Genomic DNA, 57,671 nt, shown 5'->3' with positions numbered 1-57,671 from the left:
GCTATGCCGGCACGAACTTCTTCACGAACGACCTCGGCGGCAATCCGATGATGTATGTCAACCTCATCTGGATCTGGGGTCACCCGGAGGTCTACATCCTGGTTTTGCCGGCGTTTGGTATCTTCTCGGAGGTTGTTGCCACCTTCTGCGGCAAGCGCCTCTTCGGTTACGCCTCGATGGTCTACGCCACCTGCGTGATCATGATCCTGTCCTACCTCGTCTGGCTGCACCACTTCTTCACGATGGGTTCGGGCGCAAGCGTCAACTCCTTCTTCGGCATCACGACGATGATCATCTCGATCCCGACAGGGGCAAAGATGTTCAACTGGCTGTTTACGATGTATCGCGGCCGCATCCGCTATGAAGTGCCGATGCTGTGGACGATCGGCTTCATGGTGACCTTCGTCATCGGTGGCATGACCGGCGTCCTGCTCGCCGTTCCCCCGGCCGACTTCGTCTTGCACAATTCGCTCTTCCTGATCGCCCACTTCCACAACGTCATCATCGGCGGCGTCGTGTTCGGCCTGATGGCCGGCGTCACCTACTGGTTCCCGAAGGCGTTCGGCTACAAGCTCGATCCGTTCTGGGGCAAGATGTCCTTCTGGTTCTGGCTGATCGGCTTCTACTTCGCCTTCATGCCGCTCTACGTGCTCGGCCTTATGGGCGTGACGCGTCGTGTATCGCAGTTCGAGGATCCGTCCTTGCAGATCTGGTTCATCATCGCAGCCTTTGGCGCCGTCCTGATCGCGATCGGCATCGCCTCCTTCATCATCCAACTCGTCGTCAGCTTCTTCAAGCGCGAGGAGTTGCGAGATACGACCGGCGATCCCTGGGATGGTCGCACGCTGGAATGGTCGACTTCCTCGCCGCCGCCGGACTACAACTTCGCCTTCACGCCCGTCGTCCACGACCATGATTCCTGGTACGACATGAAGGGGCGCGGCTATGCCCGCCCGCTGGAAGGCTTCAAGCCGATCCACATGCCGAAGAATACCGGAACGGGTGTCATCCTTGGCGCACTCAGCATCGGGCTGGCTTTCGGTCTCATCTGGTACATGTGGTGGCTCGCCATCCTGTCGTTCGCAGCCATGCTTGCGGTCGCGATCGGCCATACCTTCAACTACAAGCGCGACTTCTACATTCCCGCCGAGGAAGTCACGGAAACGGAAGGCAAGCGCACGGCACTGCTTGCCGAGCAGGTGTAAGACCATGAGCGATACTGTGATCGACAAGGCCAATAAGCCTGAATTCTACCTGACCGAGGAGCACCATCCCGAAGGCAGCACGATGCTGGGCTTCTGGCTCTATCTGATGAGCGACTGCCTCATCTTCGCGGTGCTGTTTGCCACCTACGCCGTTCTCGGCCGCAATTATGCGGCCGGACCGTCACCGGCCGATCTCTTTGATCTGCCGCTGGTGGCGATCAACACGTCGATGCTGCTTTTGTCCTCCATCACCTATGGCTTCGCGATGCTGCAGATGGAGCGGAAGGAAAAGAGCGCCACGCTCTTCTGGCTCGCCGTTACCGGCCTCTTCGGTCTCGCCTTCCTTGGGATTGAACTCTATGAGTTCGCGCACCTGATCCACGAGGGCGCGGGTCCAACCCGCAGTGCCTTCCTGTCCGGCTTCTTCACGTTGGTCGGCACGCACGGTCTGCACGTCACCTTCGGCATCGTTTGGCTGGTGACGCTGATGGTGCAGGTATCGCTGCGCGGTCTGATCCCGGAAAACCGTCGCCGCCTGATGTGCCTGTCAATGTTCTGGCACTTCCTCGACGTCGTGTGGATCGGCGTCTTCTCCTTCGTCTATCTTATGGGAGTTCTCGGATGACCTCCAACGCACCCGCAACCGAAGACGCGCACGAAGCCCATCATGGCCACAGCCATGGGCACGAGGCGGCCCACGGCACATTCAAGAGCTATATGATCGGTTTCGTGCTGTCGGTCATTCTGACGGCGATCCCGTTCTGGCTGGTCATGGCCGGCGTATTTGAAAACCCGGGCGTCACTGCTGCCTGGGTTATGGGACTCGCCGCTGTGCAGATCGTCGTTCATATGATCTTCTTCCTTCATATGAATCCGCGCTCGGAAGGTGGCTGGACGATGATGGCGTTGATCTTCACGCTGTTGCTCGTAGCCATTGCGCTCGCCGGTTCCCTCTGGGTCATGCATCATCTGAACACAAACATGATGCCGATGAGCCCGGAAATGATGAAGAACATGCCCTGAGGGCAACGAGCGGGCGGCGGTCACGTCGCCCGCAAAGGTTTTGGCCATGGCCGACATTCCCTCCGAAAAAGCGCAAAGACAACATACCGCCGCCGGGCTCACGATATTCTGCGGTCTCATGGTGTTGCTGATTGCCGCCCTGTTATCGCTCGGTATCTGGCAGGTCGAACGGCTTTCCTGGAAAGAGGATCTGATCGCCCGCGTTGATCAGCGCGTCCATGCAAAGCCGGTTCCAGCGCCTGCACGCGCGCAGTGGGGCGAGGTCAGTCGCGCCAATGACGAATATCGTCATGTGACGGCCGAAGGTATCCTGCAAAACGACAAGGAAACGCTGATCTACGCGTCGACGGCGCTCGGACCAGGCTATTGGGTAATCACCCCGCTCAATCTCTCAAACGGGACCTCTATCCTGATCAACCGCGGCTTCGTACCGACGGACAAGCGCGATGCTGCGACACGCCGCGACGGGCAGGTCCCGTCGGTGAAGATCACCGGACTGCTGAGGATTACGGAGCCGAAAGGCACTCTGATCAAATCCAACGATCCGGCCAATGACCGCTGGTATTCGCGCGATGTGGCAGCGATCGCCGATCGCCGCAATGTCGCAGATGTCGCCCCCTATTTCATCGATGCTGATGCGACGCCCAATCCAGGCGGCCTGCCGGTTGGCGGGCTGACGCAGATCACCTTCCCCAACAACCATTTGGTTTACGCGATTACCTGGTTGGCGCTGGCGATCATGGCTTCGGGGCTACTTGCCTTCGTCGTCCGCAGCGAATTGCGCGCCCGCCGAGCTGATCAGACAGCCTTGCTCCGGGGATAGAAACGTAACGCAACATGCTCTCCCACAGCGTATGCCTGGCTGACGATCTCCGGAACGAGATCGATGTCGGGTAGACTGCCGAGGCCGAGCGGGCCGACGGCAAACAGTCCCTCAACCACCGACCCATCGTCGAGGTAAGGCTGGCCGCGCTGATCGACGGCCAGGCCGAGCGACAATTCGTCTGGCAGGGCCAAGCCTTCTCTTATCAGGCTTGCAAGCAGCGGCGAGGTCAATTGTGGCGCCTGGCAGCGGCAGTCCAGGATACGCTCGGCATGGATGATCTCATCTGACTGCGAGCTGGCCGGCCGGAAGAACAAGCCGCTCAAACCCTGCCGTCCCACGACGCCGCGGCGAAGAACCGTATTGCCACCGGCAAGCTCGCTCTGAAGACGCGCGTAGATGGCCTCGGGTAGTCGGTTGCGATGGCTGTCGTAGATGGCGCGAAGGTGACGGTTGAACTGACGCTTTTGGTGGGCCGGCAGCGCGCGCCAGAGAGAGCGGGCATGCTTGCGCAACCCGTTCATGACGGATTGCCAGCTTCGGCCTTCTTCTTCGGCCTCGCGGCAGGCGCCGCGGATGAAACGCAGGATATCAGGGAGGTTGGACGGCAGAGCGTCCGCAGGAAAAACCGGATCGGCAGAGTTGGGAGTATGGCTCTGGGGTAGGAAACCGTGCCGGGAGAGGATAGTAACCTGCCCTGCATAGCCGGCATCGCGCAATTGCAAGAGCTGATCGACGACCCGGATGCCGCTGCCGAGCAGGACCGTATGCGGTCGCGCGATCAGGCGCTGGGCTCTGACTGGCGAAGGCTCCTGGTCCGGTTCTTCGATCTCCGGCAAGCCGTAGCCGGTGGCGAGAATGACCGTGTCGAATAGCGGATTGGCGGGATTGGCGCTTTCGAGCAGGAAGCGGTTGCCGTGGCTCCTGCGGATCGCCACAACCGGTTCGTGGCAGACCTGAACGGTGATGTCCCTGCGGGCGGACAAGGCTTCGGAGAAGCGTTGATAGACGTAGTCACTGAATATCTCTTTTGGCACGAAGATCTGTCGGAACCCCGGGATAGCCGCGGGCACGGCGGCACGGAATTCCGCGTTGCTACAGAGCCAGTCGTTGAAATCGTCGGAATCGCCAGTGGAAACCGATAGATCCCGCACACGCGTATTCAGGATCGTCGAAGCGCGTGCCGAGGAAAGCGCTTGTCCGCCGCTGACCGACGAATTGGGGTCGAAGAGCTGCAGATGAAAAGGCATGCGCACTGTCTTCATCAGGGCGACCGCCATCATCATTCCGGAAAAGCCGCGGCCGACAATGGCAAAGCGCGGCATGGCGGAAATCTGTGCCGCCGCTTTTGACTTCGAGGAAAAAAGCCCTTGAACCGTCATCTCAACTCCCCTGCGACTTCGCGCATCGTGTCTCGATTGGTTTCAACGCGGGAATAATCGCTCGCGCGTTGAGTTGGTTCACGCAGTTTTGAACCGCCTATTAGTCTATCAAACTGGTCGTGTATGAAAGCTCCAAAAGACGATTTAGGCAAGTCTTTTGTTCCAAGCTCCACAGTCCTCTAGCGATAACGAACGGAAATTGTTTGGATATTTCTAGCCAAATATCGCCGTATCGGTGCCGCTTCTTCGTCTTTTCCAGGCTCACGATAAAATAACCAATTGGTGAATTCTTGACTTGAAGGGCCGAAAGGAATCGGCAAAAGTAAGGGCGCTCATCAATCCCTTCATGGATTCGTCGTCTTTCCGGACCAGCGTCCGACCACACCTCTGTTTGGAACATTACCCGTGAGCAGCGATGCTTTAACACGCGCGACGAAGCCCTCGGCTTCGATGGCGAAGGCGATTGCGGCAGGCTGGGGCAAAGGCCTCTTTACGCTGGTCCGCATCACCGTCATGGCATTTCGCCATCCCTGGCAATCCGGTTTCGCCATTGGCGCAACCCTTGTGGCCTCTACCTTTCAGCTGATGATCCCCCGTCTGCTCGGCCAGGCTGTCGACCACACGCAGATCGCGATGGAAGGCGGTCAGGCAGGGCAACTTGCACAGGATGCGCTGCTGACGACCGCGCTGATGCTGCTCGGCGCCAGCGTCCTACGTGGCATCTTTACGATGATCCAGAACTATTACAGCGAAAGCGTCGGCCACCATATCGGCTACGAGCTACGCCTTGCCTGCTACGAGAAAATCCAGCGCCTATCCTTCAGTTTTCATGACGGCGTCCACTCGGGCGATCTGATTACCGTCGGTCTGCTCGACCTCGAAGGTGTCCGCATGTATTTCTCGACGGCGCTGGTGCGCATGGTGCTGTTGACAATGCTGATTGGCATCGGCGCCTATATGCTGCTTTCCACAGACGTCGTTCTCGGTTTGCTTGCCTTAAGCTTCGTGCCGTTCGTTGGCTGGCGTTCTTCGGTCACGCAGTTGCGATTGCGCGCGACCTGGCTCGACCTGCAGGAGCGGTTGTCAGTGCTGACGCGCATCATGGAAGAAAATCTCGGAGGCATCCGCGTGGTACGGGCCTTCGCCGCGCAGGCGCACGAGATGATGAAGTTCGAGAAGGCCTCGAAGAACGCGTTGACGCTTGCCCACCAGCGCGTCGGAATCCGCGTGGTCAATACCAGCGCCATGACCTTCTCCTTCTTTGCAGCCATGGGTCTCGTGCTCTGGGTTGGCGGCGGCAAGGTCATGTCCGGCGAGATCACGGTCGGCACGCTCGCGTCGTTCCTGACCTTCATGACGATCCTGCAGATGCCGGTCCGCCAGCTTGGCCTCATGGTCAATGCCTTCGCGCGCGCATCGACTTGCGGCACGAGGCTTTTCAATTTGCTCGACCTCGAAATTGCAGTGCGCGATGCGCCTGACGCCAAGGATCTGGTGCTTACCGACGGGACGCTTCGCTTCGAGAATGTAAGCTTCGCCTATCCGAGCTCGCCGATGCACGAGGTGCTGGGCAATGTCTCCTTCGAAGCAAAACGCGGCGAGACGATCGGCATTGTCGGGCCGCCGGGCAGCGGCAAGTCGACTCTTGCTCATCTGATCCCGCGGTTTTACGACGTCACGAAGGGCAAGATCACCATTGACGGGCAGGATATCCGCAAGGCGACACTGCAGTCGCTTCGTCGCGCGGTCGCGGTTGTCCAGCAGGATTCCTTCCTGTTCACGACCTCGATCGAAAACAACATCGCCTACGGCGATCCTTGGGCAAAGGAAGGCCGCATCGAGCGCGCAAGCGAAAGCGCACAATTGCACAACTACGTGCTTGGCCTGCCGACCGGCTACGGCACGGTGGTTGGCGAACGCGGCGTATCATTGTCGGGAGGGCAGCGCCAGCGTTTGTCGATCGCCCGCGCGCTGATGCTAAAACCCGCCGTCATGATCTTTGATGATTCAACGGCGGCGATCGATGCGGCAACCGAACAGCGCATCCGCTCTGCGATGCGCAAGTATGCGGCCGATCGCCTGACGATTATTGTCGCTCATCGCTTGAGCTCGCTGATGCATGCCGACCAGATCCTGTTCGTCGAGAATGGAGAAATCGTCGAGCGCGGCACACACGAGGAGTTGCTGGCCGCGGGCGGGCGCTACAAGGCGCTCTACGATCTACAGGTGCGGCCGGGCGACGACGCCCTCAGCGCCTGGGGAGGAGTATAGATGGCCGAGGAACTGGAAACCGAACGCTCCGACGTTCGCGAGGATGGACGCCGGCCCCCACGCGCAGTTGTCGGTTCCCATCGCGTCGAGGAGGAGATGTTCGGCAAGACCTTCGACGGCAACATCGTCAAGCGAATCTGGGCCTTCGTGCATCCCTACCGCCGGCAAGTCTGGCTTTCGGTGGCCGCCGTGCTGACTTTTACGGCGATGCAGTTGTTGATCCCGCTGATCATCCGCTACGCGATCGATCACGGCATGCAGCCGCAAGGAGGCCATTCGGCGCTGACATGGGCGACGGTCACCTTTCTTGTGGCGATCCTGATCAACTACGGCGCCAGCTATGCGCAGGAGACGCTGGTTGGCAATGTCGCCGAAGAGGTGCTCTTCGACATCCGCAAGGCGATGTTTTCGCACCTGCAGCGGGTTTCTCTCTCCTTTATGGACAAGACCGAGGTCGGCCGCCTGATGTCGCGCCTGCAGGGTGACGTCAATTCGATGCAGGAGTTCCTGGAAACCTCCGTCCTGTCGGTCGGCGATATCGCGCTGCTGTTCGGCATTGTCTTCGTGATGCTCTATCTCGACTTCAAGCTTGGCCTTTTGACGCTCTCGGTCCTGCCGATCCTTTTCGTCGTGCGGCTTTTCTGGCTGCCTCTGGCCCGCAAGTCCTTCATGGCAGCGCACGAGACCAATTCCGTCGCCAACGGAGCGCTGGCCGAGGCGATCCACGGCGTAAGAGCGGTCCAGAGCATGGACCGCCAGGGGGTCAACTTCATGCTCTATGACGACAAAGCGAAGGCCAATCTGAAGACGCACCTGACAGCGGCACGCTATGCCCAGGTGATGGTGCCGATCGTCGACTCGCTGACCGGTGTCGCCATGGCGCTCGTCATTGTCGTCGGGGGCGCGCGTGTTCTGAACCAAGCACTCGATGTTGGCGTCCTTGTTGCATTCCTGTTCTATATCCAGCGCTTCTTCGACCCGATCCGCTCGCTGACGCTGCAATATTCGGTGATGCAGCGCGCCATGGCTTCCGGTCAGCGATTGACCGAAGTTCTCGACGTGCCCGTCGAGATCAAGGACGCCCCAGATGCCAAGGAATTGTCCGCCGACATGGACGGGTCAGTGGAATTTCGCGATGTGGTCTTCGGCTATCATCGGAAGCATCCGGTTCTCAAGCATGTCAGTTTCAAGGTGAACCCGGGCGAGACGGTCGCACTTGTTGGGCCGACGGGTTCGGGCAAGTCGAGCTGCATGTCGCTGATCCATCGCTTCTACGACGTCCAGCAGGGACAGGTGTTGGTCGGCGGGCACGACGTGCGCAACCTGACCCAGGATTCGCTTGGCGATCAGATCGCCATGGTCCTTCAGGAGCCATTCCTGTTTACGGGTACGGTCTTCGAGAACATTCGCTATCACAAGGTGGAAGCGACCCGCGAACAGGTCATTGAGGCGGCCAAGGCCGTCGGCGCTCACGACTTCATTATGCGCCTTGCGCAGGGCTACGACAGCATGCTCGGCGAACGCGGCGGCAACCTTTCGCTCGGCCAGCGTCAGCTCTTGAGCTTTGCCCGTGCGCTGGTGGCCGACGCGAAAATACTGGTCCTCGACGAGGCGACGGCCAATATCGACAGCTATACGGAAATGCTGATCCAGAAGGCGCTGGTCAAGCTGCTCGAAAACCGCACGGGGCTTGTTATCGCCCACCGCCTCGCCACGATCAGGGAGGCCGATCGCATCATCGTCCTGCAGAACGGTGAGTTGATCGAAAGCGGTAACCACCAGGAACTGATGAGAAACCGCAAGCTTTATTCGCGGCTTTATAACCTGAACTACGCGTCCTTCGACGACATTCCGGACGCCGTGCTCGAAGAGACAACGACGAACGGTTCAGCGACGTAGGACAAACCTTTCCAAGCAACGCCACTATTTCGAAGAGGAGGATCTTCCATGGATTACCGCAAGCTTGGCCATAGCGGTGCAGTCGTCACCGCCTACTGCCTTGGCACCATGACGTTCGGTGCAGAGGCTGACGAAGCGGCTTCGCACAAACTGCTTGACGACTATTTTGCCTGGGGCGGAAACTTCATCGACACCGCTGACGTTTATAGCGCCGGCAAGTCGGAAGAGATCATTGGGCGATGGCTCAAGGCGCGGCCCACGGAAGCCAAGCAGGCCGTGATCGCGACCAAGGGACGGTTCCCGATGGGGCCCGGTCCGAACGACATCGGTCTTTCTCGCCGCCATCTGAACCAGGCGCTCGATGCCTCGCTTGCGCGCCTTGGCCTCGAGCACATCGATCTTTATCAAATGCACGCCTGGGACGCGCTGACGCCGATCGAGGAGACGCTGCGCTTTCTCGATGATGCCGTCTGCGCCGGCAAGATCGGCTATTACGGCTTTTCCAACTATGTCGGATGGCAGATCGCCAAGGCCGTCGAGATCGCCAAGGCACGCGGCTACACCCGGCCGGTGACGTTGCAGCCACAGTATAACCTGCTGGTGCGCGACATCGAGTTTGAGATCGTAGCCGCTTGCCAGGATGCCGGTATGGGCTTGCTGCCGTGGTCACCGCTCGGCGGCGGCTGGCTGACGGGTAAGTACCGGCGCGACCATATGCCGACGGGTGCCACCCGTCTTGGGGAGAACCCGAACCGGGGCATGGAATCTTATGCGCAGCGGAATGCGCAGGAGCGGACATGGGCGATCATCGAGACGGTGGAGGCGATCGCCAAGGCCCGTGGTGTCAGCATGGCACAGATCGCCCTTGCCTGGACTGCGGCGCGACCAGCTGTGACATCGGTCATTCTGGGAGCGCGAACGAGTGAGCAGCTTGCGGACAATCTCGCCGCGGCAAAGCTTTCGCTTTCCGAAGAGGAGATGACGAAGCTAAGCGACGTCAGCCAGCCCCATGTTTCCGACTACCCCTATGGCACCGGCGGCACCAACCAGCGGCATCGCAAGATCGAAGGCGGACGCTGAAGACCAGTCGAGGCGGCCGGATCCGGCCGGCCGCCAATGGTTCAGAGTCGGATACCGCTCATCTCGTCGAACAGATGCAGCTGTGAGGGATCGATGATCACGCCGATCGTCTCGCCCGCCCGCGCCATGCCGCGGCCCGTCTCGACGATGGTCAATTCGGGTGTCGTCGCAGCCGTGACGAAGGTCGATGAGCCGGTCGATTCGACGACTGCCACTGGCACGTCGAACGTGCCCTGCCCCGGCGCCGTTAGGCCGATATGTTCGGGACGAATGCCGGCGGTCACCTTGCGCCCCGGCTGGACCTGATGGTCGGTCGCAATCTTGTGCTTCACGCTGCCAAGATCGATCGTCAGGCTTTTGCCGTCTTCGGCGACGACGGCCGGGATGAAGTTCATGGCGGGGGAGCCGATGAAGCCCGCAACGAACTTGTTGGCGGGCTTGTCGTAAAGATCCAGCGGCTTGCCCTGCTGCTCGATCACGCCTTCGCGCATGACGACAACATGGTCGGCCATCGTCATCGCCTCGATCTGGTCATGCGTGACGTAGACCGAGGTTGCATGCAGCCGATCGTGCAGCGCGCGGATTTCCTTGCGCATGTGAACACGCAGCGCTGCGTCGAGGTTGGAGAGCGGCTCGTCGAACAGGAATGCCTTCGGATGACGGATGATGGCGCGGCTCATCGCGACACGCTGGCGCTGGCCGCCCGAAAGCTCACGCGGGTAACGCTTGAGCAAATGCGACAGGCCGGTGGTCGCCGCAACCTCTTCCGCCGCCTTGCGGGCTTCAGCCTTGGCGACGCCGCGAATGCGCAGGCTGTAGGTCAGGTTCTCCTCGACGGTCATGTGCGGATAAAGCGCGTATGACTGGAAAACCATGGCGACGTCGCGCTTGCGCGGCGGCACGTTGTTCATCAGCCGGCCGGCAATCTTCAACTCGCCTTCGGAAATGCTTTCAAGGCCCGCAAGCGAACGCAGAAGGGTGGACTTGCCGCAGCCGGACGGGCCGACGAGTGCGACGAAGGTGCCCTTTGCGATCGACAGGTTGATGTTCTTCAGGGCATGGAATGCGCCGTAGTGCTTGTTGACGCCGCTGAGCTCGATCTGATTGGTCATTTGAGGGCTCCAGAGGTGAGGCCGGATACGATGCGGCGCTGCAAGAGAACGAAGATGGCAAGGATCGGTGTCACATACATCGTGGCGTAAGCCATGATGTTGTTCCACTCGTTGGTGTTCGGTCCCATGAAGGAGTTGAGACCGACGCTCGCCGGTTGGAGATCGACCGCCTGGATCATCGACTTCGAATAGACGAACTCGCCGAAGGCCTGCATGAAGATCAGGATGGCGCTGACCAAGATGCCGTTGCGGGCAAGCGGCAACACGATATTGAAGAAAGCGCCGACGCGGCTGTTGCCGTCGACGAGCGCGGCCTCCTCGAGTTCCATCGGCACCGCCATGAAGGTGGCGCGCACCAGGACGACGAAGAACGGCATGCTTTTGGCAGCAATCGCGATGATGACGGCAAGGCGTGGATGGTCGAGCATCCCGAATTGCGAAAATCCGACGAAGATCGGCGTCACCATCAGCGATGCAGGCAAGACCTGCAGCATCAGGATCAGGAAGAGACCGACATCCACCCAGACGTTGCGATAGCGCGCCAGAACATAGGCGCAACCAACGCCGAGAACGGTAATCAATGTAACGGCGCCGACCGCGATGACCAGCGAGTTCCAGAGATAGCGACCCATGTTGCGGCTTTCCCAGACATAGCCGAAGGTGCCCCATTGCGGATCGCCGGGCCAGAAGCTTGGCGGCGTGGCGAACATCTCCGACCCGCCCTTGATGGCCGTGACGTACATCCAGTAGAGCGGGAATAGATAAATCGCCGCCATGACGATGGCGATCACAAGCATAAGGCGGTTGCGTGTTGTCTCACTCATCCGCGCACCTCATGGCGCGTGGAGCGGACATAGACGACCGAGGCGAACATGACGAAGACGATCATGATGACGGAGATGGTCGCGCCCTTGGCGAAATCATACTGGCGGAAGGACAAGTCCCAGGCCCAGTATTGCGTGACGTTGGATGAGTTGTTCGGACCGCCGGACGTGATCGCGGCAAAGAGGTCGAACTGCTGAAGCGTGAAGATCAGGCCAAGCGCGATGATGGCGCCGATCGTCGAACGCATCATCGGCAGCGTGATCGTCCAGAAGCGTTGCCAGGCATTGGCGCCATCGAGTTCCGCCGCCTCATAGAGGTCGCCGGGGATACCGGACAGGCCGACCGATAGCAGGATCATGTTGAAGGCCGTTCCCAGCCAGACGTTGGCGATGATGACGGCATAGAGCGAAAAGTGTGGATCGGAGCGCCAGAAGATATTGCTGCCGATGATGCCGCTCTCCTTGAGAATAAAATTGAGGACGCCGAAATCGCCCGAAAGGATCCAGTTCCAGATCGCACCGACAACGAGGCCGGGCATGACCCAGGAGACGAGGAACAGGCCGCGCAGCCACGAGGCGCCCGGGAAATTGACCCAGAAGAACAGCGCAAGACCGAATCCGATCAGGAACTGCCCCGCGATCGAGCCGACCACGAAGATCACGGTATTGCCGAGGATCGGCCAAGTTTCCGGCTGGGCAAAGAGATCGGTATAGTTCTTGAAGCCGACGAAGGGACGCGAAAAGGTTCCGAGGCTGAACATGTCAACCTCCTGGAAGCTCATCACCACATTGTAGATAAGCGGCAATCCCGCCATCAGGAACAGGAACGTCAGCGGAAGGGCGACGAGCGTGATGTCGAAGCCGCGGCCGTCCCTGACACTTGAAAGAATCCGTTTCATCGGTCCTCCAATACTCCGAACGGGGCTGTCTGGAGCTTGCGCTGGAAGACAGCCCCTGCCGGGAGGAAATCGTGGGATGGCCCGAAAGCCATCCGGTTATGCGAGGGATACTAGCCAAGAACAGCCTTGATCTTGTCGGCAGCCTGATCGAGTGCGTCCTTCGGGCTCATCTGACCGGTCAGAGCAGCCTGGATGGCGTCCTGGATCGCCTTGGAGATCTTTGGCCATTGCGGGTTCGGGCCACGCGGCTTGGCGTATTTCAGCTGTTCGATGAAGACTTTCAGCGCCTCGTCCTTCAGCTTCTCGCCGGTCTGCGGGATGGTGATGTCGGAACGGGCCGGAAGCTGGCCGTAGTTCTTGAACATCTTGTCGTCCTGGGAGGCAAAGAACTCGAGTGCCTTGAAGGCTTCGGCCGGATGCTTCGAGCTGGCAAAGATCGCCCAGTTGAAGTCGCCCATGGCGGAAGAACGCTCGGCCCCTTCCTTTGGAACCGGAAGCAGGGCTACGCCCCAATCAAACTTCGCTTCCTTCATCATGCGATCGAGCTCCCAGGGACCAGAGATCGCCATGGCGGCATTTCCCGAATTGAAGGTGCCGGTCGAATCCCACTGGCCGCGGGTCAGCGTGTCCGGAGAAGCAAGCTTCTCGTCCATGATCGTCTTCCAGGTTTCCAGTGCCTTGACCGCGCCTTCGGCATTGATGTTCTCATAGCCGCCGCCTGCCATCTGGGCCCAGGGAAGGAACTGGAAAGTGCCCTCCTCGTTCGCCTTGGCGGAGAAGGCCAGGCCATAGACATTCTTGGCCGGGTCGGTCAGCTTGCGCGCATCCTCGACAAGTTCGTCCCAGGTCTGCGGCGGCTTGTTCGGATCAAGACCCTTCGCCTTGAACATATCTTTGTTGTAGTAGAGCGCGATCGTATTGGTCGCCTTCGGAATGCCGTAGTACTTGCCGTCCCATTCGACCGATTTCAGCGGACCAGGGAAGTAGTTTTCCGGCTTGATGGCCGACGATCCCTTGATCATGTCGGTGATATCGAGGAAGGCACCACGCGATGCGAACATGGCATGCTCGGGGTTGTCGACCGCGATGATGTCAGGAGCCTGGCCGGTGGCATAGGCGCGCATGGCTTCGGTGACGACGTCATCGAACTGGATCAGACGATACTCGATCTTGATTCCGTTGTTCTGCGCGTTGAATTCCTTGACGAGGTTCGGCGCCGGCTGAATGTCCTTGTCCAGCGACCAGAGGGTCAAGGTGACGTCCTCGGCCTTGGCGGCCAGGCCGAAGAGAGAGACGCCTGCAAGCGCCAAGGCGCCGATCATTGCAAACTTGCGGATACCCATAGTTCTCCTCCTTTGTGGTTATCCTGTCGGAAGCCGGCGATTCCTCCTCGCCGGCCACGATGTCATCAGACCGGATCGACGACGAAGTCGCCGCCCCGGGCATGCTTGAGATGGTTCAGTGCGTAGACCTGGCCGGTCATTTCCAAGTCGTCGCGATAGACCGGATCGTGCCAGCCTTCGATATCGATCGAACCGGACCAGCCGGCCAGGCGCAGTTCGGAAATAATGTCCGTCCAGTTGCTGTCGCCGAAGCCTGGCGTGCGCATGAAGACGAACTTCTCTTTGCCGAAGATGCCGTGTTCCTTGATGACGTCCCAACGGATCGTCGCGTCTTTTCCATGCACGTGAAAGATCTTCTTGGCCCATTTGCGGATCTGTGGCAGTGGCTCGATCAGATAGACCATCTGATGGCAAGGCTCCCACTCAAGGCCGATGTGATCGTCCGGCGTTTCGTTGAAGATCAGTTCCCAGGCGTCCGGGTTGTGGGCGATGTTCCAGTCGCCGGTCGCCCAGTTGCCGTCCATGGCGCAGTTTTCGAAGGCGATCTTGACGCCCTTGTCGGCTGCACGCTTTGACAGCTCGCTCCAGATCTCCTTGTAGCGAGGCAGGCTGTCGGTCAGCGGCTTGTTACGAATGCGGCCGGTAAAGCCGGCAACACAGGTTGCGCCGAAATGGTGTGCGTTGTCGATGCAGTCCTTCCAGCCCTGCAGTGTCTGCAGGTCGATCTCCGTCGTTTCGAGCGGATTGCCGAACATGCCGAGCGTCGAGATGGTAATGTCGCGATCACCAATGGCATCGACGCAGCGCTTGCCGAGTTCGGCAAGATCCTGGCCGTTCGTCGTCTGCCAGAAGAAGGGCTCGAAGCTTTCAAAGCCCATATCGGCAATCTGGCCGATGCGCTTGTCGGCGCCGCCCTTGGAGGCGCTCACCATGGTGCCGATACGAATGGACTTGGCGGGGTTGCTCACGTCATTAATCCTTATGCTGAAATTTCAATGCGCTTGCCGGTCTTGGCGCTTTCGATCGCGCCGAAGACCATGGCGAGGCTTCTGATATTGTCGGAGCTTGCCGTTTCGGGCCGCTTGCCTGATTTGATCGCCTCGACGAAGCCTGCAATGACGCTGGCATGACCATGCGTTTCTTCTTCGTGCGCGGGCTCGGGAACGTTTACGGGCGTAAAGCCATGCAGGAGGCCGGGCTCATTGCCGACAACCGCTGCATTGAACGTGTCGCCGCCATCCCAGGTCAACATGCCCTTGGAGCCGACGAGACGCCACTCGCTTTCCCAGCTCGTGCGCTCGCCTTCGGCGCACCAGGAGCCGCGGTAGGTGAAGACGACATCGTCAGAAAACTCGAAGGTCGCATTGGCCGAGGCGCCGTGCCTGTACCAGGAGCCTTTCGGATTGCGTTCGACGCAATAGACGGCAAGTGGCTTTTTGTCGGCGACATAGCGGGCGGCATCGAAGGTGTGGATCGCCATGTCGAGCAAAAGGACGTTGTCCATCTCCTCGCGGAAACCGCCGAAATGTGGAGCGAGGAAAAAGTCGCAGTGGATGGCGGTCAGGTCACCGATTGCCCCGTTCTCGATGAAACGGCGCATGCGGCGCACGCCCGAGATGAAGCGGCGGTTCTGGATGATGGCGTGGATCTTGCCGGTCTCGGCAGCAAGATCGATCAGCGCGGCCCCTTCCGCAAGCGAAGTCGCCATCGGCTTTTCGCTGAGAACGTGGCAACCGGCCTTCAGAGCCGTGGAGACGACGTTGAAACGTGCCGTCGGAATGACGACGTCGAACACGATGTCGGCCTTGGCCTTGGCAATGACGTCGGCAAGATCGGTGCCGATGACGGCGCCCTTTAGGCCGAACTCGGCGGCGAGTGCTTCGGCTGCTGCCGGATTGACGTCGACGAGGCCCTTGACCTCGATGGCGGCTTTAAGAGCCGGGGTTTGCTTGATGGCGCGCAACCAGCCCTTGGACATGGCTCCGCACCCGCATAGAACGGCATTCAAAATCACGATTTCCTCCGGTGGATCGTTTCCGGCTTTCCTCCCGAAACGCATCCCGTAAACGTTTACGATACTAAGCGGAAACGTTTCCTGCTGTCAATGCCATCTCGTTTTTACAGAAATGCTGCGAAAAACACTTGAAAACGCGGGCGCTTAGGCAAATGCCTGTCGCACCGCAGCATGAAAAAAGTTCGTTCGAATTTCTGTCGGTAGAACTCATCTTCGCACTAAGAGCCAGCAGCGCGGGATCGCTCAGGTGTCGCATCTTCGTATTTTGGTAAGAACGAAAGGCTCGCCCGGCTATGTGCTCAGCGAAAAAGCGTCACTCTCTCCTGGGGCAAGTTCGAGTGGCCAGATCGTGTTGCGTGCGCCTTTTGGGTAGTGCTCGGCATAGGCCGGCATTGTCGCCAGCAAGGTTTCGGCAAGCTCGACGCCAAGATCGCGCAGTGACATGCGAAAACAGGTCAGCGATGGTTGCAGGAATTTCCCGCGCGGTTCCTCGCGGAAGCCAATGACGGCGAGATCGCGACCGGGAACAATGCCTGCTTCGTTCAGGCGACGATAGAGGCCGATCGCCATGAGCTCGTATATCAGGATGATCGCCGTTGGCTTGCTGTCGAGCCGTAGCAGTTCATGACCGGCCTGGTAGCCGCCCTGCTCGCTTGATTTGACGCGGATGACGAGCGACGGATCGTAGGTGATGCCGTGCCGCTCGAGTGACTTGCGATAGGCGTCGACGAAGATATAACCAAGATTGATGTCGTTTGATGGTGCTGCGATGGCGATACGGCGGTGTCCTTTGGACACGAGCCGATCGACTGCGCAGGCGGCGACGCCCTCGAAGTCAAGGTCGATCCAGGTATGGTTGCCGCCGGACGTGCTGCGCCCGAGCGCGACAAACGGGATCTTGGCCTTGACCAGAAGGTCGATACGCTTGTCGACGCGCTGCGTGGCCGAAATGATCATCGCATCGACGATCCGCCGCGCGACCATCCGCTTCAGATACTCGTGGGGGTCCTCGTCGTTCGGACATGGCAGCATCAGCAGGTCAAGCTTGTGACGGGAAAGCACGCTCTGCAGACCGCCGGTAACGCCAAGGAAGAAGTTGTCGCTGTTTTCGACCGTTTCCTTGCTGGATTCGATCATCAGCCCGATGACGTTTGTCGTTCCCTGACGGAGGCTGCGTCCGGACTGATTTGCCACGTAACCCAGCTCTTCGGCTGCCGCGAGCACGCGCTTGCGCGTCTCTTCATTGACGTCAGGCCTGCCGTTCAGCGCGCGCGAAACCGTCCCGATCGAGATGTCGAGATGCTTTGCGAGTTGGCGAATTCCCTTCATCTGCGGCAATCTACCTCCCCGATTGAACGCTGCGCCTCCTTATCTGCCATACTAAAACGTTTCCGGAAAGCGTCGTTGATACCGGGCAGGCGCTGGCGTCCTTCAATTCAAGGCTCCTCGCCGTCCACGGCAGCTGGCAAAACATTCAAGCGATTTCAAGATTTTATGGAAGCATCGCCTTCAGCGTCCGCTTGATCGAGGAAAAGCTCGGCGTGCTCGAATGTCGACGCCATCGCATCCTTTTCAGAAAGAAGCGGTGCCCCCTTAATCGGCCAAGCGATATTCAGATCACGATCATTCCAGATCACGGCCCGCTCGTTTTCCGGCGAATAGAAATCTGTTGTTTTGTAGAGGAATTGCGCGCAGTCGGACAGAACGAGAAAGCCGTGGGCGAAGCCGGGGGGGATCCAGAGTTGCCGCTTGTTGTCAGCCGACAGGGTCTCTCCCACCCACTTGCCGAAGGTCGGCGAGCCTTTGCGCATGTCGACGGCAACATCAAATACAGTGCCGTCCACGACGCGTACGAGTTTTCCCTGTGGTCGCCGTATTTGGTAATGCAAGCCCCTCAAGACGCCCTTTGCCGACTTGGAGTGATTGTCCTGCACGAAGCTGACGTCGCGCCCGACGGCCGCATTGAAGCGGGCCTGATTAAAGCTCTCGAAGAAGAATCCTCTGTCGTCGCCATAGACTGTCGGCTCGACCAGCAGGACATCGGCAATTTCGAGCGGTGTCGCCTTCATCTTTCTTCAGCCTCGCTCAGAAGTCGCAGCAAGTACTTGCCATAGCCACTTTTCGCAAGCGGGGTGGCGAGGTGCTCAAGGTGGGCTCTGTCGATCCACTTGTTTCGAAACGCAATTTCCTCCGGGCAGGAAACCTTTAGGCCCTGGCGATGCTCCAGTGTCGAAATGAATTGTCCGGCATCGAGGAGAGAATCGTGAGTTCCCGTATCGAGCCAGGCATAGCCGCGCCCCATGATCTCCACGGTCAGGCTTCCTGCATCGAGGTAGCGGCTGTTCAGATCAGTAATCTCAAGCTCGCCGCGCGCCGAGGGCTTGAGCTGCTTGGCATAGTCGACTGCCCTCTCATCATAGAAATAGAGGCCCGTGACGGCATAGTTCGACTTCGGCAGGGACGGCTTTTCCTCGATGGACAGAGCCCTGTTCGCATCGTCAAACTCGACGACGCCATAGCGCTCGGGATCGAGCACATGGTAAGCGAAGACGGTTGCGCCGCTCGCGCGCGACATACCGCTGCCCAGCAGGAGCGGCAGGTCATGCCCGTAGAAAATATTGTCGCCGAGCACGAGTGCGCTTGGCGCCCCCTCCAGGAAGTCTTCTCCGATGATGAAGGCCTGGGCCAGTCCATCGGGCGACGGCTGCACGGCATAGGAGAAGTTGATGCCCCACTGCTCGCCGGTTCCCAGCAACGCCTCAAAGCGAGGTGTATCCTGCGGGGTCGATATCACCAGTATGTCTCGGATGCCCGCGAGCATCAGCGTGCTCAACGGATAGTAGATCATCGGTTTGTCGAAGACCGGCAGCAACTGCTTGCTGATTGCCAACGTCGCGGGATGCAGACGGGTGCCGGAACCACCGGCGAGGATGATGCCTTTTCGAGTCACGCCTGCAGCTCCCGTTCCTTCAGTTGATCGAGCATCCTGTCCACGTGCACGCTCCAGTACGGCAGATCCAATCCCAGGCGATCGGCGAGTGCATCGCTATTGAGCAAGGAGTTTTGCGGCCGCACTGCAGGCAGGGGGTATTCCTCGGTCGCAATCGGCTCGATGTCGGCAACATCAGTCCGCAAAGTGAACCCCAGTTCGCGCGCACGTCGAACGACATAGGATGCAAGCTCATGCCAGCTCGTTTGGCCTTGCGCCGTCAGATGATAGATGCCGCCGTCAAATTCCCCTCGGCGATGGGCCGCGACTGCCAGTGCCGTGACGTCGGCGATCAGTTCGGCTGATGTCGGCGCGCCAAATTGATCGGCAACGATGCGCAGCGTCGCTCGCTCCCGCGCCAAGCGAAGAACGGTGTTGATGAAATTGGCTCCCGTCGCGGAGAAAACCCAGCTTGTCCGTAGTATAACGAACCTGCAGCCTGACGCTTCGATCGCTTGCTCGCCGGCTCGTTTTGATTGCCCGTAGACGTTCAGCGGATTGGTGTCGTCACTTTCGACGTACGGCGCCTCCTTCCGGCCGTCGAAAACATAGTCTGTTGAGTAGTGAACGAGCGTCGCGACGCGGTCGCGGGCAAATCGCGCGATGATTTGCGGCGCTTCGGCATTAACCCGGAAAGCGGCCTGCGGCGTCGATTCCGCACGGTCGACCTGCGTCCAGGCGGCGGCATTAACGATAAGGTCGGGCGCATGTTCCTCCAAGATCGCAGGGAGGGTCTCAGTCGCTTCCATATCGATGTCACGCCTTTCCAGCGCCGTCACCGCACCCAGCGGCAGGAGCGTTCGATGTAGTTCCCGGCCGACCTGGCCGTTCTTGCCAAGCAGCAGGATGTTCATGCGTATTGCTTCGCGATCCAGTTGCGGTAGCTGCCGCAGGTGACGTTGTGTACCCAATCCGGATGATCGAGATACCAGCGAACGGTCTTTCGGATGCCGGTCTCGAACGTCTCGGCTGGTCGCCAGCCCAACTCTGCCTCAATCTTGCGGGCGTCGATAGCGTAGCGCCGGTCATGACCCGGGCGATCGGTCACGAACGTGATCTGATCCTGATAGGAGCCGCCGTCTGCTTTGGGCTTAAGCTCGTCAAGCACGTCGCAGAGCGTCATCACGACCTCGAGGTTCGTTCGCTCGTTCCAGCCCCCGATGTTGTAGGTCTGTCCTGGCAAGCCGTCATCCAACACCCGTCGAATTGCGCTGCAGTGATCCTTGACGTAGAGCCAGTCGCGAATTTGCCGGCCATCGCCGTAGAGCGGCAAGGGGCGACCTGAAATGGCATTGTGAATGACCAGGGGAATGAGCTTTTCTGGAAAGTGAAACGGGCCGTAGTTGTTGGAGCAATTGGTGGTCAAAACGGGCAGGCCGTAGGTGTGATGGTAGGCCCGAACAAGGTGGTCCGCTGCCGCTTTGCTGGCCGAATAAGGGCTGTTTGGCTGGTACTGATTTTGTTCGTCAAAGGCAGGATCACCCGCGCGCAGCGTACCGAATACCTCGTCGGTCGAAACGTGCAGGAAACGAAACCCTTCGCGATTCGCCAATCCGCCCCAATAGGCTCGCGCTGCTTCCAGTAACCGGAATGTGCCTACGATGTTGGTCTGAATGAAATCTTCCGGCCCATGGATCGAGCGGTCAACATGGCTTTCGGCGGCGAAGTTCACGATGGCGCAGGGTTTGTATCGTGTCAGGAGGCTCGTCACCAGCGCACTGTCGCCAATGCTTCCACGGACGAAGGTGTACCTGGCATCTCCCGAAAGCGAGGCCAAATTCTCACTGTTGCCAGCATAGGTCAGCGCATCGAGATTGAGAACAGGCTCGTCGCTCTGCGCCAGCCAGTCGAGAATGAAGTTTGAGCCGATAAAGCCGGCGCCGCCCGTCACCAAAATCATCGCTACACACCCTTCACGCAAACACAAAACACAAACGACGACCAGCTAGTAGACATTCCTGCGATCAACCATGCTGACCATGGTCACAAAGACGATTTTCAGATCGAGCCACAATGACCAATTATGGATGTACCAAAGGTCATGGCGAACACGGTCAGCCATTCGATCCACTGTCGGTGTTTCGCCGCGGCACCCGTTGATCTGGGCCCATCCCGTCAATCCGGGCTTGACATGCCGGCGCGATGCGTACTCGGCGATAAGAGCTCCATAGAGATCATCGTGCACCAATGCATGCGGACGCGGCCCGACGACCGACATGTCGCCTCGAAGGACGTTCCAGAATTGCGGCAGTTCGTCCAGGCTTGTCGATCGGATAAAGCCGCCGACTCGCGTGACGCGAGGGTCGTTGCGTGTCGCTTGGCGCACGTCCGTGGAATCTTCCATGACCGACATGCTGCGAAACTTGAGTATGCGAAACACGCGGCCACTATACCCTTTTCGCGATTGCACGAAGAAGATCGGTCCGGGGCTGTCTAGTTTTATGGCAACGGCAACCGCAACACAAATTGGGAACATGACAACCAGTGCAGCGATGGAAAAGGCGACATCGAATGCCCTTTTCAGTCCCCGTTCGTAGAGATCGAGCGGTGGGCGGTGGGCTTGGAACACGCGCCGCTCCCCGACCGTTTGCGCAGGGCCTTCGACGACGTCTCCCACGACACCGCCGAACATGACGCTTACCGGCACACAGAATTGACGCAGCGTGGTCAGGCACTCCTCGAGCGCGCGCAAATTTCCATAGTCGCTCCATGCAACCAGCACTTCATCCACTTCGGCTATGCCGTTCTTCTCATAGGCCTCGCTCATGGATGCCAGCGCCAGATCGGCTTCGGCAATTCGCATCATATGCTTAATAGAGAGACCGCTGAGGGCGGCACGTTGAACGACTGATTCCGTCGGCATCGTGCTTGGGCAAATGAGAAGTACCCGTCGGGTGGGGAACGCTGCACGAGCAATCGCGCTGCTGAGGTGGCTATACCAGAACAGGCGCAAAGCGATCAGCCCACCCAAAGAGAGAATTGCACCTGTGATGATCGAGCCACGCGGAATTGCCGCGTCGATCTTGAGGAACAAGATCACGGCCAGAAGAAACAGCAGAGCCGCCGGCAAAAACGCCGTGATCAGCAGCAACTGGCGGCGCAACGAGAGCATCTCGCTCGGTCGGTAGGCATGGACGCTAAACATCGCCAGCATGAAAATCGTCGCCACGAGTAGACCGATCCCGATGTAAAGCGAAGGGTCGGCAACAGTGCCGAAGGCAATCTGCTCGTAAAACAGATGACCTGCTGCACTCGCGGCAAGGAGAACGATAAAATCGACCGTTGCTGCGATGCAGGCAATCGCAATGCTGTTGAAACCGAACCATTTCCGGTCGCTTTTGACGGAAAGATGCGGGCCCCAGTTCTGTTCGACTGGAATGGTCATGATTCACACCCTCAACCCTGCTGTATAGTTAGCATGAGTTAAACGTGCCCAACAATTAACCTTGAATACGCCTTATTGCGTAACGCCTGAGACTATTGGCGAATATACTTCGCGATCTGGATCGCGAAATTAATCCTGCTTAAGTATTTCCTCTTAATATTTGGGCATTTAGCTTGATAAATATTTAAAGCAACGAAGTATTGTCTGCGGGTTGCTTGATGGCCGGGCGGATCCTGGTGTGGTGGCGGAAATCAATCCGTATTATTGATTAGGTTTGATGCAGAACAGCGTCATATTTCCTCAACTACGCAGAAGCCGGTCCTGCTCAAACCGCTGTGCTTAACAGGCGGCAGGTTCAGGATGCCGGCATGATATGTGCAGTGCATTCATCCGCGCGACGAAAGTGGTGGTCACGCCACCCTAACAGCTTTCGCTTCGGTCATGGTCGCAAAAACATCCACTGTTATGCAGCGACAGCATGACAGTCCTCGCCGATCGCGCGGCGAGGCCTTGCCAGAGAGAAAATGCGCAATCGGTGAAGATATCGGTTCTGCCGGCCGCTGCTATCTCGGTACATCGAGTTTGTTTATTGCAAACGTATAGTTATTGCCCGTGCCCCCACGGGTAACGACCAGTTTGCGCGTTTTGGTTGTGATGCGCGCGAAATTTCCCTCGGTCGTAATCGACCGTGCGGTCGAAATCGTGGCGTAGCTTTCTCCCGGGAATTTTTCCGGGCATGCCTTGCCGCCGATGGCATAGATGCGCGCGCCACCTTTTTCGTAACGCTGTTGAATAGGCCGGCCGTTGGCGTCGGCAAGAACCTTACAGCCGGGCGCCCCTGGTACCGGAATAATCCGGTACCAGGGGCTGTCGGCGAGAGCGCCGGGCACGGATAATGACAGCAGGGCGGAGGCAACAAGGAATAGTCTCAACATGGTCCGGCTCCTTCATCGTCAAGAATGTAAAGCTATATTAGCTCATGTTGGTCAACGAGGTTATTTCGAATTACAGGAAGAAAAAATAGATAATATCTATTTGTCTATCAATGATTTGACATAGTCTAGTTATAGAATATTTGCATATACAAGAACATCCATTGATCTTGCCTGGGAGAAGCGCTGCTTCCACTGCCGACTAAATCCTTTGATGTTTGCGGAGAGGTTCAAAATGACTCATGGATCTTTGGCGTTTTTTCTTGTTGCGCGCTTATCGGTTTTCTGCAGCTGCGCCGCGTTCGCCAGTGCGAGTTTCGCGACGACGATTGATGTTTCTCCGTCGCCAACGCGCGGCATCCAGGCTGCTCTCAATAGAGCACAGCCCGGTGACGTCATCCGGTTGAGACCTGGAATATACTATGAAGATTTCAAGACGGTTCGAAACGGCAGACCCGGAAAACCGATTGTGATCACCGGTCCTCGGTCCGCGGTCATAAGGGGATCAGGCGCGTCGAGGGTGATCGAAATCAACCACGACTATACGGAACTGCGCGGGTTCACGGTGGATGGCAAATTCGGCGCCGGCAACACCAAGGGCAGCTATCGTGACAAGCTCATCTATGTGATCGGCAAGACGCGTGGAGACGGAGTAACGGGCCTGCGGATATTGAACATGTCCGTCAAAAATGCCGGGGGCGAGTGCATCAGGCTTCGCTACCAGACGCGCCGAAACGAGATTGCCTATTCACAGATCAGCAATTGCGGCCGCTATGATTTCGCCTTCAGAGACGGCGGTAAGAATGGCGAGGGCATCTACATCGGCACCGCCCCGGAGCAGCGGGGCGCCCACGGGGCTCCGGACCGATCCGTCGATGCCTCGGACGCCAATCACGTCCATCACAATATCATCGACACCAAAGGCAACGAGTGCGTGGATATCAAGGAAGGATCAAGCCGCAATGTCGTCGAGCATAACCAATGCTCCGGCCAGAAGGACAAGAACTCTGGCGGCTTCGATTCTCGCGGCAACAACAATGTCTTCCGCTACAACACCGTCAGCAATGTGCGCGGCGCGGGGGTGCGTCTCGGTGGGGACAGCGACAAGGATGGCATTAACAATGATGTCTACGGCAATACGTTTCGGAAGGTCGGAGTAGCGGTCGTGCGCGCAGAGCGCGGTCCGCAGGGCAAGGTGTGTGGCAACACCTCGCAGAGCAATTCCGAAAAGAAGGACAAGAAGAAGGGCAAGGTTCAGCTTAAGCCGCTAGCCGGCTGCTGACTGTTGCTTCGGTGGTAGCAAGGTGTCTCGGCTCAATTGGATGACAGCTTTTGGAGCGCGGCACGCGCCAGCGGATATCCACCCGCTGCCGACTTCTCCAACCACTGTCGACCTGTGGCGCCGTCCTGCGGTTTGTCGGTTGACTGAAGCATCATCATGCCCAGAAGGTATTGAGCCTCCGGATCGTTCTGTTTGGCTGCGCTTTCGCGATAGGTCTGCGCTGTGTCGAGCGAGGCAGTAACGCCCGTGCCGTAGTAGTAGGCATCACCCAACACCTTTGAGGCTGATGCGTACCCGCTGGCTGCAGCCGTTTGGAGGCTCGCGATGATCAGATCCTTCCTGCTCTTGTCGACATCTGAACGTGCGAGAGCCCGTGAAAGATAATCAATGGCGTCGGCGTTGCCGCGTTCCGCCAGTGTTTGGAATATTGAAATCGCCTCGTTGACAGCTTCGGGCTTGTCCCTCTTCCACAGGACCTGCGCCATGACCTTAAGCGCATTTGGATCAGCTGCTCGCCCCTCCGCCCGGATGGCGGCCATTGCTTCGTCTTGTACGGACGGCGGATAGTCGAGATTGAGCAATTGCTTCGCGGGTCTGCCTGCGTCCAGTGGATTGAGCGCGATCGATTGCAGAAGCAACTCGGAACTCACTGCCATATCCTCGGGCGTCTTGCTGAGCACGATGCGCTTGGCAATCTCGGTGTAGAGCTTTGCCCGGCGTGCCGGCTCAAGGCGAGCGGCCCATTTCTTCGCCTCGGAGATGTTCTTGAGGGTGCCTCGGCCTTCGGCGAGAGCAAGCGACGTTGCTTCGATGCCCTTGGCGTTTCCGACAACGGCTGCCCATCGGTACCACTTATAGGCAATCACGTCATTTTGTGGGACGTCCAGCCCGGTGTATTGAATCAGTCCGTAGGCCGCCACGCAGCTCTTGCATCCACGCATTGCCTCCGCCGCAAGCGAGCGCAGGACGGCCGGCGTTCTATCCCCAAAGACATAGTCGTTCATAAGAATGCCCTTGGCCAGAAGCCGTGTAGCGTCTCTTGACGTTGGGCCAGCAAGCAGAAGAGCGAAGCCATAATTTGGATCGCGTACCTTTCGGTCGGGTGCGGTAAGCGCCGCCGTGGCGATCAACAGGCGCTTGGGCAAGGGAAGTTTGACCGCCGCATTGACTTCGGGCCAGCCCTTTGCGATCCGCAGTTCTTGCCAATTCGCATATGTCTCGATCACGGGTCGCGGCGTCGGCTTCACGATCTTCGCTGCCTCGGCGGTCGCAATCGTTGCTGTTGCCATCAGAGCGGTCAGCGATATGCGTAGGATGCTCTTCATGACGCCTACTCCTGCATTGACTGTTCAGTTTGCCAAGTCAGTCGACTTGGTCAGCCAGCGTTGCGCCTCTTCGGTATCGGCTTTTGTGCCGAAGCCGATCTGCAACGCGATTGCATATTTCTCAAAGGCACCGCGGTAGCCCGCATGCGCCGCCTTCGAAAGCCATTCGGTGCTCTTGGTATCGGAGTGCTCAAACCCGTGGGTGCCAGCCGCGTAGAAGTCGGAGACGTTGAGCATGGCGGCTCCATTCCCGAGCGTTGCTGCCTTCAGGGTCCAGGATTTTGCCGCTTGCGTGAATGCAGGGCTGCCTTCGGAGAGCCGCAGATAGAGCCTGGAGAGCAGCGTTGCTACCTGCGGTGAATTCTGCGCCGCGAGATCACGCAGCAATGTTTCCACCTTCTCGTCGCCACTGGACGGGTCGTTGAAGGTGGCCTGTTGCGACAGAATCTCCGTCACCAGGCTTTCCAGGGCTCCTTCGTCGCCGAGCCGTGCGCTTCTCAGCAGCCACATGTAACTATTCTTCTCATCCGCCGGCAGACCCTCGCCGGTGCTATACATGCGACCGATCTCGCGCATGGCCTCCCGCTTTCCACCCTCGGCGGCGTCCTTCATGAGCTCGATTGCCTTTGCTTTTTCCGCTGGCCGTTCGTTCAGCAGGAAACGGGCAATCTGGTATTGCGTGCTTGGATCCTTCGTTGGCTCGGCGATCGCCTGATCGAAGAGACCGAGATAGTCCTGCTTAAACTGCGGCACGGTTCGTATCGCCAACGCGACCTGGATCTTTTCCTTCTCCAGGCAAAGCGGCCGGCTGAGGGCAGCTTTGAGAATCGTCGCTTGCTGCTCGGCATCGCTTTCGACTTCGGCTTGCTTGAGGAGCGCGCGCAAGTCGCCTGTCGCGTTCGCCCGGGCAAGCCATCGCCGCCAATCCGCTCCGCCACCGTCAGTGGCGGAAACCTTCATGTCCACCAGCCGCAGCATTGCCGAGATGCTGCCTTTGGACGCCGCCTCGACGAAGAGGGCCGTGGCCTTCTTGGGATCGGGCTCAAGCGTTGGATCGGGGTCGATGTAAAGTCTGGCCAACTCAAAGAGCAGGTCCGGATTTCCGGTCGGGGCCGACGCCTCCAGCATCGCTCTCGCCTTTATAGCGTCGCGCTCCTCAGGAGCATCAGGGGACAGAGCCGCACGCGCCTCCGTCAGTGTTGCAACTCCGGGATCAGCGGTCATCGCGCGCTGGCGCCAGGTCTTAGCCGCAGCCGCATCCTTTTCCGTTCCGTGGCCATCACGGTAAGACAGGCTGACCCGCATCATGGCTTCGACATCGCCTTGCTCGGCCGCTTGCGTCAGAAACTTGGCGGCTTTTGCGTTGCCATCAGATGTGCGCTTGGCAGATGCCTCGTCTGCAAGCGTCAGCAGGCTTGCTGCGTTACCTGCCGCGGCGGCCTTCTCGAGCCAGGCACGCGCCTTGGCACGGTCCTTTTCGACACCCGCTCCACAGAAGTAGAGCGATGACAGTTCGCTCATCGCGACACCGAGGCCGTGGTCGGCTGCCGCGCTTAGATATGTCAACGGATCCTTGTCGAGCTTTATAGCCGGCTTTTCACCCGACGCGAGCTTGTAAAGCTCGAAGGCGGAACGTGCAGAGCCAAGATCTGCGGCCTTCACCAGCGTCTGCTTGGCGAGTTCGAAATTCGGTGCGCCGGCGCTGCCGCGCGCGTAGATGATGCCGAGTTGTTCCATTGTGCGGAGGCTGACGTCTGGCAGCACGGCCGCCTTCTGCAGGCTCTGCAGCTCAAGACCAGGATCGGCTCCGGCCCCATAGGCCCCACGATAGTAAGCGGCCTTCATTTCATAAGCGCGCGGGTTGCCGCGCTCCGCTTCCTGAGCCAGCAGTTTGAATGCTTCGTTCTTGCCGCTTCCTTCTGGTGGGGTTGAAAGCAGGAGATCGGCAAGGGTCAACCGGCTTGCCGAGTGCCCGAGTGCCGACGCTTGTCTCAAGAGACCGATCGCCTGTTGCTGATTGGCGGCGACACTGCTGTCTTGCAGGTATCGGCGTGCGAGTGTTGACATTGCCCTGACATCACCGAGTTTCACGGCAGCCTGCAGCCATTGTGCCGAGGTCTGTTGGTCGTCGAGCCCCAAATCGGGGTCGATCAGGATGTCGGCAAAGCCGGTCAGGACGCTGCAATCGCCGGCGCCCAATCTATCGGACATCTTCGAGATCGCACGGTTCAGATAGAGGCGGTTGGCGTCGGCAGTCTCTGCCAGTTGTGGGTTGCGGTAGTAGAGACGCGCAAGCTCGAGTTCGGCGGCCGGATCGCCGGCGTTTGCTGCCGCAGTGAGATATCCCTGTGACTTCTTAAGGTCGACTGGTACGAGCTCGCCTTGGCGATAGAGCCTGCCGAGAAAGGTTCCCGCCTCGATCGTCCCGCGTTTGATCGCCTCCGTCTCGACCCTGATGATTTCATCGACGCGCAGAGAAGCGTTGTCGTCGTCGGCAAGAATGCGGCCGTAGAGATGGAGTGCGCGACCCGCTCCGGCAAATGGGACCTGGCTCAGGTAGAGGGCAATGCGTTCAGCGGTCGCCGGGCTTCTCTGATAAAGACTGTAGGGGCTGAATAGCGTTTGCGCATCCTGCAGCATGTCGTCTGGCGAGAGTGTGCCAGTGCTCTTTCCGTCCCAACGGTTCCAGTTGCGAGGCGCGGGCACCGCAGGCGGAGTGACACACATCTGCGCGTAGTCGAAATCCGGGCTCAGAGGGATCAAGGTCTCAGTGGCGGCAATGGCGTTCGTCGCCAGAACGGGTGCGCAAAAGGCAAGCGTCGCGGCGAGCGCGGTTCTTTGGAAACTTCCAAGCCGGCGGCCGACAGCCGCACTCCCAATCTCGTTTCCGTTGGACATTGAAATGCTACCTCATTGCTTCGGAGCGTCGTCACTCTCGTCTTGTGCCGATCTCGTTCTGTCGAGCTGGCGTGCCCGCGCGATAATCTCGTCTCGGACCAGGACGACCCAGTTATGGGTCGACCCAGCTTCACTGTCGCTTCGGGCCGGCACGATCAGCGCCGTGCATGCAAGGACGCGTGAATTGCTCTCCCGGTCTCCCTGCAGGTTCAGACCTCCCAGCGGCTGGCGGGGTATGCGCCTGCGAAATGTGACGCTGCGTTGGCGCTCACTCTTCCACACCATTGTCTTCGACCCCTTGCAGCGATACGGAAGACATGTCTCCCGCACCCATTTTTTTTAGCTTCTTTGCAGCTTGAACATGCTGCAGCGCGCGGGCGCTCTGCAGCCACTTGATCGCTTCGGCCTTGCTGGCGTCCGTGTTGTCGGCTTCGAGTTCCAGGGCGAGATGGAACATTGCAGTGGTGCTGCCTGCATTCGCGGCTCGCAGCTCCCATTCGCGCGCCTTCTTCGGATCCTTGTCGACGCCGATGCCGTATTTGTAGACCTCGGCTAGTCTGTACATGGCGTCGGGAGCATCCCATCCCGTGCTGGCCGAAGCCCTTTCCAGCCAGAGGATTCCTGCCTCGGGATCACGCTGGGTGCCAAAGCCGGATAGAAGCGCGATGCCGGCTCCGATCATCGCGGACACATGACCTTCCCGGGCACCGCGCATATTCAGTCGGAAGTTCTGCGATGCATCGACCTCAGGTCCAATTGCTGCACCATATGTCTCCGCAAGGTCATGCCAGGCAAATGCATAGCCGTGCTCGGCCGCAGTGCGCAGCAGCTGAACGGCCTTGTCTTTTTCTCTTTTGACACCGCTGCCCCACATATAGGCGAGGCCAAGGTCGCGCGTTGCCATGTGGCTTCCTGCATCGGAGGAAATCTTCAGATGGGTCGCAGCAACAGCGAGATTGCGCTCTACGCCGCGCCCGTCGCGATAGGCGCGTGCCATGCGCATGTTGGCGGTCGGGTCATCGGGATGGAGCGCCAGCACCGAGCGGTAGTAGCCAACGGCCTTTTCGCCATCGCCTTCGACGTGCTTGCCATCCATGTAGAGGTCGCCAAGTTTCAGGAGTGCATCGACATCACCCTTCTGAGAGGCCTGCTCCAAGAGTTCGAGGCCGGTGGGGACATCTTTGGCATCCCCCTTTCCCTCGATGTAGACATTTGAAAGCGCAACGGCGGCACCGGGAATCTTGGCACCCGTGAGTTCGCGCAGCATCGAGGCGCCCTGAAGGTTCAGGCGTATATCCGATGGCATCAGCATGGCGCTCGCCAGATGCACCTTCTCGCGCGGAACGTCGCTCGCCGTCTTCAGGGCTAGGCGCAGCCATTCTGCCCCGACATTCGGATTTTGGGCCCGCTCGGACACATATTCGTAGAGCTCAACGGCCGCCGGGCTGTTGTTCTTTCGCGCGGCTGTCGTCAGTCGCTCGATCGCTTCGTCCAGCTTGCCATTTGCCTTGAGGAACCGCGCCATTTCAACCGGCGCTTCCCGGTTCCCGGCGGCGATCGCATCGGAGAAGGCCTCATGCGCGTCGCGAAATGCGGTCTCTCCGCCACGCGAGAGGTAGAGGTTCGCCAGGCTGACGAGGGCGTCGGTGGCGCCAAGCGAAATCGCCTTCTTGTAGAGCGTGACCGCCCGGTCGAAATCTTGCCCGACGATTTCACCGTCGGCATAGGCCTCGGCCTCCTTCAGCATGGCGCTTTCGCTGCCTGCGCGCGACGCGCGCTCGATATAGGGGAAGGCTTTCTTGCGCTTGTTGATATCGGCGGACGACAGATAGACATCCGCCAGGCGATTGAGCACCTCGACCGACTCGGCCGCTGCCAGGGCTCGGAGATAGAGGTCAATAGCCTTCGTCTCGTTGATCTCTCCAACAACACCCTTGGCGTACATGTCGCCAAGAAGCAGTTGGCCGGTGACGCTTCCCTTCGCGGCTAGCTCGTTCAGCTTTTCGACCGCAAGCTCAACGTTTTCGCGGCTTCTCAGCGATGGGGCATCGATTACCAGATGGGCAAATCTCGTGAGCGCGGAGTTGGATCCGTTCTTGACCCCGAGCCGGAAAATGTTTGCAGCACGCGTCTGGTCTATTACGACACTTGCGCCGTCGCGAAAGCTTTCGCCAATCCGGATCAGATCTTCACCATTGGCGACATCGCCGGCCATCGTCGCCTCATAGAGTTGGTCCGACGACCGCCTGCGCTGTTCGGCGGTTTCCTGCAATGCCTGGGAGTAATAGAGGACCGCCGTTGCGTCCTTGGCGTCGATCAGCCTGGCAATCCACATATCATAGACTTGTGGCGGGACGTTCAATGGACCGGCGTCGGCAAAGTCGCGCACCAATTCTTGCGCGGCTTCGATCGATCCAGCGGCGGCGGCTGCCTGGTATTGTTCGATAGCGGCGGCAGGATCGAAGAGCGGCGTATCAGGTTCGCCGAGCAGACGTGCGACCCAGACAACGGCTGTGATCTGGCCTAGTTGCGCAGACTTGCGATACCAGGCCAGAGCCTCCTTCTGATCCTCGGGCTTGTCCGACAGCCTTCGATAATATCCGCCGAGATCGAAGGCGGCGCCTGCATCTCCGCGCGCAGCGCGCTGGCGCAGTAGGCTGAGGCCGAAGTTCGTCATAGCAGCCGCCTCGACCGGTGTCGCGCCGGGCAGCTTCGCCAGCTCGAATGCTGCCGCGCCGTCACCAAGGCGAAGGGCAAGATTGAGGTTATCGCGCGCTTCTTGAGCGCGGTTCGGAAACGATGCCAGCTTCTGCCCGCGGACATAGGCCGCCTCGGCATTGCCAGTCTTGATAACGTCATTCAGCAGGGCAAGCGCGCGATCGACGTCAACTGGCCCTCCTTCGCCTGCCAGCATCATCTTGGCGAGCAGAAGCTTTGCTTCGGCTTGTCTGGCACCGGGCAACGTCACGGCGGCCTCAAGGGCTTGGCGTGCTTTCGGGAAGTTTGGAACTCTCAGCGAATTGGCGGTCGAGACCGCTACTCCGCTCCGCAACTGCTTGGCGATCTTCAGAAGTCCCTCGCCGTCGTTCTGCTGGATCAACAGATCGACCTGTTCGGCCGGCGTCGCTGTCAGTTCGGCGACGGCCACCATCGGCGTTGAAAAGGCCAGATAGGTGGCTGCAAGCAAAACGGAGAGATGCTTCTGGCGTGGTGTCATCCCAGCCTCCAGAAGCATGTGGCGTTGCCGCCGGCGAATTCGTCGATGAGAGGACGCTCGTTTGCTCCTTCTCGTTCAAGGAGAGCGCCTGCACGCCGCTGAGTGAAGTTCGCCGGCTCATGAACGGCGAGCGCTTCGAGGAACGCGAGATAGTGGCGTCCGTTGCCCCGGTTTTCCAGGAAGCCGAAATCCGGCTTCATGAAATCCTGTTCCGGCCCTGGAATGTAGTTCTCGGCGGAGTAGGCATTGACCAGGATCGGGTTGGTCATGCCATTCATCCAGTAGGACAGGACCGTCCACATGGATTTCTTCTTTCCGTCGGCCGCTGTCGCGTCGAACAAGTCGTCCTGCCCGCCCGCTGCAATTTCAGCCATGACGGTCATGCTGGTCAGCGACTGACGCATGTACCAGAGTGCGCGTGCACCGCGACGCGTTTCCAGCGGCAGGCTGCCATCGGCGCGGGCGTCATCCAGGATAACGCGAAAGCGGTCGAGCCCCTTCTGGTAAAGTGCCTGGTCACCCGTCAGGCTACCCCAGGCCATCAGGACGCTGTCGGCCAGATAGCGGTGATTGTTATAGTCGACGCTTCCCTCGAAAATCTGATCGGTGCGTCGAACCAGCGGATCGATCCAGGCGATTAGCTTCTGCTTCTCGTCGTCGCCAAGCCCGTCGCGGATGATCGAATAGGCCACCACAGTCGGCAGCATCAGGCGTTTCAGAGCATAATAGGCGTCGTGAATTTTCTCGGTTTCAGAGAATGCACTGGCGTCCGCCCACTTCAACAGAAAGGCCTTGAGCATTTCCTCGGCGCGTTTATCGCCAGCGAGCGCGCGGCCGGACAGAACCATGACCGCCCATGCGTATTGGTTGCCAGACCGGTCCGTTCCGTATCCCTCCGTGGTCGTCAGGCCCTTGATGACCTCGATGTTCAGCCATTTGGCGTCGGCATCGACCGCAAGGCACGCCTTGCGCGCGTTGGATGATGGATTCTGCGCGAGAAAGGCCTTGCGTGCCTTTACATCAAACAGCCCTTGATAGCCGCCGTTCGCCGCTTGGCTTACGGATGCCCGTGTCGAGCTCGGCAACACTGTTGCGCTGAGAATGGCTGCGATCAGGGCGATCCCGCTACGTGCCGCGAGGAGAGAATGAGCCGCCTTTTTCAAGTGTTGTCTCCTTTTCCATGGAAACTTTCGAATTGCACGGTGCCGCGGGCGTCCGTGCAGTTGCCGGAAGTTTTGCTGTCAAAGAAAAGTGCATCGTTCTCCCCCAGGAACCCCGCCTCCCGGAATGCACAATCGTAATTTGCCGGCCGCTGCGGACGGCAGGTAGATGCGATTGCTACATCCTGATGCCCATTGAATCGCAGCACATGTCCCTCAAACGGGCGTGTGTCGCCGTCAAGCAGACGCCCTTCCTGATTGCGGAATTCGTTCTTTGCCAGCGTGAGCCCAGAGACGCCGGCAGCCTTTATCCCCTTGCCGTTTGCAGCGATCAGGTTGTCCGTCGCGGTGAACGTCGTCAGTGGCACATAGGGATCCATTACCAGATCGCGCTTATGCTCATCCTCTGCGAGCGACAGGTCGCTGATGTAGCCACTGATGGCCTCGAGCTTGTTGCGGACGATGGCGTTGTCATGGACGCCAATATCCCAGCTATTACGCATGCGCACGCCGGAGCGGCCATTCTCGATGAAGGCGTTGGCAACTGCGAGATTGCAGCTACTCTCGAAGAACGTCAGGCCATCTTGGTCGTTCTCGAAGGAAAGGTTGCCATAGACAAGGTTATCCACGCTGTCACGGTCCAACATCAGGCCGGAGCCCTTGTTGTGGAACACCACGTTGCCGACCTGCCAACTGGCATCGACGCCGCGGGAAATGATGATGCCGTGTTTCACCATGGTATCATGCGCGGTGTTGAGCGCGATCAGCAGTCGATGCGAGCGGTCGTGCGGATCGACGCCATAAAGGACGTTGTTTGCGTACTCGTTGCCGATGAGCGAGATGTCATCGGCCTCGTAGGAATAGAAGCCGTACTCGAAGTTATGAAAATAGTTCTCGACGACAATGCCCGTCGGATTTCGCAACTGTTCGCGAGCCTTGGCGATTGTCTTCGGGCCGGCCGAGAACGTAAGTCCAAAAGACTTCGATGCTGCATATCCCAGCGAATCCAGAACAGATCCGCCAATATACATTTCGGAATTGCTCCAGCCGACGATGAAGGGCCGGAATACCCCACGCGTGTCTTTGCTGGAATTGCGCGGCTTCTGCAGCGCCTCATCCCACGATGTTACGGTCGTGTCCTGAATGTAAAGTTTGCCGCCGACCGCGAGAAAGGCGCCAGCGGTGGCGGACAAGCGATAGGCGGAAGCCTCCTGCCCGGACAGGATCAAGGCGGCCCCCTCGCCAACGAGCAGCGGCGCGCGAAGCGTGACGATATCGCCCTCCCGTTCGACCAACGGCTCGCCAGCCGTGCTATCCAGCTGCATGGCAAGACTACCAAGTGTATAGGTGCCGCTCTGAATGACGATAATGCGCGGATAGAGAAGCCCTTGCGCGCGGGCGGCATGGGAAAGACCGGTAAATCCGCCTGCAAGGTCCTCCATGAACTTGCTTTCATAAGGACTAAGGTTTCCCAATGTTATTGAGATTTGCCCCGGTGTTGGCAGCGGTATCATCGAGCGCGTCGTTGCCGCCGTCTTGCTTATGTCGGGATACCCATATCTGCTGAGCGGGGCGCTCATCACGGCTGTCGTCTTCAGCGACATGCGGCCATCGCTGAAGACGGCCTTCGAGGGCTGGGGCAGGCCTTCGTTTCTCGCCTCCAATGATGCCTTCTTCAGCCAGTCTCTATAGTCTGACGTTTCACCCTTCCCCAGCCCCCAACCGAGCCGGTCAAGGTGGCGCAACTGCGCCTCGGCAATGGCGCGAAACGTGCCCACACGCAGTATCGGATCGCGAATGTCTTTGGTGGCAAGGATGGCCGTCCTGACATAGGCCGGATCGTTCGCGGCCGCGATCATGACCTCGGCTTTCAGTTGCTCGTCGCTGGCCGCAGGCTGGCTGTCGAAGTAGGCGATGGCGGTCTTCGCGTCACCTTTCAACGCAGCCCGGCTCGCGATGCGTCCAGCTGCCTTCGCCTTCAGCTTCTCGTCGGAAATCTTGCTGACGAGCTTCTTGGCAAGCGCGATCTGGTTGGACTTCGATAAGTAGTCAATGATGTCGAAGAACAGGTCATCACGCTGCTCTGCCTTGTCCACCCCGCCTGCATAGGAGATCGCCTGGTCGACGACATCGGCCGCCTTCTCGGCCCCGTCCTTTCCGGATATCTCTTTGGCAAGCCGGAGGAGCGCCTCGACACGATACTCCGGTTCCTTGATGGAGCTTGCCAGGCCCATGGCGTCGTCGGTCTTGCCATTGCGTGCCCAGACGCGGACAATTTCCGACTGCACGCGGCCTTTGTCTTCGTCGTTTGCTATCTCGTCGGCGATCTTCGTTGCGGCATCGAGGTCTCCTTCTCGCGCCTTGGCGCGGCCTATGCCCGAGAGCGCCTGCTCACGGTCCTTGAGGGTGGTGATCTTCGGGAGAAGCGCTTCGGCCTTCTTCAAATCGTCGCTGTCTGCGAACGCCTTGGCAAGGTTGCCGAGGGCATCGGATGCGCCCTTCATGTCGGTGAGCTGATCTGCGAAGGCTTGGGCATCATCGAACCGCTTGAGGTCGGTCGCTCCGCCGATAGCGGCAATCAGCGCCGCTTCCCTCGCATCGCCGCTTAGTGCTTTGACGATCTGCGTGCCACGGTCGTATTGCTGGGAGGCCATCTTTGCCAGGCCGCGATCACTGAGTTCGGAGGCAAGGGTGAAGTCGATCTCCGCAAGCCCCGGGCCGGTTTCCATCACGTCGGTCATTGCGGTCGCGTCGATCAGGCGGTCGGCATCAACACGGTTCTTGACGATGCGGATGATGAGGTCCTCCTGATCGCTTCGATCGGCCAAACTCGTGGCAAAAACCGGGAACAGGTTCACTGCATTCGCCTTGAGGGCCGCGCTCAGGACCTCGTTGACGGTGTCGGCGCGGTGTTCGGACGACTCCGGATCGACGGCGAGAGCAAACAGCAGGGCTTGTTCTATCCGGCCGGCCTTGAGTTCGGCCTTCACTGCCGCCGAGATGTCGTCGAATTTGGCGTCCTTAATTTCCTTTTTGCCGAGTTTCTTGTCGCCAAGCAGCCGCAGGGCGATATCGTAGCGGGCAAAGCCACGCATGCGCGCCGGCCACATGCCGCCGACCGCCTTGTTGACGATGTTCGAGGTCAGCTTCGGTTCGACGTAGGCGCCGACCTGGGCGATGTTGTTAAGCGCGGCATTCTTCTCTTCAGCTAAGGTGATCTGCACGCTGACATCGATTGCCCTTTCCAAGAGGGTCAAAGCGGCATCGTGGTCGCTTGCGATCTGCCTCGCATAGTCGGCCAGCGCCGATACTTTGAGTTCCGGTGCCGATAGGGCGTCGACAAGGTCGTCGATCCTCAGCCTGGTCGCAACGCGTGCGTCCGGGTCGGCGCCCTTGTCGGTCAGGCTTGAAAGCGTGGCGCTCAGCGTCCCTGTTGTGACGACATCAGGCGTAATGCCGGCCGCCTCGAGGTCGGCAATGCTCGCTTTGGCAGCCTCATCACCACCTTCCGCGCTCACCGAAAGTGCGGCAAGCTGGTCGCGGGCGCGGTCATAGGCTTTGATCCGCTCGGCAGGTGTCTTGGCCTTGTCGACATCCAGAACAGATTGCCGGATTTTCTCGACGATCTGCTGAACGCTATCCAATGTCTGAGCGTATGCAGGATACGTCCCGATTGCGCCGAACAGGGCGGTCGCGGTCAAAACCGAGACGGTCAATCCAGCGAGGTATCGTTTTTTGCTCATTCGCATTAACTCCCTCAACTCCCTCATCCCTTGGTTTCGGCAGCAGGTTGGCTCTCTGTGCCGCTTGTGCTGACGGCGTTGTTCAGCTTTTCCGGCAGGTTCGCGGTCGTCCAGGGCGACTGCACAAACCGCACCGTCACAGGCGTTCCCACGATGGAGGAGAGATCTGCGTCTCCCACGTCGATATTGATCGGGATCTTGTTGCCGGACTCCAGATCGGTGCTTGTAAGCTTCGGCAGATCCCGGATGGTCGCGTTTGAGATTTGTTCGCCATGCGGAAGCTCGACCAGAACACGGGCGCCCCTAAAGAGACGCAAGGCCTGGGAATAATCGACCATCGCCACGACGTGCGGCTTGGCGTTTTGCATGCTGAGAGAAAGAAGCCGTTGTCCGGCTCGGACCTGGCTGTCCAATCCTACCTGAGCATCCTGAATGATACAGTCACAACGGGCCAGCACGGTAATGCTGCGGTTGTTGGCCGTCGGCAGGATCGTCGCCACAGGATCACCGGCCTTAACTGCCCCTTGTGTCACGATGTTGGTGACGACACCGTCCGATGGTGCGATCACGGCAGCGGAATCGATTGTCACAAGTGACTCGTCGGCACGGAAGGTCCAGAGTCTTTGATAAAGTGCGCCCCACAGAAAAAGCAGTACCCCGAGACCGAGGATCGACGTCACGGCAATTCGCAGAATCCGCCTGGCCACTGCCTTGTGCCGCTCGGCAGAAGACGGTTCTTGCGAGCCGGAATCCTTCTTCCGACTACGCGGATCGACGGAGCGGCTCGATAGATCGAGGACGTCGTTGAGGGTGACGACTTCGCCAGTCAGATGGGCATCACGCACATAGCGCAGAAAGCGGAGCTTTTCCTCCGTCAGCGACATGTACTGGAAGCCTGTGCGTCCCTTCGCGGGGTCGCAATAGCGAACCTGTGCATCGACCCTCAGCGTAAACACAAAGCCGTCAAAGGGGAATTCAAGATCCACCGGAAACGTTTTGAATTCGGGCAGGACCGTCTTTCCGGTCGCAACGCCTATGCCTCCGACCGACCAGTCGAGGCAGTTGTATCGGTATCCGTCGATGACGCATTTCAACGGGAGTTTGTAGCGTGCGTGCTGGCGTTGTACATCCGCTTCGAATTTTACGACGTTCATATCCGCTCCCTCAATTAATCGGGTCCAGCCCGTAGGCCATTGCAAGTATGGATGCGTCTGGAATTGCCAATTGCCCAAGGACGAGGGCGACAATCGTTATGAAAAGCGCAATCGCGATGACATGAACAAGCGTTGACGAAGCTTCGCGCGCGCGGGCTTGAAGGCGCGTCCGGCTATCTGCAAGCGTCGTCTTCTGGCGCGTCCACTTTTGCTTGTTCAGGTGGAAGAAAATGTAGGTTTTGACGATCGATCCGTAGATCTGATTGAAATAGATGAAGAAGGGATAGAAGGCCGAGACGCGGCGGCGTGAATTGAACAGCATCAGCGTCAGCAGGTAGCGCGTGGCAAGCACCCAAAGAAGATAGATGAGGAAGGCGAAGGGCGTTTCGAACACCCCGACCAGGAGAACCATTGCCAGTCCCGCGAGCGAGGTCCACATCGAGACGCGCTGATCGAAGATCGTCCACCACGTGAAGAAGCCGACCTTTGACGGGCCCAGTGCCAGCGCCCGTGAATTCGTACGCAGCATATTGCCGAACCAGCGCACCATCAGTTGTGTCGCCGCCGGCAGGAAGTATTTGGATGGAGGCTCCTCGACCGTCGCAACGACAACGTCGGGGATGTAGAGCATCTTGTAGCGGTTGCGCAGCAGCCAGAACCAGCTCGACTTGTCGTCTCCGGTCAGGAATTTCAGCCGGCCGAACCGCCAGTGATCGACGTAATCGGATTCGACCTGCCTGACAAAATCGGGATTGCAGATAATCGACGCCCTGAACATCGACATGCGTCCGGTCAGCGTCAGCACCTTGCGCGATAACCCATTCGACGACATGAGGATATGGCGCTGAGCGAAGCGCAGGCTATACCAGATGTGGAACTTTGTCTTGCCATGCACACGCGAGACCTCATCTGTCGTGAGTGCGCCGACGCTGTTGTCCGCTCGGAAAAAGCCCGCGCATTTGCTGACAAGATCAGGTGGAACGATCGAGTCGCCGTCGATGACGGCCACCACATCGTCGGCCGTCGGCTCCTGTCGCGAGATCGCACGGAAGCCATAGGCCAGCGCATCGCGCTTGCCGGTACCGGCGATGCGCGTGATGACGAGGCGAACATTGGTGTCCTCGCCGCAGATCAGGCTGTAGAGCGACTTGACGAGACGCTGGTCTCCCATTTCGACGATCGAAGCGACCACGGTGGCACCACCGGGTGCACGCTTTGCGGCTTCGAACGCGGCGCGGTAAACGGCTGCCGTCGTATCGCCGTCAATGCGGAAACTGGTGACAAGGAAAAAGACGTGCTGATCGCCTAAGGTGGCCGCGCTCTTGCGCATTGCATCCTCGGCCTCGGCGCGCATCTTGGGAAAGACCATCGAGCGGTAGATGTTGGAGCGCACAAAATGCGCGAGGCCCCAACCGTAACGCCAGACAGCGAGGAAGCCGAGGCCGAAAAGGGCACCGGAATGGGCGCTGACAAGGCTATCGAGTGGTGTAATGCAAGCGATGCTAAGGATCAGAGCAATATAGGCGAGATGCGCTTCAAGGGTTTCACTCCAGGTGACGAGCCACGAGGCGGATCCGGCGTCGCGGCCGTCGGGCGACGGCGCCAGTAGACGATCTACTGGTGCGGCAACCGGCCCATAGCCGTCAGCGTATTGCATTCCTGCCATCGGTTCCTGCCTCGATGTTTATGCATGCAATGCAGTGTGAGAAGCACTCCAGCTTCCCTTTGCTTTTGTTTTGAAAAGGTGCGCCGGCCACGCCAAGCGGCCAGCGCAAGCACGTCACCAGCACAGGCCGTGATAGACGACGTTTTTGTTTTCCGGCTTTTCGATGCGTGCCAGATCGATGACCGTCACCGGTTTACCAGCGGTCTCGATCGCATCCTTGAGACCCGGGTATTTGTTGCCGACCACGATGACTTCGGATCTCGCGATGACATCCTTGATGTTGTCGTGGAGTAGCGGCGCGATGTGCTTGAGAAAGTTACGGCCCTGGCTCGCATCCCTGGCAACATGCGGATCGTAGATCGACACGTCCTTGCCCTTGCCCAGAAAACCCTCGACGAGTTCAAGCAGCGGGCTTTCCCTAAGGTCATCCGTGTCGGCCTTGAAGGTCACACCGATAAAGCCGATCGCTTCATGCGATGCAGCGTCGACCAGCGAACGCGCGTGGTCGATCTGCACGACATTGGCAAGGCGTGCGGCGTCCAAGACCGGTGTCGGCACGTTCATTGAGCGGCCAAGTGCCGTTAACGCCCGCAGATCCTTTGGAAGGCAGGAGCCGCCATAGGCGAAGCCCGGTTTCATATAGGCGCGGGATATGTTGAGGCGCGTGTCGGAGCACAGCACGTCCATGACGACATGGCTGTCGATGCTCTTGGCCTTGCAGATATTGCCGATCTCGTTCGAGAAGCTGATCTTGACGGCATGCCAGCAGTTGTTGGCGTACTTCACGATCTCGGCGCTGCGCATCGGAATGACATGCGGTGCGACGCCAATATGGCTGACAAGAGCCTTGAGCGCATCAATGGAGCGCGTGTCGTCCGCATACTGCCCGAAGACGATGGCGCCGGGCTTGTAGTAGTCGGCGATCGCCGTGCTTTCGCGAAGGAATTCGGGATAGTAGGCAACGCCGAAATCACGTCCGGCGATCTTCCCTGAGGCCTTTTCCAAGGTTGGAATGACGAGCTCTTCCATGGTCCCCGGAAGGATGGTCGAGCGCATGACGACGATATGAAACTCGGCCTTGTGCCGCAGCGCCCTGCCGATGTCTTCGCAGACCTGGCGAACGTGATTGGTGTTCAGTGTGCCATCCGGCAGGCTCGGCGTTCCGACACAGCAAAATGAGATGTCGGTTTCGTTGATGGCGTCCGTTGCCGAGTGGGTTGCGCTCAGCAGGTCGTTGGCGTGCGCGCTCTGCAGCAACTCATCCAGGCCCGGCTCGACGATCGGCGCCTCACCTCCGGCAAGACGCTCGACTTTGAACTGGTCTGGATCAACAGCGACGACGGCAAAGCCGTCCTTGCTGAGGCATGCGGAGGAAACGCAACCGACGTAGCCGGCGCCGAAAATGCTCACACGATATCGACGGGCCTCGGTGCTCGGATAGTAATTGTCTAGAACAGAAACTTTTTGTTTGGAGGCAAGGCGGACGGAATTCAGGTCAAGTTCCATGTGTAACCTCATCTGCGCACAATTAAACCCTCCGGCGAATTCTTTCGTCGGGACACATGCTTACAGGCTAAGGAAACCCCCACCAGACGTAGTTTTTTAACCGTCTTTGTTGTCGCGGTACATAGATGCTAAGCGCAAATAACGTTGTATGCAATAGATAAAAATTAACCAAAACTAATATAGTTTGAGCAATTCATACTTACTTTAAAAATAAGTAAGCTAAATCAAATGATTACGGTCAAGCTTGATGGATACCTAATCATAGAGACCAAGGCCGAGTTCTATCGCTATGACTGGTTAACTGTCAGCTGGTTCGCGTTAAAATCGGTGCAGGTGAAGTTATTTTGATTTGGGACTTTGCAAGATTGTTAAGGCGCCTACAGATACTATGCATGGCAAGTATTACTGCTATTTTGCAGTAGCGCTCCCTGAAGCGTCCCGTGCGCGAGCGCTCAATGTGATGTGCGGCAGCGGCGTGGCGACAATATCGCCTCACAATCTGCTGGGATGCCAAGAGCTTGCTACCTGATCACCCCTTCACGGCACCGGCGGTCATTGAACCGGAAATTTGTCGATACATGACAAGGCCCAGCACGGCGGGCGGCAGAGCGCCGAGCATCATGACGGCCGATGCAGTGCCCCACTGCACGCCGCCGCCGCTGGCGGCAAAGAAAAAGGAGGCCCCGACGGTCATCGGGACGGCCCGGCTGGTGGTCAGCATCAAGCCGAAGAGGAACTCGTTCCAGGCCGTGATGAAGCCAAAAATGAAGGTCGTCACCAATGCCGGCCTGACCACCGGTCGGATGATCATGATCATCACCTGCCGTGAGCTGGCGCCATCGACTTTCGCTGCCTCGTCGAGCTCCAGCGGCACGTCGGAAATGGCGTTGACCATGATGACGAGAGCAAGCGGCGTATTGACGATCGTCAGGATGAAGCCCAGTCCAAGCTGCGTGTCCAGCAGGCCAAGCCATTGATACATCATATAAAGCGGGATTGCGAAGATGATCAATGGCACGGCCCGCAAGTTGATGATGATCGGCAAGAGGGTGCGCTTGCCAGCATCGCTTCGCGCGATCGCATAGGCTGCCGGGAAGGCAAGAATGATGGCCAGGCTCGTTCCGATGAGTGACGCGATCGTGCTGTTCAAGAGATAGGAATAGATGTTGAATCGGTCGGTGTGGGTCAGAACGCGAAGGTAGTTCTCGAATGTCGGCTGACCGACCCATAGGCCGGGGTTGATGGACAGTTCCTTCGCGCTCTTCAAAGAGGTAACGAGCGTTACGATGACCGGAAAGTTCATCGCGAGCGCAGCGACGGTAAAGACGATCCAGCGGGCAGTATTCAGCATCGCTATGTCCTCCTGCGCCCGGCAAGCCAGTTGAGGCCGTAGAGCACCGCAAGCGAGGCGACAAACAGCACGACGGAGGCAGCAACAGCCTTGCCGATCGCACCTCCTTTGAAAAAGGCCTGATAGATGTAGATCGAAAGCGACGTCGTCGATCCTCCCGCGCCGCTGCCGGTCAGCGCATAGACGTTGTCGAATACGCGAAAGCCGTCGATGAAGCGGATGAAGAAGGCCATCACGAGGGTGGGCAGCATCAGCGGTAGTTCGATCCACCAGAGGATCTTGAACCAGGGTGCGCCGTCGAGTGCGGCCGCCTCCCGCACATCCAGCGGTATTGCCACGTAGGCCATGTAGAAGAGCAGAAAGGCGAACGGCGTCCACTGCAGTGTCTCGACGACAACGAGGGTGCGAAAGGCATTGTTGATGTCGAGGAAGGCCGGGCTGTCACCAAACCATAGGAAAAGATAGTAGGGTACCGGCCCGGCGAACTCGTGCAGTACAAGCCGATACATCAGGCCGATCATCGCAGGCGCCACCATCAATGGCAGCATCAGCGGTGCCATCAGAAACGATCGCTTGGCAAGCAGCGGCGCAAGGAAGATCGCCAGGAACAGGCCGATCAGGCATTCGGCAAGAGCGGTCAGGATGCCAAAGCGCATCGAGAAGGATATGGCCTGCCAGAACTCCCGATCGGCAAGCACCGACACGTAGTTGCCGAACCCGCTGAGGCTTGGACTGCGCAGGTTCTCAAAGCTGACGGTTGAGACTGAGTAGATGAGATTGACGATAGAAGGGAAGCCCAGAAAGACAAGCAGGAACGCCACAAGCGGCGTCAGGTAGGCTCGGCCTTCGGCACGGTTTACAATAGCCATTATGGTCCGCCGGATTGCCGGCGCCAGGCGAAACCTGACGCCGGGTTTGCCTTACTTCTTCAACAGATCCTGCATGCCCGTCTTGACATGGGCAAGCGCCTCGTCGAGGCCCTGCTGAGCGGACCAGTAGCCCGTGAATTCCTTCGCCTGGAGCTCGTAAACCGACAGAGCGTTGGCGGAGGTGGCGCCGTTCATCACGTAGCCGTACTTGCTGGCGAACTCGCCGAGTTTGACGAGATCGGGACGCTCGCTGGAGACCTTGGCGACGACATCGGGCGACAGGGCCGGAGAGCCGCCGCTCTTGGCATAAAGAAGTGCGGCATCTTCCGTTGCCAGCCATTTCAGGAATTTGGTCGCGCCTTCCTTGTTCTTGGCATTCTTGTTGAGGCCGAGACCGAGGCCGTGGATGTGATCCGCGCGACCGTCGGGGCCGGCGGGCGGCGCGACGATACCGGTCACTTCCGCGACCGCTGGCGACTTTTCCGCGTTGGTCAGGTCGGCCGCTGCTGCATTCCACTGCAGTGCGCTCGCCGCCTGGCCCGAGCTATACGCCGCGTTGGTCTCGGCGTATTCGTAGCTGAGCGAATCCTTCGGCGAAGCGCCGGCATCATAAAGCTTCTTGTAGAGCTCAAGGCCGGCCTTATACGCGTCGGAATCGACGGTGATCTTGCCATCCTTGTCCATCCAGTCGCCACCGTAGGACCGCGGCAGGGATTGAAAGACCATCATGTTGAAGAGCAGGTTTTTCATCTGCAGCACGGTGCCGTAGCGCACCGGGCTTGCAGGATTTGCCTGCTTGCTGAAATAGAGTGAGGTTGCGGCCCAATCGTCCCAGGTCCAACTGTCGGGATCCTTCGGCTGAAGCGCCTTGCCCAGATACTTCTGGGCAATTTCCCCGTATGTCTTCTTTGCCGCCCCGTCCTTCATCAGGGCGTCAACCAAATCCTTGCGATAGTACATGAAGTGCAAGGACAAATCCGTGGGCACGCCATATTGCTTGCCGTCAAACTGCATCGTTTTGAGGACGGATTCGCCAAACACCCTTGCTGCATCCGAACCCAGTTCCACCGGCTCCATGTAAGGCGCGTAACGGCCGATTGAATAGGTGGCAACGAGGTTGACGTCGAAAGCATCGGAGCCGGCGGCCATGTCGGCCTGCAGCTTGTCGAAGAAACCGTCGCGGTTGAAGAACAGCAGCTGCACCTTATCGGCATCACGGATGCCGGCCTGGGCGTTGTAGGCTTCGACCGTGGCTCTGAGCGCGGTTTCTTCCGAGCCGCCCGGCCAACCGAGTACCGTTACAGTTGCGTTTGCCATGCCCGGCAGCGCGACGCTCGCCAGAAGCGCCGCTACAACAGGAAGAGACCTCATTTTGAATTTCATCGTCGTTCCCTTTCTTTTATTAGGTTTCATGCCATTCGCCCGCCGCTACTTGCCCCCTCCAGCAAGGTCTGCGGCGCCAATGATGCCTGCGTGGTGGCCGAGCTTTGCCGCGACAAGACGCGGAGTAAGCCTTAACGACAGGCCCGACAGATGAGTGCGCATTAGATCGAGATAGCCCTCGGCCAGGCCGATGCCGCCGCCAATGACGATCACATCAGGATCGAACATCATTTGGATATCCCGGCAGAGTGTCGCGGCGCGATAAGCCGAACGGGACATGATGTCGCTCGCCCAGCTCTCTTTGTTGCGGGCGCGGTCGAAAACCTCGACGGCATCGGCCGGATGGCCGGTCTTCAACGCCTCGTTGGCGATCCATTTGCCCGAAGTCTGATCTTCGAAAGCAGCCTGCCCCTGCGATGGAGACCGGATCAGGCCAAAGTGGCCGGCAAGCCCCGACAGCGGCTTGCCGTTGATAACGACACCTCCCCCGATACCGGTCGAGATCGTCAAAAAGACCAGGTTCTTGCCTGTCCCTGCCCCAAACTTGTATTCGCCCCAGGCTGCGGCCTGCGCATCGTTGATGGCAAAAGCGGGCCTGTCAAACAGTGCCTCAACGCGGTCGACAAGAGGGTAGCGATCGGGAACCGGGAGCGTCGCCGGATTGAGCGCTGACCAGTTGCCGCCTTCGATGAAGCCGGTCACCGCAATGCCGATCCGTGTGTATCGATCCCGCCAGGTTGCCGTGCTTGCAGACACGCCCGAAAGCCAGGCGTCCGGGCCGGCGTCTCGTTCGGTCGCGACCACAATCTCTTCCAGAACGGCATCGCCGCTGACGAGCGCTGCCATCGTCTTGGTTCCGCCGATGTCGATGGAAAGCACGGTCTCGCGATGGGCGTTGTGATATGCCTTGTCGATTGCCTCATTGAACCACGAGGTGACGTGTTCGGTGCGGGTGATGGCCGAGCCCACGACGACGGCAAACGCCCCCGCTTGTGCTGCTGCTCGCGCCTGCTCGGGGGAACGGATGCGGCCCTCGGCGATGACAAAAGGCGTGAGTTGCCGCATCGCCGCGATGAGTTCGATATCGGGGTCGAGCGGTTCCGGCCCGCCGACGTAGCCAGAGAGCGTGGTGCCGACGAAATCGACGCCTGCGGCAAGCGCCCGCCTTGCGTCGTCGAGCGACGAGCAGTCCGCCATCGTCAGCTTGCCCTTCGCCTTCACGGTGCGGATAAGCTCCTCCACCGAAGCCGGGCGAGGCCGGTTCGTCGCGTCAAAGGCGATGATATCGGCACCGGCGTCGGCCAGCGCTTCGGCATCGGCGACGAAAGGCGTGATGCGAACCTGAGTATCGGGAAGATCCCGCTTGACGATGCCGACAATCGGAGCAGAAACGACGGCGCGCACGGCTTTGACATAGGCGACCGACTCGATCCTCAACGCCTTGGCGCCGGCATCACGCGCCGCTTTCGCAAAGCCGGCGACGAAATCGGCATCATCCATCGGTCCGCCGGGAACCGGCTGGCAAGATACGATAAGGCTATTCCTGATGTCTTCCCGTTGCACTCGCGACACTCCATTTCGGCATCACGATAGAAAGAAAATACCAGATTACAACCAGTTTGTATCTGGTCTTATCGCTGCAGTTCGAAGACGAAATCGTAGACGTCGCCTTTGTACCGTGTCTCACAGTATTCCACGATCTGGTCGTCAGGCAGGAAACAGCGTCTTTCGGTCATCAGTAGTGGCGCGCCTATCTCGCAATGAAGATGCCCCGCATCCTCGCTGGACGCCGCCTTCGAGCGCATGCGCTGGATTGCCCGTTGCGGCATGAAACCACGCGCCTCAAGAGCCTCGTAAAGTGAGTCCCGGACCAGATCAGGCGATGGAAGAAAGCGCGTCGGTACGGTTGACGTCTCGACGGCGATGGGTGTGCCATCAGCCGTGCGCACACGTTTCATTCGGATAACGCTTGCATTCGCCGATACGCCTAGCGCCATCATCTCTGTGGGCGAAGGGCGACTTATCTGCTTGGAAATCCACACACATCCGGCCAGCATACCACGTGCGCGGATGTCTTCTGTGAAGCTGGTCAACGTCGACATCGACTTCTCGACCCGCGATCCGATCTCCGTCTTGAAGCCATGGCGACGATTGAGAAGGCCCTCTTCCTCAAGCAATGCCAACGCTTTGCGTACCGTCACGCGAGAAAGCGACAGCCTCTCGGCAAGGACCCGTTCGCCGGGCAGGACGGCACCGGGCTTTACGGCGTTGGAGCGAATGGCAGCTTCGATGGCCGACTTGAGCCGCTTGTAAAGGGGAACGTCTGCTGCCGCCAGGCTCAATTGCCCGGCGAGATGTTCAATCAAGCTGATATCCGGCATAGCTCACCTCGCGACCGATCAATCGCTAAAAGATTCTTGGAAATCGTCATCTGGAGCTATACTGGTATTATCTCGTTCATGCAAATTCTGCATTATGGTCTCAGCGTAGCCTTGGTCGCGCCGCTCGCACGGCTGTCCCAAAGACTACTCTAGTGGCAGGACGACAATCACCAAAGTACCGTTGCTGCGGCGGATCGTGCGTACCTTGCCGCCGAAGGCACGAATGCGCCGTTTCTGCATCAGCTTGCCCAGCCGGATTCGTTGTGGGGCGAGGGCCGGCGCTTTGGGTGGGCTGCCGATGTCGGCGATGGCGATCACGATGCGATTGCGTCGCATGCCATAGCGCAGCTGCTGTACATTTCCAGGCGCATGCCTGTGGGCATTGATCAAGGCCTCCTGGATGAAACGATAGACGCAGATATTCAAATGCCCCCTGCTGGGATCGACGTCGAGCGCCCCTTTGATGGCCACGCGATTGCCGGTCAGGTCTGTGTGGCGGCGAACGGCAAGCAGGATGGTTTCATTGAGGGAAATGTTATCGAGTTCCGGCAGGACGAGGCCTGAAGAGATGTTGCGGATTTCATCCAGGACGACCGTTACAAGCCGCAGCAGTTTGCCAATACCCTCGACGGGAACAGCCACCGTGTCGCCGCCTCCCAGTGAGGGCTTCATGTCACTGAGCCGCAGCTTGACCAGGGTGAGCACCTGTATTGGCCCATCGTGGAGGTCGCTGCCGATCTGGTCGAGGATCTTTTCGTTGAGCTTGCCGGCCTCTTGCCTTGCACGCTCCGCTTCAAGCCGCAGGCGCCTATTCTGATTGGACAATTCCAGCGCATGCCGCAGGCTGGCTCTGATGGCGGTGTGCTGGTCGTCGATAAGGCGGCTGCCGCTACGCACGATCATATAGAGAAGGGCGAGCATGGGAACGGAAACGAGCAGTACGATCATCAGCGTCGACCGCCACGCGCCGGCGATCTCGGTAAGCAGGTAGTCGGGTCGCTCGTAGAATTCTCCGACGAGGACGACCTTGCCGGCGTTGTCGCGAACCAGCGGGGCATAGACCTCTATGTACTCAGCGTGTCGCTCCTCCCCGGAGTAGGCATGCTTGGAAATCATCGTACGCGATACGACCACCTCTCCAGTGAGCGCTCGTTTTAGCTCGTCAAAGACCTGTTCCCGGTCCACTTTCCGTCCGGCCGTCGAATAAAACAGGCTGGCGTCCGGGTTCCAGATCTTGATCTCACGCACGTGCTGGCCAAGCGGACTATCGCCAAGGAGCTGATCGAGCTTCGCCTTTACCTCAGGCGAGAGCCTCTTCGTGCGGATGTCCTCCTCGGAGATGAGCGGTTCTACGAATGTCTGCAGATAGGCTGCGCCCACGCTGCCGGCACCCTTCATGATCGCCTTCTCGATGCTCTTCGTGGTCCAAAGACCGAGCACGAACATCAGCGCGAGGACAATCAGCGACGCAATAAGGATGAATTTCACCTCGAGGCGCGCATTGCGCACCTTGTCGCGTGCCCGTTGCCATACAGCGACCAAGCGCGTTTGCATCCCCCACTTCGCCTCGCTTTGCGTCAACACCATACTCCCCCCGAATCGTGACGCCCCTGATTATATTAATGTTTGCGAATATTTTTCCCGCTGGCAACACATACTGATCACGTTCAGTGAAAGCGGCAGCGCCTCGGTGCACGCACGCGTTGGTGTCCTTCAGTCCGTTGCGAAGTGTCCTTCAGGACAGTTTCTTCGAGCCTTTGGTTGGTTTGAGTATTGCGACCTTTGTTGCTTATTTTGGATACTATAGTCTTGGCAATCGCAAGACCTTGTTCTCTGTCTGCTCGAGATATCGAAATATATAAATAGCGCAATCGAAGAATATTCCACTTTCTGGCGGCTGTATATTCCGTCGGGGGTGGGGATTTGCGCCCGGATAGGAGAGGGAAATGACTGCGTTTACGCTGAACCTGCAGGACATGAATTTCATTCTGCGTCAGATCAAGATTGCTGAGGCGCATGCCAGCGGCACGCCGCTGACCGAGATTTATGTCAATGCGGATGGGGACGTCGTTTCGGCGGGGACGCCGGGTGCCCTGCTTGCAATTCCCGATCCACATGTTCCTGCCGGTCTGAGGACGGTTGACGGAATGGATAACAGCGTTGTGCCGGGCCGGGAGACCTGGGGCGCGGCAGATCAAGCGATGCCGAGGCTGCTCGACGGTACCATCGTCAACGACGCTGATGGCGACACGATGCCTCTGGGACCCGGGGTGACCGTTACGAATAACAATTATGGCGCTGCCGGCAACGTTGCCGATGCCGATCCGCGCATCATTTCCAACCTCGTCGTTGACATGAGCACCAGCAATCCTGCTGCGCTCTTCGCCGCGCTGACGTTTGCAGGTTCCGAAGATCCGCAAGCTGATCTCGAACGTCTGGTTGCCGCCCGCGTGACGCAGGCACAGGCAGACGCAGCGGTCATCACGGCTCAAGACGCGGTCAACTTGGCAAACAATGCGTTGAATGCGGCTGTGGTAGCCTATAACCCGGCCGATCCAACGACGATCGACGCCATTCAGGACGCGGCGGAAGCACTTACCGCAGCCGAAGAGGCTCTCGCTGATGCGCAGGTCGTCGCAACTGACCCGGAGGCAGCATTCCTGGCGCTCGCCGAAGAGCTTGGTCTGACTGTGAACGATCAAGGGTCGCTGGTTATCCCGAACGTTGCGCCGGATGAAGGCCTGACCGCGCCGTTCAACGGATGGATGACATTTTTCGGCCAGTTCTTCGATCACGGTCTCGACCTGATCGCCAAGGGAAACAATGGAACCGTCTATATTCCGCTGCAACCCGACGATCCGCTCTATGACAAGGGTCTGGACGGGATCGCCGGCACGCCGGACGACGGGCGTACCAATTTCATGGTGCTGACGCGCGCAACGCCGAATGGCGCTACCCAAACCAATACGACGACATCGTTTGTGGACCAGAACCAGACCTACACCTCACACGCATCCCATCAGGTATTCCTGCGCGAGTACAAGCTGAACGCCGATGGCCAGCCCGTCGCGACGGGCAGGCTTCTGGATGGCACTCACACGGAAACCTCGCCCGACGGCATCGTCACCACCACCAAGAACGGTTTGCCGACCTGGGCCGATGTGAAAGCACAGGCCCTGATGCTCGGTATCGAGTTGACGGACCTGGATGTTGTGAACATTCCGCTCCTGCGCACCGACGCCTACGGCAATTTCATTCCGGATCCTGTAACGGGTTACGCTCAACTCATCCTCAATATCGGCGCCGATGGGATACCGAACACTGACGATGATATCACCGTTTCTGGTATCCCGGCCGATCCGATTGCCGGTACGCCTGCCATTCCGGTCAATACCTTCACAGCGACTGTGACTATCGGCTCCACGACCTATACCGGTGCCGTTCGCACGGGTCATGCCTTCCTCGATGACATCGCCCACAATGCGGTGCCCACCGGCGTCTTTGATCCGGATGGGCCGGCTGGACCTAGTGGCGATATTGCTATTCAGGCAGACGATGACGAAATACCCGGTAACGCTATCGCCACGGACTTCCGCGGCCGCAAGGTTGCCTACGACGACGAGCTGCTCGACCGACACTTCATCACCGGTGACGGCCGCGGCAACGAAAACATCGGCCTGACCACCGTCCACCACATCTTCCACTCGGAGCACAACCGCCAGATCGACTCCCAGAAGCTGATCATTCTGCAGGGCGGCGATCTTGAGTTCATCAACGAATGGCTGGTTGGCGACATTACGGCTCTGCCCGACGGTTTTGCGACCATGACGGCGCTTCAACAGCTCGCCTTCGCAAATAGTCTCGATTGGGACGGCGAGCGTCTGTTCCAGGGTGCCCGCTTCGCGACCGAGATGCAGTACCAACACCTCGTCTTCGAGGAGTTCGCCCGCAAGATCCAGCCGGCGATCGACCTGTTCGTCTTCAACAACATCACCGACATCAATCCGTCGATCTTCTCGGAGTTTGCCAACACCGTCTATCGCTTCGGCCATTCGATGCTGACGGAGAACATGCCGCGCGTCTTCATCGACGAGGATGGTGTCGTAACCAGCACTGACAACATGGGACTGATTACGGCATTCCTCAATCCCGTCGCCTTCAACAATGATGGCGCAGTAACCGCGGAGGAGGCGGCCGGCGCCATCGTTCGCGGCATGACCGTCGAGCGCGGCAACGAGATCGATGAGTTCATCACCGGTGCATTGCGCAACAATCTGCTCGGCCTGCCGCTTGACCTTGCGACGATCAACATTGCGCGCGGACGCGACACCGGCATCCCGTCGCTGAACGACGCCCGCGCTCAACTCTTTGCGGCGAGCGGTTCGAGCTTCCTGACACCCTACGACAGCTGGACCGATTTCGCGGCGAATCTGAAGAACCCGATCTCGGTGGTGAATTTCATTGCTGCCTATGGCACCCACAGTTCGATCACCGCGCAAACGACGGTCGCCGGCAAGCGCGACGCCGCCTGGGCTCTCGTGTTCGGCGAGCCTTCCGGCACGGCGACCGTGGTTCCCGGTGATCGGCTGGACTTCTTGAACAGCACCGGTACGTGGAACGCCGGCAATAGCGGCCTCAATACCATTGATCTGTGGATTGGCGGCCTTGCCGAAAAGCAGATGCCGTTTGGCGGCTTCCTGGGCTCGACCTTCAACGCCGTCTTCGAAGCGCAGCTTGAAGCGCTGCAGGACGGCGATCGCCTTTACTATCTGACCCGCACGCAGGGCCAGAACTTCCTCAACATGCTGGAGCAGAACTCGTTCGCCAAGATGATCATGGCGAACACCGACATTTCTCAGCCAGGCGCAGACGGCATCCGCGGCACGGCGGACGACATCATCAATCGCCATATCGGCGTCGATTCCTTCGCGAAGTACGACCTCGTCCTCGAAGTCAATTCCGCCAACCAGGCCGACTACAATGGCGCCGCGGCAGGCGGTGATCCGCTCGGCACCGACGCCGCGCTCGAGGCCATGGGGCTCGGCAAGGTGGCGCGCAACGATCCCGGTACCTTAGGTGCGGACCCGAATTATCTGCGCTTCACCGGCGGCGAGCACATCGTCGTTGGCGGTACGAACAATGACGACACCATCATCACCGATTTCGGTGACGACGGCATCTGGGGTGATGCTGGCAACGATCGCATCGAATCCGGCGCCGGCGTTGACCTCGTCAATGGTGGTGCCGGCGACGACATCATCACCGACAGCGGCGATACCGGCGACTTCCTGAAGGGGGACGAAGGTAACGACGTGATCGCCAATTCCAACGGGATCGACGTCCTGATGGGCGGCAAAGGAAAGGATGCGATCTTCGTCGGCGTCGACGACACGGAAGTCTTCGGCGGCGAGGGTGACGACTTCATCCTAGGTGGCGAAGGCGTCGATCTTTTGATGGGCAATGAAGGCGACGACTGGATCGAGGGCGCCGGCGGCTTCGATACGACGGCAGGGGACAATTCGGAACTGTTCTTCAACAGCATCATCAACGGCCACGACGTCATGTTCGCCGGCAACGACGAGAACGACTTCGACGGCGAGTCCGGCGACGACATCATGGTGCAGGGCGAGAGCGTCATGCGCAACGAAGGTATGTTCGGCTTCGACTGGGCGATCTTCAAGGACGTTGCTCGCAATGCCCATGCGGATATGAACATTCCGATCTTCACGACTGAACAGGAGGATGTTCTGCGCAACCGCTTCGACAAGGTCGAGGCGCTGTCCGGCTGGGACCATAACGACACGCTGATTGGTGACGAGCGCACATTTGGTGTGATCGCGCCTGGCGATACTGTCGCGACGACGGAAAACATTTTCTTCAATGACAGCCTCGATGCGGCGGGGTTGAATCGCATTGCCGGGCTCTCCGAAATCGTCGAACTCGATGCGGATGGTCTCTTCCAGAGCGGCAACATCCTGCTCGGCGGCGGCGGCCACGATTTGTTGCAGGGCAACGGTGGGGATGACATTCTCGATGGTGATCGTTGGCTGAACGTCAGGATCCGCATAACTGCGGGATCGGACAATGTGGAAGCGGATGAGATCGCTTCCGTTGACAGCATGAAGCACGTCTTCACAGCGGCGGAAGCTCCTGAACCAGCGTGGATCGGAAAATCACTCTTCGAATTGCTGGTCAATCGCGTCATCAGCCCCGATCAGATGCATATCGTGCGCGAGATCAGGACCGATGATGGCGCCGGCGATATTGATACGGCAGTCTTCCGAGGCGGCCGGAGCGAGTATGAAATTGAAGGCATCGATTTCGCCAGTGACGGTGACGAGCAGACAACCGTCCGGCATTTGGTGGACACAGCCGTCGGTGGCGTTGCCGTGAACGATGGCATCGACAAGGTCAGCAACATCGAACGCCTGCAATTCGCCGATGAGACCGTGGAACTCGTTCCTGTTAACGACAATGCGCCGGTGGGCAACCCTGTTATCGAAGGCGTGGCTCAGATTGGGCAGCTTCTCAGGGTGCAGATGGATCCCGATGGTTCCCTGGCGAATGTCACCGATGCGGATAATCCGAATGGCGGCAAAATCTTTCCGCCGTTGGTGATCGAATGGCAGATCGAAACGGATCCGGGCGTTTTCGTCGATACCGGCTTTCGCGGTCCGTCGTTCACACCGGCAAACGATGGCGAATTCGAAGTCGGCGCAGACGTCCGTATTCGGGCCATCGTCCGCTACACGGATGCGCGGGGCATTCCGTACGCGGTCGCTTCAATACCAACCGACCCGCTCGTTCCGGCAACCAATCTCGTGGCGACAGAAGGTGATGACGTACTGGTCGGCACGCCCGGTGACGACACGATTGACGGCCTCGGCGGCAACGACGTCATTTTCGGCCTGGCTGGAGACGATGACCTGATAGGCGGCGCAGGCGACGACGAAATCTTCGGCGGACTGGGAGGTGATACCCTCACGGGCGGTGGCGGCAACGACATTCTCGACGGCGGCGAAGGCGACGACACGGCTGTCTTTGCCGGCAATCGGGCCGATTTCACCTTCGAGATCAACGCCGAAGGTCAGCTGGAGGTGGTTGGCGCGACCGAAGAGGATGCCGTCATCAGCATCGAGCGGTTCCAGTTCAACGATGCTGTTGTAACGCTCGCCGAAGTGGAAGCTGGCTTGCCAGACACGATTCCCACAGAAGGTGCCGACACCATCACGGGAACCGAAGGCGCGGACGCCATCGACGCGCTTGGCGGCAACGACACGATCAACGCGCTCGGTGGCGACGATGACCTCGTCGGCGGTCTGGGTGATGACGTGATCAACGCCGGCGCTGGCGACGACACGATCGCGTGGGAAGTCGGCGACGGCCGCGACATCATCGATGGTGGCGCTGGCACTGACCGCTTCCGCGTCCGCGGCGACAACAGCGATGAGACATTCTTCGTCGAAACCGAGGCGGACTTTCTGTCTCGGACGGGTCTGCCTGCCAGCTCCCTCCAGGCCACTACCGAAATCGTTATCTCCCGCAGCGTCGGCGCCGGACCTTCGATCGTCGTGGCAGAACTGGCCGGGATGGACGAGATCGATATCAACGGCGGTGGCGGTAACGACACCTTCGTCGTCTCTGGCGATTTCGCAGGGTCGGATCTCGATCCGAGCACGATCACCATCGACGGCACCAGCGGCGACGACACGGTTGACATTACCGGTCTCGACTCGCAGCACCGCATCGTCTTCCGCTCGAATGGCGGTGACGACACCATCATCGGCACCCTGCGCCCGCAGGACGTGGTCGAGCTGGCTCCGGGGTCGGTGATCTCCGGCTACACCTTGAGCGACAACGTCAACGGAACGAGGACGCTGTCGAACGGCACGCATTCGATCACCTTCACTGGTGTCGTCCCGCCGCAGTTCGTCCCCCCAGATGACGACCCGAACTCGGGACCGTTTGCCTTCACGGCGGCCGACCTCGCGGGTCTCAAGAACCTGGTGAACGGGCTGCCTGCCTTCGAGGATGACGACGACACTGAAGGCTTCGGTGGCGTGCGCAGTCTGTCTGGCCATGGCAACAACGAAGGCAACCCCGATTGGGGTGCCGCCGACGAGCCGTTCATCCGGATCACCAGTCCGCACTTTGGCGAATACGATCCGGCGACCGGCAACAATCAGGTCAACCCGATCTTCGAAGGGCTCGATCCACGCAGCATCAGCAACGTGCTGGGAGCCCAGGAAGCCAACCTTGCGAAGAACGCGGCCAACGCCAACATCTTCTTCATGGCGTTCGGCCAGTACTTCGATCATGGCCTCGACTTCCTGCCAAAAGGCGGCAACGGAACGCTCCAGATTGGTGCGCCGGGCAATGGAGCGCCTGGTTCCGGGAACCCCGCGGATCTGACACGTGGCACCGTCTACGACATCGACGAAAATGGCGTGACGCAGCATCTCAACAAGACTTCGCCCTTCGTCGACCAGAACCAGGCCTACGGATCGCATGAGCTGATCGGTCAGTTCCTGCGTGAAAGCGATGGGAACCAGGGCTTCGGTTCGCACCTGCTGCAGGGTGCGGTGGATCCGTCCAACACTGAGTTCCGGCTGCTGCCGACGCTGCGTGAACTGATCATGCATCACTGGCAGGCCAATACGATCTTCCATGATCCGGCGGTGCCAGGCGGACAGATCAGCTTCCGCGATTATTTCGCCGGTCTGGTCGATGCGACCGGTCACATCAATGAGGCGATGCTGCCGCAGATGACGTCCAACTTCATGGGCAGTGGCCATGCGCTGCTCCTCGACACCAACCCGTTCATCAGCCTGCTCGATCACTATGTCGTCGGCGATGGGCGTGGCAACGAGAACTTTGCGCTGACCTCGATGCACACGATCTGGGCACGCAATCACAACTTCCATGTGGAACTTCTGGAGCAGTCTGGCTTCCAGGGAACGGCCGAAGAGCTGTTCCAGGCCGCCAAGATGGTGAACGAGGCCGAGTATCAGCGTGTCGTGTTCACCGAGTTTGCCGATATGCTGATCGGCGGCATCCGGGGCGATGGAAGCCATGGCTTCGAGGAATACAATCCCAATGCCACGGCCGCGATCTCGCACGAATTCGCAGCAGCGGTCTATCGCGTTGGCCACTCGCTGATCGGCCAGACGATGACCGTGATCGGGCCGGATGGCGAGCCGAGGCAGGTTGCACTCTTCGACGCCTTCCTCAATCCGAGCAATGATCCCAGCGTTTTCAAGGGTTCTTTGCCTCCCGGCTACGTGCCCCAACCTGGCTACGAGCAGCTCGGCGTCAATTCGATCCTCGGCGGCATCGTGACTCAGGATGCGGAGGAAGTGGACTTCAACATCGTCGACGCGGTGCGCAACGATCTCGTCCGTATCAACGCCGACCTGTTCTCCTTCAATGTCGCCCGCGCCTGGGATGTCGGGCTCGGTACTTTGAACCAGGTGCGCATGGATCTGGCGGCATCGACCGATCCCTATGTCAGGGAAGCACTCGGCTATGCCGGCGACCTCTCGGCCTACACGTCCTGGGAGGACTTCCAGGCCCGCAATGGCCTGTCGGACGCCGTCATCAACCAGTTCCGCCAGGCCTATCCCGATCTCGTGCTGCAAGCGGGCGATATCGCCAGCTTCCAGACGAGCAACCCTGACATTCAGGTTGCGATCCAGCCGGACGGAACCGGCATCGTCAAGGGCATCGACCGTGTTGATCTTTGGGTCGGCGGTCTCGCCGAAAAGCACATCAACGGTGGCATGGTCGGGCAAACCTTCTGGGTCGTGCTGCAGGAGCAGTTCGATCGCCTGCAGGAAGCCGACCGCTTCTACTACCTGAACCGTTTCGACAACTTCGATTTCTACGAGGAGTTTGTCGACGGCCAGCAGTTCGCCGATATCGTGGCCCGCAATACCGGCCTGACGGGCCTTTCTGAACACATCTTCGAAACCGAGCCTCTCGATGACGAAGATGACGAAGATGACGACGATGATGGTGACGGTGACGACGACGATGATGACAACAGCGGTCCGGGAGGTGACGACGACGACGATGGCGACGACGACCAGTCTGGTGGCGACGATGACGACGATGATGACGACTCATCCGGCGGCGATGACGACGATGATGGCAACAGCGGCCCGGGAGGCGACGACGACGATGACGACGACGACCAGTCTGGTGGCGACGATGACGACGATGATGACGACTCGTCCGGCGGCGATGACGACGAGGACGACGGCAGTGTCCCGCTTCCGGTCGCGGCACGGACGTTGATCGGGACGAGTGCTGCGGATGTGCTGCTTGGTGCGGCGGGTGCCGATACGATCCTTGCCGGTGGCGGCGGGGACATCGTGGCCGGCGATGGCGGCCACGATATCCTGCGCGGCGAGGACGGCGACGACGTGGTGACGGCTGGCGACGGCAACGACAGCGTCACCGGCGGGGCCGGTGACGACGAGCTGCATGGCGGGTCAGGCGACGACATGCTGTTTGGCAATGCCGGCAAGGACATGATCCATGGCGAGGGCGGCTC

The 57,671-nt window shown here is 59.2% G+C and carries 37 protein-coding genes (1 of these 37 running past the window's edge); 9 read left to right on the top strand and 28 right to left on the bottom strand.

The window, feature by feature from the left end; all coding sequences use genetic code 11:
* The 4 genes in view from cyoB to FHT71_RS00170 are tightly spaced (at most 46 nt apart) and all read left to right on the top strand, a layout consistent with a single transcriptional unit that may run on beyond the window.
* On the top strand, positions 1–1,205 hold the 3' portion of the coding sequence (cyoB, locus tag FHT71_RS00185) for a cytochrome o ubiquinol oxidase subunit I (RefSeq protein ID WP_132588239.1). Its footprint begins 799 nt before the window's first position; only the last 1,205 of its 2,004 coding nucleotides appear in the window; the start codon falls outside the window, past its left edge; the stop codon is at positions 1,203–1,205.
* A gap of 4 nt (positions 1,206–1,209) precedes the next feature.
* Positions 1,210–1,830 carry a cytochrome o ubiquinol oxidase subunit III gene (gene cyoC, locus FHT71_RS00180; RefSeq protein WP_132588240.1) on the top strand — a complete coding sequence of 207 codons (621 nt, stop codon included), beginning with the start codon at positions 1,210–1,212 and terminating at the stop codon, positions 1,828–1,830.
* Positions 1,827–2,228: a cytochrome o ubiquinol oxidase subunit IV gene (gene cyoD, locus FHT71_RS00175; protein WP_183718615.1), complete on the top strand. Its 402-nt coding sequence runs from the start codon at positions 1,827–1,829 to the stop codon at positions 2,226–2,228. The genes cyoC and cyoD overlap by 4 nt, the downstream gene beginning before the upstream one ends.
* A 46-nt stretch (positions 2,229–2,274) precedes the next feature.
* Complete coding sequence (locus tag FHT71_RS00170) at positions 2,275–3,051, top strand: SURF1 family protein (protein ID WP_183718613.1); 777 nt, start codon at positions 2,275–2,277, stop codon at positions 3,049–3,051.
* Here FHT71_RS00170 and FHT71_RS00165 read toward each other — a convergent pair.
* On the bottom strand, positions 3,027–4,433 hold the full coding sequence (locus FHT71_RS00165; protein WP_132588242.1) for an FAD/NAD(P)-binding protein: 1,407 nt from the start codon (positions 4,431–4,433) through the stop codon (positions 3,027–3,029). The genes FHT71_RS00170 and FHT71_RS00165 overlap by 25 nt on opposite strands.
* A 450-nt stretch (positions 4,434–4,883) precedes the next feature.
* Between FHT71_RS00165 and FHT71_RS00160 the strand changes: the two genes are divergently transcribed.
* Genes FHT71_RS00160 through FHT71_RS00150 form a run of 3 tightly spaced genes read left to right on the top strand, consistent with a single transcriptional unit; the run spans position 4,884 to position 9,683 of the window.
* On the top strand, positions 4,884–6,704 hold the full coding sequence (locus tag FHT71_RS00160) for an ABC transporter ATP-binding protein (RefSeq protein WP_132588288.1): 1,821 nt from the start codon (positions 4,884–4,886) through the stop codon (positions 6,702–6,704).
* A complete protein-coding gene (locus FHT71_RS00155) occupies positions 6,705–8,603 on the top strand; it encodes an ABC transporter ATP-binding protein (protein WP_183718611.1) in 1,899 nt (632 codons plus the stop codon).
* Between the two features lie 48 nt (positions 8,604–8,651).
* Complete coding sequence (locus FHT71_RS00150; RefSeq protein WP_132588244.1) at positions 8,652–9,683, top strand: aldo/keto reductase; 1,032 nt, start codon at positions 8,652–8,654, stop codon at positions 9,681–9,683.
* A gap of 41 nt (positions 9,684–9,724) precedes the next feature.
* Here the strand turns inward: FHT71_RS00150 and FHT71_RS00145 are convergent, their stop codons facing one another.
* The 13 genes from FHT71_RS00145 to FHT71_RS00085 form a co-directional block, all read right to left on the bottom strand.
* Entirely contained in the window at positions 9,725–10,795 is a 1,071-nt protein-coding gene (locus tag FHT71_RS00145) for an ABC transporter ATP-binding protein (protein WP_183718609.1), read from the bottom strand.
* A complete protein-coding gene (locus FHT71_RS00140; RefSeq protein ID WP_132588246.1) occupies positions 10,792–11,619 on the bottom strand; it encodes a carbohydrate ABC transporter permease in 828 nt (275 codons plus the stop codon). Before FHT71_RS00140 ends, FHT71_RS00145 begins: the two co-directional genes overlap by 4 nt.
* The gene (locus FHT71_RS00135) at positions 11,616–12,518 is read right to left on the bottom strand and encodes a sugar ABC transporter permease (RefSeq protein WP_007794893.1); all 903 of its coding nucleotides are present in this window, start codon (positions 12,516–12,518) and stop codon (positions 11,616–11,618) included. Before FHT71_RS00135 ends, FHT71_RS00140 begins: the two co-directional genes overlap by 4 nt.
* A gap of 110 nt (positions 12,519–12,628) precedes the next feature.
* Positions 12,629–13,861, bottom strand: coding sequence for a sugar ABC transporter substrate-binding protein (locus FHT71_RS00130; RefSeq protein ID WP_132588247.1), 1,233 nt, complete (start codon positions 13,859–13,861; stop codon positions 12,629–12,631).
* A 65-nt stretch (positions 13,862–13,926) separates the two neighbouring features.
* Positions 13,927–14,829, bottom strand: a complete 903-nt coding sequence (locus FHT71_RS00125) for a sugar phosphate isomerase/epimerase (RefSeq protein ID WP_007794886.1) — start codon at positions 14,827–14,829, stop codon at positions 13,927–13,929.
* 11 nt (positions 14,830–14,840) lie between these two features.
* On the bottom strand, positions 14,841–15,875 hold the full coding sequence (locus tag FHT71_RS00120) for a Gfo/Idh/MocA family oxidoreductase (RefSeq protein ID WP_132588249.1): 1,035 nt from the start codon (positions 15,873–15,875) through the stop codon (positions 14,841–14,843).
* Positions 15,876–16,166: 291 nt separating this feature from the next.
* A complete protein-coding gene (locus tag FHT71_RS00115; protein ID WP_183718769.1) occupies positions 16,167–17,204 on the bottom strand; it encodes a LacI family DNA-binding transcriptional regulator in 1,038 nt (345 codons plus the stop codon).
* Positions 17,205–17,359: 155 nt separating this feature from the next.
* A complete protein-coding gene (rfbC, locus tag FHT71_RS00110; RefSeq protein ID WP_183718607.1) occupies positions 17,360–17,944 on the bottom strand; it encodes a dTDP-4-dehydrorhamnose 3,5-epimerase in 585 nt (194 codons plus the stop codon).
* The gene (gene rfbA, locus FHT71_RS00105) at positions 17,941–18,825 is read right to left on the bottom strand and encodes a glucose-1-phosphate thymidylyltransferase RfbA (protein ID WP_183718605.1); all 885 of its coding nucleotides are present in this window, start codon (positions 18,823–18,825) and stop codon (positions 17,941–17,943) included. The genes rfbC and rfbA overlap by 4 nt, the downstream gene beginning before the upstream one ends.
* Positions 18,822–19,718 (bottom strand): dTDP-4-dehydrorhamnose reductase, encoded by an 897-nt coding sequence (rfbD, locus tag FHT71_RS00100; RefSeq protein WP_183718603.1) that lies wholly within the window; start codon positions 19,716–19,718, stop codon positions 18,822–18,824. The genes rfbA and rfbD overlap by 4 nt, the downstream gene beginning before the upstream one ends.
* Positions 19,715–20,764 carry a dTDP-glucose 4,6-dehydratase gene (gene rfbB, locus FHT71_RS00095; protein ID WP_183718601.1) on the bottom strand — a complete coding sequence of 350 codons (1,050 nt, stop codon included), beginning with the start codon at positions 20,762–20,764 and terminating at the stop codon, positions 19,715–19,717. Before rfbB ends, rfbD begins: the two co-directional genes overlap by 4 nt.
* A 45-nt stretch (positions 20,765–20,809) precedes the next feature.
* Positions 20,810–22,249: an exopolysaccharide biosynthesis polyprenyl glycosylphosphotransferase gene (locus tag FHT71_RS00090; protein WP_132588254.1), complete on the bottom strand. Its 1,440-nt coding sequence runs from the start codon at positions 22,247–22,249 to the stop codon at positions 20,810–20,812.
* Positions 22,250–22,812: 563 nt separating this feature from the next.
* A complete protein-coding gene (locus FHT71_RS00085) occupies positions 22,813–23,184 on the bottom strand; it encodes a hypothetical protein (protein ID WP_132588255.1) in 372 nt (123 codons plus the stop codon).
* 517 nt (positions 23,185–23,701) lie between these two features.
* Between FHT71_RS00085 and FHT71_RS00080 the strand changes: the two genes are divergently transcribed.
* Complete coding sequence (locus tag FHT71_RS00080) at positions 23,702–24,463, top strand: hypothetical protein (RefSeq protein ID WP_348649184.1); 762 nt, start codon at positions 23,702–23,704, stop codon at positions 24,461–24,463.
* 32 nt (positions 24,464–24,495) lie between these two features.
* Here the strand turns inward: FHT71_RS00080 and FHT71_RS00075 are convergent, their stop codons facing one another.
* The 14 genes from FHT71_RS00075 to FHT71_RS00010 all read right to left on the bottom strand — a co-directional run bounded on the left by FHT71_RS00075 (position 24,496) and on the right by FHT71_RS00010 (position 48,670).
* Entirely contained in the window at positions 24,496–25,788 is a 1,293-nt protein-coding gene (locus FHT71_RS00075) for an SEL1-like repeat protein (RefSeq protein WP_183718597.1), read from the bottom strand.
* 24 nt (positions 25,789–25,812) lie between these two features.
* Entirely contained in the window at positions 25,813–28,686 is a 2,874-nt protein-coding gene (locus tag FHT71_RS00070; protein WP_183718595.1) for a tetratricopeptide repeat protein, read from the bottom strand.
* Positions 28,687–28,954: 268 nt separating this feature from the next.
* Positions 28,955–31,903 (bottom strand): SEL1-like repeat protein, encoded by a 2,949-nt coding sequence (locus FHT71_RS00065; protein ID WP_132588259.1) that lies wholly within the window; start codon positions 31,901–31,903, stop codon positions 28,955–28,957.
* Positions 31,900–33,066, bottom strand: coding sequence for an alginate lyase family protein (locus FHT71_RS00060; RefSeq protein WP_183718593.1), 1,167 nt, complete (start codon positions 33,064–33,066; stop codon positions 31,900–31,902). Before FHT71_RS00060 ends, FHT71_RS00065 begins: the two co-directional genes overlap by 4 nt.
* On the bottom strand, positions 33,063–36,806 hold the full coding sequence (locus tag FHT71_RS00055; protein ID WP_183718591.1) for a NosD domain-containing protein: 3,744 nt from the start codon (positions 36,804–36,806) through the stop codon (positions 33,063–33,065). Before FHT71_RS00055 ends, FHT71_RS00060 begins: the two co-directional genes overlap by 4 nt.
* A gap of 23 nt (positions 36,807–36,829) precedes the next feature.
* Positions 36,830–37,960 (bottom strand): alginate biosynthesis protein Alg44, encoded by a 1,131-nt coding sequence (locus tag FHT71_RS00050; protein WP_183718589.1) that lies wholly within the window; start codon positions 37,958–37,960, stop codon positions 36,830–36,832.
* A 10-nt stretch (positions 37,961–37,970) separates the two neighbouring features.
* The gene (locus FHT71_RS00045; RefSeq protein ID WP_183718587.1) at positions 37,971–39,626 is read right to left on the bottom strand and encodes a glycosyltransferase; all 1,656 of its coding nucleotides are present in this window, start codon (positions 39,624–39,626) and stop codon (positions 37,971–37,973) included.
* 114 nt (positions 39,627–39,740) lie between these two features.
* On the bottom strand, positions 39,741–41,132 hold the full coding sequence (locus FHT71_RS00040) for a nucleotide sugar dehydrogenase (RefSeq protein ID WP_132588264.1): 1,392 nt from the start codon (positions 41,130–41,132) through the stop codon (positions 39,741–39,743).
* A 529-nt stretch (positions 41,133–41,661) separates the two neighbouring features.
* Positions 41,662–42,483, bottom strand: a complete 822-nt coding sequence (locus FHT71_RS00035) for a carbohydrate ABC transporter permease (RefSeq protein ID WP_132588265.1) — start codon at positions 42,481–42,483, stop codon at positions 41,662–41,664.
* A gap of 2 nt (positions 42,484–42,485) precedes the next feature.
* Positions 42,486–43,352: a sugar ABC transporter permease gene (locus FHT71_RS00030; RefSeq protein WP_183718585.1), complete on the bottom strand. Its 867-nt coding sequence runs from the start codon at positions 43,350–43,352 to the stop codon at positions 42,486–42,488.
* Positions 43,353–43,403: 51 nt separating this feature from the next.
* Positions 43,404–44,735, bottom strand: a complete 1,332-nt coding sequence (locus FHT71_RS00025) for an extracellular solute-binding protein (protein WP_132595195.1) — start codon at positions 44,733–44,735, stop codon at positions 43,404–43,406.
* A 45-nt stretch (positions 44,736–44,780) separates the two neighbouring features.
* Positions 44,781–46,298, bottom strand: a complete 1,518-nt coding sequence (locus FHT71_RS00020) for a putative N-acetylmannosamine-6-phosphate 2-epimerase (RefSeq protein ID WP_183718583.1) — start codon at positions 46,296–46,298, stop codon at positions 44,781–44,783.
* Between the two features lie 68 nt (positions 46,299–46,366).
* Entirely contained in the window at positions 46,367–47,116 is a 750-nt protein-coding gene (locus FHT71_RS00015; protein WP_183718581.1) for a GntR family transcriptional regulator, read from the bottom strand.
* Positions 47,117–47,260: 144 nt separating this feature from the next.
* Positions 47,261–48,670, bottom strand: coding sequence for an ATP-binding protein (locus FHT71_RS00010; RefSeq protein WP_245505604.1), 1,410 nt, complete (start codon positions 48,668–48,670; stop codon positions 47,261–47,263).
* Positions 48,671–49,062: 392 nt separating this feature from the next.
* On the opposite strand from FHT71_RS00010, the gene FHT71_RS00005 reads away from it, so the two are divergent.
* On the top strand, positions 49,063–57,671 hold an 8,609-nt coding region (locus tag FHT71_RS00005), incomplete at its 3' end, for a peroxidase family protein (RefSeq protein WP_183718579.1).

Source organism: Rhizobium sp. BK060 (genome assembly GCF_014193145.1).
Taxonomy (GTDB): Bacteria; Pseudomonadota; Alphaproteobacteria; order Rhizobiales; family Rhizobiaceae; genus Rhizobium.
The sequence above is the reverse complement of the archived record's forward strand: the minus strand, read 5'-3'. Positions and strand labels throughout refer to the sequence as shown.

Bases quoted from the DNA above. Each gene is read 5' to 3' on its own strand.
- cyoC (WP_132588240.1), top strand. From the start codon at position 1,210: ATGAGCGATACTGTGATCGACAAGGCCAATAAGCCTGAATTCTACCTG.
- cyoD (WP_183718615.1), top strand. From the start codon at position 1,827: ATGACCTCCAACGCACCCGCAACCGAAGACGCGCACGAAGCCCATCAT.
- FHT71_RS00170 (WP_183718613.1), top strand. From the start codon at position 2,275: ATGGCCGACATTCCCTCCGAAAAAGCGCAAAGACAACATACCGCCGCC.
- FHT71_RS00165 (WP_132588242.1), bottom strand. From the start codon at position 4,433: ATGACGGTTCAAGGGCTTTTTTCCTCGAAGTCAAAAGCGGCGGCACAG.
- FHT71_RS00160 (WP_132588288.1), top strand. From the start codon at position 4,884: ATGGCGAAGGCGATTGCGGCAGGCTGGGGCAAAGGCCTCTTTACGCTG.
- FHT71_RS00155 (WP_183718611.1), top strand. From the start codon at position 6,705: ATGGCCGAGGAACTGGAAACCGAACGCTCCGACGTTCGCGAGGATGGA.
- FHT71_RS00150 (WP_132588244.1), top strand. From the start codon at position 8,652: ATGGATTACCGCAAGCTTGGCCATAGCGGTGCAGTCGTCACCGCCTAC.
- FHT71_RS00145 (WP_183718609.1), bottom strand. From the start codon at position 10,795: ATGACCAATCAGATCGAGCTCAGCGGCGTCAACAAGCACTACGGCGCA.
- FHT71_RS00140 (WP_132588246.1), bottom strand. From the start codon at position 11,619: ATGAGTGAGACAACACGCAACCGCCTTATGCTTGTGATCGCCATCGTC.
- FHT71_RS00135 (WP_007794893.1), bottom strand. From the start codon at position 12,518: ATGAAACGGATTCTTTCAAGTGTCAGGGACGGCCGCGGCTTCGACATC.
- FHT71_RS00130 (WP_132588247.1), bottom strand. From the start codon at position 13,861: ATGGGTATCCGCAAGTTTGCAATGATCGGCGCCTTGGCGCTTGCAGGC.
- FHT71_RS00115 (WP_183718769.1), bottom strand. From the start codon at position 17,204: ATGAAGGGAATTCGCCAACTCGCAAAGCATCTCGACATCTCGATCGGG.
- rfbC (WP_183718607.1), bottom strand. From the start codon at position 17,944: ATGAAGGCGACACCGCTCGAAATTGCCGATGTCCTGCTGGTCGAGCCG.
- rfbD (WP_183718603.1), bottom strand. From the start codon at position 19,718: ATGAACATCCTGCTGCTTGGCAAGAACGGCCAGGTCGGCCGGGAACTA.
- rfbB (WP_183718601.1), bottom strand. From the start codon at position 20,764: ATGATTTTGGTGACGGGCGGCGCCGGCTTTATCGGCTCAAACTTCATT.
- FHT71_RS00090 (WP_132588254.1), bottom strand. From the start codon at position 22,249: ATGACCATTCCAGTCGAACAGAACTGGGGCCCGCATCTTTCCGTCAAA.
- FHT71_RS00085 (WP_132588255.1), bottom strand. From the start codon at position 23,184: ATGTTGAGACTATTCCTTGTTGCCTCCGCCCTGCTGTCATTATCCGTG.
- FHT71_RS00075 (WP_183718597.1), bottom strand. From the start codon at position 25,788: ATGAAGAGCATCCTACGCATATCGCTGACCGCTCTGATGGCAACAGCA.
- FHT71_RS00070 (WP_183718595.1), bottom strand. From the start codon at position 28,686: ATGTCCAACGGAAACGAGATTGGGAGTGCGGCTGTCGGCCGCCGGCTT.
- FHT71_RS00065 (WP_132588259.1), bottom strand. From the start codon at position 31,903: ATGACACCACGCCAGAAGCATCTCTCCGTTTTGCTTGCAGCCACCTAT.
- FHT71_RS00055 (WP_183718591.1), bottom strand. From the start codon at position 36,806: ATGAGCAAAAAACGATACCTCGCTGGATTGACCGTCTCGGTTTTGACC.
- FHT71_RS00050 (WP_183718589.1), bottom strand. From the start codon at position 37,960: ATGAACGTCGTAAAATTCGAAGCGGATGTACAACGCCAGCACGCACGC.
- FHT71_RS00045 (WP_183718587.1), bottom strand. From the start codon at position 39,626: ATGGCAGGAATGCAATACGCTGACGGCTATGGGCCGGTTGCCGCACCA.
- FHT71_RS00040 (WP_132588264.1), bottom strand. From the start codon at position 41,132: ATGGAACTTGACCTGAATTCCGTCCGCCTTGCCTCCAAACAAAAAGTT.
- FHT71_RS00035 (WP_132588265.1), bottom strand. From the start codon at position 42,483: ATGCTGAATACTGCCCGCTGGATCGTCTTTACCGTCGCTGCGCTCGCG.
- FHT71_RS00030 (WP_183718585.1), bottom strand. From the start codon at position 43,352: ATGGCTATTGTAAACCGTGCCGAAGGCCGAGCCTACCTGACGCCGCTT.
- FHT71_RS00025 (WP_132595195.1), bottom strand. From the start codon at position 44,735: ATGAAATTCAAAATGAGGTCTCTTCCTGTTGTAGCGGCGCTTCTGGCG.
- FHT71_RS00015 (WP_183718581.1), bottom strand. From the start codon at position 47,116: ATGCCGGATATCAGCTTGATTGAACATCTCGCCGGGCAATTGAGCCTG.
- FHT71_RS00010 (WP_245505604.1), bottom strand. From the start codon at position 48,670: ATGCAAACGCGCTTGGTCGCTGTATGGCAACGGGCACGCGACAAGGTG.